Source organism: Streptomyces sp. NPDC050161 (assembly GCF_044460025.1).
In the GTDB taxonomy this organism is placed as follows: domain Bacteria; phylum Actinomycetota; class Actinomycetes; order Streptomycetales; family Streptomycetaceae; genus Streptomyces.
This window is the reverse complement of the sequence record NZ_JBITJM010000036.1, coordinates 1-44,926: the sequence shown is the minus strand read 5'-3', so window position 1 is coordinate 44,926 and position 44,926 is coordinate 1. Positions and strand designations below refer to the sequence as shown.

Genomic DNA, 44,926 nt, shown 5'->3' with positions numbered 1-44,926 from the left:
TCTTCCCGGTACGCCCAGTACCGGGAAGACCCTCCGCCTTGCGAGCGCACGCACCAGACGCCGCGGGGCCTGCCCTCCGGGCAGACGACGGGAGTGTGACGACAGGACCGAAGGCTCGCAGAAACCGGAAAGACGAAGGGAACGGCGTGACCGTGACAGCACGAGACGAGGCGGACGGCAATCCGGACCTGCCGTATCGATCCGCACCGGACCCAGCACCCCGGACCCGCCCCCGCCCCGCGGGCCGCCGCACGACCTCGACGACCGTTGTCGGCACCCGGGCCCTCAACCGCGCCACACTCGCCCGGCAGTTGCTGCTCGAACGCGCCGACGTGCCGGCCGTCGACGCCGTCGCGCATCTCGGCGGTCTCCAGGCACAGGAACCCCAGGAACCGTTCGTCGGGCTGTGGTCGCGGCTGCGCGCGTTCGACCCGGCGGCGCTGTCGGACCTGCTGACCGGGCGGCACGTGGTGCGCACCCACCTCATGCGCCGCACCGTCCACCTCGTCACCGCCGACGACGCACTGGCCTGGCGGGCCCGCCACGGCGCCATGCTGCGCCAACGGGTACTGGGCACCTACCGCCGTGAGCTCGAAGGGGTCGACCTCGACGAACTCGCCGCGGCGGGCCGGGCGGTGCTCGCCGACGACGAACCCCGCTCGATGACGGAGCTGGCCCGTGCGCTGGTCGGGCGCTGGCCCGCGCCGGGGACGAGGGCGCTGGGGGAGATGCTGGTCGCCGCCCTCGTCCCGGTGGCGCAGCTGCCACCGCGCGGCCTGTGGCGGACGAAGGCAGGGGTGCGCAACGTCCTGCTCTCCTCCTGGCTCGGCCGCGAGATCGACCCGCTGTCCCCGGACCATTCCGATCCGGTGGGCCAGGCGCTGGTACGGCGCTACCTGGCCGCTTTCGGGCCGGCCGCATCGGCCGACCTGCGCGCCTGGTGCGGGCTCGCCGGGCTGCCCGCCGCGGTTGCCGCACTGCGCGAGGAACTGGTCTCCTTCCGCGACGAACGCGGCCGGGAACTGCTGGACCTCCCCGACGCCCCGCGCCCCGACCCCGACACCCCCGCCCCGGTGCGGTTCCTCCCGGCGTTCGACAACGCGGTCCTCGGCTACCACGACCGCAGCCGGATCATCGACGACACCCACCGCGGCCTGTCGGTCACCGGCGCCCGCGTCGTCCTGGTAGACGGCCGGGTCGCCGCGACCTGGTGCGTCAGAGCCGGCACCGTGCAGGTCACCCCGCTGGGCCGACTGTCCCCTGCCGACCGCACCGCCGTCGCCGAGCAGGGACGCGCACTGGCGTCGTTCCTCTCCGACGACGACAGCCGGCGCGTACAGCTCGTCGAACCCTCCCGATGAGCGGCGCACCCGCGCGGCTTCCGTCGACCATGACGGGGGCGGGGCGCCGGGCCGTCCCGGTCCGCCCCGCGCTGCCCGCCTCTCCCGTGCTACCCGTCTCCCTTGGACCGCCACAGCAGCCACCCGAAGTACGGGGCACCGATCACCGCGGTGACGACTCCGACGGGGACCTGGGCGGGCGCGATGACCGTCCGGCCGACCGCGTCGGCGACCACCACCAGGAGGGAGCCCAGCAGCGCGGCCACCGGGAGCACCCGGGCATGACGCTGGCCCACAAGGGCGCGCGCCGCATGCGGTGCCACCAGCCCGACGAAGCCGATGACGCCGACCGCGGCGACCGCCGCGGCGGTCAGGACGACGGCGATGCCGAGCAGCACCAGCCGCATGGTGCCCAGGCGGATCCCGAGCAGCCGGGGCGTGTCGCCGTCCAGGCCGATGAGGTCCAGGTCGCGGCGCAGCACGGCGAGGACCGGCAGGGACACGGCGAGCGCGGCGAGCACCGGCAGGACCTCGGGGAACGTACGCCCGTAGGTCGAGCCGGACAGCCACACCAGCGCCTTCGTCCCGTTGTGCGGATCCGTCAGCACGATCAGCAGGCTGACCAGCGCCGTCGCGCCCGCGGAGACACCGATGCCGATCAGCACCAGCCGGTTCTGCTCCAGCCCGTGCCGTGCCGCGAGCCCGAAGACCAGGGCGGCGGCGACCGCGGCACCGGCGAGCGCGGACCCGCCGATCAGCCAGAAGCTCGCGAGCGGAACGACCGTCAGGGTGAGGACGGCGCCGACACCAGCGCCGCCGACCACGCCGAGGATGCCGGGCTCGGCGAGCGGATTGCGCGAGACCGCCTGCACCACCGCGCCCGCCGTCGCCAGCGCGGCACCGGCGAGCAGCGCCGCGGCGACCCGCGGCACCCGGGTGTCGAGCACGAAGGTGACGAGCTGACCCGACCGGCCGGTGAGCCAGTTCCCCACGTCGCCGAGCAGCAGGGGCGCATCGCCGAGCAGGACCGCCCCGACGACCGCCGCGATCAGCGCGGTGGTCACCACCGAGAGGGTGAGGACGAAGGCACGACGGCTGCGCAGCCTGGCGAAGGCCGCGTCCGGCCCTGTGGATCCCTTGTCCCTGGACCTGTGGGCGAGGACGACGAGCACCACGGCGCCGAAGAAGCTGGTCACGATGCCGGTCGGGACGGCCGTGCCCGCCTGCGCCCCGAACAGGGCGCGCAGCAGGACATCGGCGCCGAGCACGACGAGCACGCCGGCCAGCGCCGAGACGGGGATGAACGCGCGGTGGCGCAGCAGCGCGGGGACGCGGGCACCGGCCAGCCGGACGATCGCCGGCGCGCACAGCCCGACGAAGCCGATGGGCCCGGCGACGGTGACGGAAACCGCGGAGAGGACCACGGCGAGTACCACGGCGACGGCCCGGGTGAGGCGGGGGCTGACCCCGACCAACCGGGCCTCGTCGTCGCCGAGTCCGAGTATGTCGAGCCGCCTGCCGAGCACGACCAGCGCGATGAGTGCCACGAGCGCGACCGGCGCGAGCCGGTCGATGGTCTCCATGCCGATCTGCGCGAGGGAGCCGTTGCCCCACGCGTAGAGGCCGGTGGTCTGCTGGGGGCGCAGCAGGAGGAGCAGCTGGCTCAGTCCGCTGAGCCCGAGGGTGAGCGCCGAACCCGCCAGCACCAGCCGGGTGGGGCCCGCACCGGCACGGGCGAGGCCCAGCACGACGCCGGCCGCGAGCAGCCCGCCGATCAGGGCCGTGCCACCGGCCGGGAGGGCGGGCAGGGTGACGCCGAACGCGGCGACGGCGACGACCGCGAGATAAGCACCGGCGTTCACCGCGAGCGTGTCGGGCGAGGCCAGGACGTTACGGGACACCGACTGCAGGACGGCTCCGGCCGCGCCCAGCGCGCAGCCGACGACGAGCCCGGCGGCGAGCCGCGGCAGCCGCGAGGCCACGAGCACGGCGTCCGCCTGACCCGAACCGTCGCCCCCGGTCCACAAAGTGGTGACGGCACGCCAGAGCGTGTGCGGCCCGACGGCTGCCGTGCCCTGGCCGATGTGGACGACCGCGAGGGCGAGCAACGCGAGGAGCGCCCCGAACGTGAGCAGCGCGAGCGAGCCGCGGCGCGCCGGCCGGACGGCCCCGGCGGATGGCACTGCCTCCGCCGGGCCGGTCGCCGACGCGCGTGCGGGCTCCGTCGTGTGGGTGCGCACGTTCACTTGGTGAGTGCGTCCACAAGCGCGTCCACGTACTGCGTCATGGACGCCGTGCCGCCGAACATCCAGATGCCGTCGGGGAGTCGGTGGACGCGGTCCTTCTTGACGAAGGGCAGTGACTTCCACACCGCGTTGTCCTTGAGCCCGTCGGCGAACGGATCGCCGTTGTCGGTGGAGTTGGCGATGTAGACGAACCGGGAGTCGCCGATCTTCGTGAGGCCCTCCACGTCCGTCGCCGCCAGGCCGTAGCCCTTGTCGCCCTTCATGGTCCAGGGGCTGACCAGGCCGAGTTCGGTGTTGACGTCGGTGATCAGCGAGCCCTTGACGTAGGGGCGCACCGAGACCTGGCTGCCTTCCTGCCAGCCGTCGGCGAAGGCGACCTTCTCGCCGTCGAGGCCGGCGGCGGCGAGTTCCTTCCTGCCGTCGGCGAGCTTCTTGCGGAACGCGGCGATCTCGGTTTTCGCCTTGGCCTCGGTTCCGGTGGCCTTGGCGATGAGGTTCACGTTGTCGGTCATCTGCTCGATCTGCCGGCCGGCGTCCGCGGCCCGCACCACGATGAGCGGGGCCACCTTGGAGAGTTGCTTGACGGCGGCGTCCGGCAGGTCGTCCGTGGCGACGACGAGGTCGGGCTTGAGGGCGGCGACGGTGTCCACGCTGGGCTCGCCGCGGGTACCGATGTCCTTGACGTCGCCGTTCAGCGGCGCGGCGGTGTCGTACGCCTTGTAGCCCTTCACGTCGGCGACGCCGACCGGGTCGACGCCCAGGGTGACGAGCGATTCGACGACGTTCCATTCGGTGCCGACGACGCGCTTGGCCGGCCCGTCGAGCGCCACCTTCTTGCCGCGCGCGTCGGTGACCGTCAGCTTGGCGCCGGAGGCGGCGTCCTTCTTGGGCGCCTCGGAAGTGCCGCAGCCGACGAGGGAGATCGCGGCGGTTCCGACGATCACGGGCCATGCCCAGTGCTTGGTCGTCATGAGGTGGTTCAGGGCCTTTCGAGCCGGAGGTGGTGTCTGCCCACCGCGCGGGTGCGGGGGGTGCCCGTGGCGGGGTCGGGTGCGACCTCGATACGGATGCCGTAGGTGTCGGTCAGCAACTGGGGGTCGTACACCTGGGCCGGAGTCCCGGCGGCGGCGACGCGCCCCGAGGACAGCAGGACGACCTGGTCGGCCACCGCGGCGGCCTGGTCGAGGTCGTGCAGGACGACGCCGATGGTCACGCCGTGCGTGTCGGCGAGATCCCGGACGAGGTCGAGGACCTCCACCTGGTAGCGCAGGTCGAGGTAGGTCGTGGGTTCGTCGAGGAGCAGCACTTCGGTGTCCTGCGCCAGGCAGCAGGCGAACCAGACGCGTTGGAGCTGGCCGCCGGAGAGGCTTTCGACGCCGCGGTCGGCGAGTGCGGTGATGTTCGTGACGGCCAGGGCGTGTTCGACGAGCCGGGTGCCGTCCGGGTCGCTTCCCCTCAGCCTGCTGCGGTACGGGTGCCGTCCGAAGCCGACCACTTCGCGGACGCTGAGGCCGGCCGGGGTCGTGCGGCTCTGGGCGAGCAGCGTGACGCGCCGGGCGAAATCCGTACGGGAGAGGGCGAGCGCGTCGACCGGGTCCGTGCCGTCGGCGCCGACGGTCACCTGGCCGGCACGGGCCCTGTGCAGGCGTGCGACGGCCCGCAACAGGGTGGATTTTCCGCTGCCGTTCGGGCCGATGAGTGCGGTGACCCGCCCGCGCGGAAGACGGAGATCCGCTTCGTGCACGACGTCGACGCCGTCGTAGGCGACGGTGATGCCCGTGGCGGCGAGGCCGGACGGGACGTCGGCGTCCTGGGCGGGGGTGCCGGGGCCGTCGCCCGTGGTGCGGCGAGGCCGTGGGCTGTCTTCTCGGTCGGGTGCAGTCACGATCACCCGACAGAGGTTAGCCTAACCTAAGTAATGGTCGATCACCGGCCTCGGAGTCGAGACCGGTGGCCGGAAAGAGACCTTGGATGGCATCCGGTTTCTCAACCGGACGTCCTCGCCTGGCTCGGGACGGCGGCGCCGGGTGCGGCCGAGTCCAGGGCGTCGGTGTGCGTTTCGCGCAGGCGCCACACGGTCAGCGCGGTGATCGCCGCACCGGCGCACAGCAGCAGCGACACCGGCGTGCTGCTTCCGCCGTACGCGGCGAGGAGGCTGCTGGCGAGCATGGGCGAGAAGCCCGCGCCGACGAGGGTTGCCGCCTGATAGCCGAGCGAGGCACCGGTGTAACGGACGCGGGTGCCGAACATCTCGGTGAGCAGGGCACCGAGCGGCCCGTACATCGTGGACTGCGCGAGGCCGAGCCCGAGGGAGAGGGCGAGGATCAGCAGACCGGGCGAGCCGGAGTTCACCAGGGCGAGGACGGGGAAGGCGAGCACGACCGAGAGGACGGCGCCCGCGAGGACCACGGGGCGGCGGCCGATCCGGTCGGACAGCGCGGAGGCGACGGGCAGTACGAGGAGCGCCGCGCAGGAGGCGACCGTGACAGCGGTGAGCACCTGCGGCCTGCTGTAGCCGTGGCCCACCGCGTACGAGATCATGAAGCCGGTCAGCAGCGACTGGGACGTGAACGCGCCGATACCGACGCAGGCGGCGAGCAGCACGGGCTTCGGCCGGCGCAGCACCTCCACGATCGGTGTCCGGTCCAGCGGCTCCCGCTTGGCCTGGGTGAACAGCGGGCTCTCCGCGACCCGGAGGCGCACGAACAGGCCGACGGCCAGCAGCACCACGCTCAGCAGGAACGGCACCCGCCAGCCCCAGGTACGGAATTGGCCGTCCGGAAGCGCGGAGAGCAGCGTGACCACTCCCGCCGAGATCACCGAGCCGAGCGGGCCGCCGAGTTGGGTGAAGCTCGACCACAGCCCGCGGCGGGAACTCCGGGTGTGTTCGGCGTGCTCGACGATCATCAGGGTCGCGCCGCCCCACTCGCCGCCGATCGCGATGCCCTGCACGACGCGCAGGGCGACCAGCAGCACCGGCGCCCAGACGCCGATCGTGCCGTACGTCGGCAGCACGCCGATGAGGAAGCTGCCGCTGCCCATCAGGGTCATGGTCAGCAGCATCATCGACTTGCGGCCGAGCCGGTCGCCGAAGTGACCGAAGATGATGCCGCCCAGCGGGCGGGCCACATAGCCGGCGGCGAAGGTGCCGAAGGCCGCTATCGTGCCGACCGCGGGGTCGGCGCCGGGGAAGAACAGGTCGCCGAAGACGAGCGCGGCGATGGTGCCGTACACGAGGAAGTCGTAGAACTCGACGGCCGTGCCGAGCAGTCCGGACAGTGCGACACGGCGCAACTGCCGGACATCGGGCGATGGTTGAGGAAGGGCGGGTTCGCCGGCGGATAAGTTGCCTGCGGACGGGCGGGACGGCTGCACGACGAGCTCCCGGATGCGGTGGTGGTGCCGCCGGCGGGGGACCGCACCGGCGCCCCGGTGAAGTTAGGCATAGATCATTCCGCCGTCAACGATCTGCGGAACATTGGCCGGTCCCCACCAGGTGAGCCAGGCCGCCGCGCCCCTCGCTCACCGCAGCCCGGACGCCTTGAGGACGGCTCGCGCCTCCCGCCCGTCGAGCCGGTCCGTCAACTTCCCCACCACGTCCGCCCCGTGGCGCAGTGTGCCGCGCTCGGCGGAGCGGCGGGCACCGGCGTCGACCAGATGCCAGATCAGCGGATTGGCGTCCAGGACGCGCAGATCCAGCTCCAGCCACTGCCCGTGCGCATCGCGCAGGACGAGGCACACGGCGGTGCTGCCGCAGCGTCGCACCGCGACCAGCGCGTCGGTACGCACCCGACGTTCGCGCACCAGGCCCCGCACCGCCAGCCACCCGTCGCCCGCGGTCACCCGCGACGGCAGCAGGACCACTAGGACCAGGCCCCCGAGCCCGGCCCAGAGCCCGGCGCGCGGCAGTGTGAGGCCGCCCGCACCCCAATCGAGCAGCATGATCAGGCCGATGAACGCCAAGGAGCACCGAAGGGCGTGCCGGGCATCCGCACGCCAGTGGCGGTCGACGACGTGGCCCCGCCGTCCGGCGGGCACCGGTGCGGCGGGAGCGGTTCGCGTTCCCATACCGCCGACGCTAAGCAGGAGACGCGAGGCCGCCGGGCCCGCTGGCGCCCTCTTGATGCGGCGTTGCCCGTCCTTATCGCGTTGTTGATGCCGAGGGGGCGAGTGTGGGGCAAGTGGAGGATGCCGCACTGCCCGGCCCGTCGTGCCGCCGTGGGAACAGGCCCGGCCCGGAGTGTGTCCGCGGGCCGCGACATCCGGGGCGCTCCGGGGTGCTCAGGGCCGCTCGGTACCCGGTTCCCTGGCCGGCAGGCCCCGGATGAGGGTGTCGATGAACAGCTCGAAGCGAGGGGCGTCGTGACCGAGGCCGAGCGGGTTCTCCTGGACGGCGAGCCAGCTGACGACGGAGGTGATGAAGATGTACCAGCTCTGCTCGGCCAGTTCGGGCCGGACTCCGGCGTTCGTGAACGCGGTGACGACCTCCTCCCTGAGCCGCCCGAAGGAGGGGGAGTGGCGATGCGGCCGTGAGGTACGGGTGGCGTAGCCCGGTACGGCGAGGAACTGATCGTGCATGGCCCAGGCGACGCGCGCGAGCCAGGGCCGCCAGTGCCCGCCGCGCGGGCCGTCGGGGGGAAGGATGCGCTCGACCATGACCTCGTTGATGAGGTCGAACAGCCGGTCGCGGTTGGTGACCCAGCGGTAGAGGGCGCCGTGGGTGACCCCCAGACGGCCGGCGAGTTCCCGCATGGTCAACGTGTCGAGGTTCCCGGCCGAGAGGGCGGCGTCAACGATCCGCTCGCGGCTGATCTGCGCGGGGCGTCCCGGTCGTTGTCGGGTGGTCGAAGGCAAGCGGGACATCACCCTCCGCGAGGTGCTGTCGCACCGCGCCGGGCTGGTGGGCGCTGACACGGGGTTCACACTTGAGGAACTCGCCGACGACCGGATCGTCGCCGAACGCCTCGGCAGGCAGCGCCCGTACTGGCGGCCGGGCAGCACGTTCGGCTACCACGCGATGGTCGTCGCGGCACTGAGCGGCGAGGTGGTGCGCCGCGCCACCGGGCGGACCATCCAGGAACACTTCGCCGCACGCGTGCGGGATCCGTACCGGGTGGACGTCCACCTCGGCCTTCCGGACGACCAGGAACCCCGATTCCTGAGCGCACAGCCGATGTTGGCCACCCCCGAGCGGCCGGCCGGGCCGGCGGCGCGCGCGACCGGCGTGAACAGCCTGTCCGGCATCGCGTTCAACCGGCACCACCCGCAGAACCCGGAACTGTGGAAGCTGCCGAACTTCCGGACGGTCCGGGCCCAGGGGCCTGCCTCCCTGGGCGGCGTGGCCTCGGCGCGCGGCCTGGCCCGGATGTACGCGGCCACGATCGGCCCTCTGGACGGCATGCCGCCGCTGCTGACACCGGACACCGCCGCCGCGTTCGCCCAGATCCACTCCATCGGCCACGACCTGGTCACCGGCGAGCACAAGGCGTTCGCGGTCGGCTTCCACGCCACGTCCGAGGTGTACCCGGTGCTCGGCCAGGGCGCGTTCGGCCACAGCGGCGCAGGCGGCCAGCAGGCATTCGCCGACCCACGCAACGTCCTGTCCTACGGCTACAGCCGCCGCCGATTCCCCTTCCCCAACGGCCCGGCCCCGGAAAACGACCGCCTGATCCGTGCGCTGCATGGGGTGGTTGGGGGGCTTGGGTAGGGGTGGCGCGGTGGGTGGGCGGGGGCGGCCTGAGGCGGCTGCCATCAGTGTTCACCGGGCGATGGGGTTGCCGCGGAGTCTGTCTTGCGGGCCCGGCGGTCCGGCGGGGCTGGAGCAGTGGATGTCGGGGTGTGCGGCTCGCGTGACGAGGCCGATGGTCTGGTCGATGTCGTTGTCGGTGGTGGTGCGGCCGATGCTGAGCCGGAGGGTCGCGCGGGCCTGGGCGCGAGTGAGGCCGATCGCGGTGAGGACGTGTGAGGGTTCGCCGCTTCCGGTGTTGCAGGCGGAGCCGGTGGACGCGGCGATATCGGGGACGCGGTCGAGCAGGTCGGCGGCCTCGACGCCGGGAAGGGTAAGACTCAGGTTTCCCGGCAGCCGCCGGTGTGGGTGCCCGTTGACACTTGCGCCGGGAATGGCGGCCAGGAGGCCGTCTTGGAGCCGGTCGCGCAGGAACCGGAGGCGGCGTGGAGGAGGGACGGCGTCGCTGGTGATGAGGCGGGCGGCGGCGCCGAAGCCGACGATCGCCGGGACATTGGGGGTGCCGGCCCGCAGACCGCGTTCTTGTCCGCCGCCGGTCTGCTGGGCGGTGATGCCGATGCTGCCACGGAGATAGAGGGCGCCGATGCCTTTGGGACCGTGGAGTTTGTGGGCGGACAAAGAGGCGAGGTCGACGCCGAGTCCGGCGACGTCCAGCAGGCCGTACCCGGCGCTCTGGGCGGCATCGGTATGCAGAAGGATGCCGCGCGGGGCCGTGATCTCGGCAATGGCGGCCAGCCGTTGGAGGGTGCCGATCTCGTTGTTGGCGTGCATCACCGAGACCAGCACGGTGCTCGGTGCGAGGGCCGCGGCGATGTCGGCGGGGTGAACGCGGCCGTGCCGGTCGACACCGACGCAGGTCAGTGTGTAGCCGTGGTGCTCGACGAGCCGCCGGCACGCGGCGAGGACGGCCTTGTGCTCGATGGCGGTGGTGATGATGTGTCCGCCGTACGGGCGGGCGGCCAGGGCAGCGCCGACGATCGCGAGATGGTTGGCCTCGGTGGCGCCCGAGGTGAAGACGATCTCCAGCTCGTTCTTCGCGCCGACCAGATCGGCGATATGGCGGCGTGCGGTGCGCACGGCCCGTGCGGCGACGCGTCCGTAGGCATGCGAGCTGGAGGGGTTGCCGTACTGGCTGGTGAGGTACGGCAGCATCGCTTCCAGAACACGCTCGTCCAAGGGCGTGGTGGCCTGGTGATCGAGGTAGATCGGGTTGGTGATCATGCGGCCCGCTCCTCGGTCCGGGCGGCGGCCGGTGCCGTCGTGGCGTACTTGCGTTCGCCGTCGACCAAGTCCCAGTAGTTGGTACCGGCGTTGTGGAACACGGAGAATGCGGTGGCCAGGCAGCGCCAGTTCCGGTTCGGTTGGGCCAGGGTGAGGAAGAAGGCGTCATCGAACAGCCGACGGGCACGTTTGGCCAGGGCCTCACGGGTCGCCTGCGGCCCGAAAAGGTGCAGGAAGCCGTGCTCTCGCAGCCATGCCTCGGCGTGTTCGGCGCCGACTGTGCCGTCCAGATGGCCGCCGTCGGTGAGGGTCTGGGTGGCCAGTCGCTCAAGTCGGCGTTGCCGACGGGCGTCTTCGCCGCCGGGACAGCGGTCGCCGGTGATCTGCCACTCGTGCCAGCGGGGCGGCTGGTAGCGGTTCCAGTCGACGTCGTCGAGGTGGGCGGTGACCTGTGGTGGGATCTGGCCCCGGGTCAGGTCGGCCACGTCGTATCCCGGCCCGAGGGCTTCCAGGGTGAAGGAACCCGGGCGGCCCGGGCCGAGCCGGTCCATGCGGACCAGGACGGTGAGTCTGTTGGTGAAGCGGTTGGTCGGCTCCGCGAGGATCACGGCCCGCCCGTCGGCCAGCAACCTGCCGGCTCTCGGCGGGATCTCCTCGACGGGGAAGACGTTGCCGCCACGGTAGTACTGCTTCTTCTCCGCACCGCCGTCGGAGCGGATCATCAGCCGCTCGGCATCGGTGGCGGTCGCCAACGCGTGGGCGGCGGCTCGCACCGCGTCCGCGTCGTGACCGGGAGGAATGAGACAGGCGTTGAGCACGGGCAGCTTCAGCGAGTGCAGCAGGGCCATGGTTTGCCATTTCGGCCAGCGCCTGTCCTTGGCCGCCGCGGTCAGCTCGGCGTTGGGAAGCGCGTGTAACGGGCGGGATATCGCCATCTCACCGTCCCCCTTCCTTCGTCAGGCGGCGTTCGGGATGTGTATGTCGGCGGACAACTCGATGAATGTGCGCTCGCGGTGGGCCATGAAGGGGTGATCGCGCCAGTCGAAGAGGTGGCCGATGCCGAGCTGGTCCGCGCAGACGCGGCGCACGAACTGCCGGGCGAAGCCGGCGGATGGCCAGTAGTGGTGCTCGCCGGGCCTGGGGGAGAGATACAGGTAGGACCCGCCCGCGGCCTCCGGAAGGTCAGCCATGGAGGAGAGCCGCCGGCCGGGACCGCCGGTCTGCTCATAGGCGGCGGTGATGGCGTCCGGATCGGGGACGGGAATCAGGTGCAGGTGGCAGTGGCTGCAGCAGGAGGCGCCCAGTTCGCAGTCGCGCGGTCCGTGCTCGGCCAGGATCACCGGGCCGTAGCGGGCCTGGATCAGCGCGCGCATCTCCTCCGTCTCCGACGCGACCCGCTTCAGGCGGGCGGGGGTGATGTCGGCGGCGGCATCCAGGTGCTCGACGGGCATGAACAGGCAATAGCCCGGGGTCAGAGCTCCGACGGTGGGCAGCAGTATCCAGCCGCCGGCGGTCTCGGTGATGATCCGGGTCGTGCTCTCACGTGCGGTGAACTCGGTGCAGAACTGGCAGTCCATGGCTGTTACCTCTGGATCGGGCCGACGCGGAATTCGTCGGCGTATCGGCTCTTCAGGTCGGGCCCGCTGCCGCAGAACGGGTGGGACACGGCGCCGTCGCTGCGGGCCTCGTCCCGGGCACGGGCGAGCAGGCGGGCCGGCGGCATGCCGTGGTGCCGCCGCGGCGTGGTGGAGCCGAGCTGCAGCGGATCGGCGAGGTCGATCACCGCGTGCTCGGTGCCGCGAGCGGCTGCCGTGGCGCCCCGGGCGTCAACAGCAGGCCCCCACCGCGGAGTTGGCCGGGGCATTCCAGAGAACCCTTATTGATCAGGCGAGTGATCGACTCGGCTGAGAGCATGGCTCACCTCCGGATTCGGGCAGTCCGGGAATCGCCTTTCGGAGCGAAGGCGGCTGCCGAATTGTTCCCCGGGGTAGCCCGCGATATCCATATGTCCGGTTGGACATTTAAAGGTTTTCTCGGGGTGAAATGCGGAGAAGTTCAGTTCTGTTGGCCGCGCGAACAGCAAACTGATTGAGATCACATCGGGGAGGGGGAGTAATGGCGCCATCGTTACCGTCCGGACCGCTGAAGGTGCCAGGACCGGAGGGCTTCCGCGTTGATCTTCTTTCGTGTTCACCGGATTTGCTGGATCTCACCTGGGATCAGCTCAGAACACTGATCATCGTCCGCGAGTCCGGAACCGCACTGGCTGCGGCGAAGGTGCTCGGGCGCGAGCAGTCAAGCGTGCAAAAGCAACTGGACATTCTCAATCGCAACTTCCAGGAGCTGACGGGAGAGCTGCTGGTCGTGAAGCAAGGGAGGGGCAAGAATTTCCTGTTCACCCCTACCGGGCTGGATGTCGTCGAGCGTGCTCGGGCAACCTTCGCCGACTGGTTGCAGGGCATCGCCGACTCCCGTCGCCGGCTCGGTTCAACACTGACAGTGGGAACGACCGAATTCACCCTCGGTTTCTTGGGCCGGGTGTGGGAGCGTGTCGCCCCGCGACTGATGGAACAGGAAGTCGAACTGAAGGTCGTGCATGTGCGCACCCGCGACTTCTGGACACGCTTGGACTCCAACCAAGTCGACCTTTTGTGCGGTGGGTTGGCCGCCGATACCGCCGCCGAGCGGGTCGCCCCCGACTACGATTTCCTCGAATGGCATCGCGAGGGCCTCGCCCTGCTGACGAACCTTCCTGTGCGCGAACTCGCCGCCAAGACCGTCAGCGTCGACCGGCTGCGGAACCTGCCGTTGGTCATTCCCTCCCGAGGAGTGATCACCGACTTCGTCGAGCGCTGGTACGGACCCGACTTCCGCTCACAACTGCAGATTTCCGCCGAGATCGACGACATCTATTACGGACTCGCCCTGCTGCGCTCCCGCATGACCTATGGGTGCATGCTGTGCGCCCGTTCCATCGGGCAGGCCGCCGTCGACGGCCGCCTGCCCACCAGCGACGACTTCCGGCTCATCGACCTCGCCGACGGCTTCGCCCCCACGCTCCAGCTGATCTCCGGCGTCTTCGCCCGCAAAGGCGAACGCGAGACGTATGACGCCTCCCACCCACTGAACATTCTGTGGGACGCCTTCCGCGACGAAGCCGCCTCCGGCAGGCCCCTTCCCCTGTGACGTAAGGAGCTCTCGTGCTGCTGGCCTCGATCAACCTCAACAAGCGTCTCGGCGCCGCCGGCGCCCGCGCGAACCTCACCGCGTGGCTGGGCGAGCACGGCGTCAAAGCTGTGCTCGCCCAGGAACCCTTCAAGCCCGCAGACCGGACACCACCCATCCTGCAAGGCTTCACCTTCGCCGGCGGCGACGGAAACCTGGCTGCCTGGATCAGCGAGGACCTCACCTCGCCCACCGTGTCCTCACCCCACCCATGGGTCCAGCGGATCGAGCTGGAATGGCTGGTCGTCCTCCAGGTACATCTCGACGCCTATGCAGGCGCGGCCCGTGCCGCCCAACTGGCCGAACTGACCGCGATGGTCGCCGCCGAGGGGGACCGCCCGCTGCTGATCTGCGGGGACTTCAACCTCGCCCCTCGCCCCGAGGACGGCCTGCTCGGCGAGAACATCAGCACCTTCACCACCGGAGCCGAACGTGCGGCGCTGCGCAAGCTCATGCAGAGTACCGGCCTGATCGACACCACCGCCGAGGCTGCGCCCGTCTTCACCTTCGAGCGACTCTCCGCCGGCAAGCTCAGCCGCTTCCGTTGCGACCTCGCGCTGCTCAGCGACCACCTCACGGTCACCGTCACCGCTGACGCCTCGGCGCGAACCGGCCGACAGGCGTTCACCGATCACTCCGCGCTGCTCGTCGACCTACCTGTCACCCTCCAGAAGACCGAACCGGACGACGTGCTTTTCGCCCTGAGCGAGCTGACCGGCCATGACCCCAGCACCCCTTCCGCGAAAGAGGGGTACCGGCCGCACAAGACCGCGATGAGCCGCCAGGCCCCCTCACCCGCCTCCCGAGTGGTGACCCAGCACCTGGCCGGCCCGCTGGGATTGACCAGCGTCCTGGACCACGGCTGCGGTCGCGGCGCCGACATCGCCCACTACCGCTCGATGGGCCTGGACACCGAAGGCTTTGACCCGCACGACGACTTCGGCTGGCCCCGCCCCGACCGCACCGGCTTCGACCTGATCACCTCGGTCTACGTCCTCAACGTCCTGCCCGACCCCTGGCAGCGGATCCAGGCACTCAAGGACGCGGCGTCCTTCGCCCGCCCCGGCGGCCACGTCGTGATCGTCACCCGCTCACCGGAGGAGATCGCCAAGGCAGCTGCCGACGGCGGATGGACGCCGCACCACGACGGCTTCTGGTCCAGCCCGAGCAAGGGAACTTTCCAACGGGGCATCGACACCGCCGAGATCACCGTACTGGCCCGCCGTGCCGGGCTCGTCCCTTCCTCTGATGCTCCCGTGCTGCCACTGGCCGGGGGCTGCCATGCCGTCCTGACCAAGCCCGAAGCGTAAGGCGCCTACCCACCAACGGCGCCCATCGCGTGAGGCATTGCGCACGAAGGCGCGTACCGAGCGACCACCGGAGCGGATATCGATCAGCGGTTGCCCGTCCAGACGATCCGTTCGGCGAAGCCGCCCCGTTCGCCTGCCTTGGTCTCGCGGATCTTCTCCAGATGCTCCGCGTCGATCCCCAGATCCGCGGCGAGTGCGCGAACGACCTCCAGCACATCCGCGAGTTCCTCCGGCGCCGCGTCCTCGTCCGCGGCGAGGAACTCCGCCACCTCTTCGCCCAGCTTGTCCCGCAGCCTGTTGCGGTACTCCGCAGGCGCCGCGGTGTAGGTGACCGGCTCGGCCCCGTCCTCGCGGATGATCTGCGGAATCCGGTCCCGCACCAACTTGCTGGATGCCTTGTAGCTGTCCATGCGTTGCTCTCCCCGCGCCCATCGTCGCGAGGCGGCCGGCCGCTTTGCCGCCGCCTTCATGCCGCCGCAGCCTAGGGAAGCCGCCTCACCAATGGCCATGGAGAACGTCAATCCCACCCGTACGAATTGGTCACTCAACGCTGGGTGACGCGTCATGGCCGCCCCTATGGGAGGAATCGGCGCGAACTGGATGGCGTCACGGTGTCACGGCGCCACGATGCCGCACCCCGCCACGGCCTCTCGGCGTTCAGGCCCGCTCGTGGGGGACGGCGTCCCCGCCCCCGGCACCCGGTGGCCCCGGCCTCCGTCGGCGGCCCCGTGCCGGCCGTGGCAGTGCCGTGCGGTCCACCTTGCCGTTTGTGGTGAGGGGGAGGGTGGTGAGGGGCACGATGAATGACGGGAGCATGTAGGGGGGAAGTGCCTTTGCGAGATGGGTGGTGAGGGACTGGGGCTTCAGCTCGCCGTTGCCTGTCACGTATGCCGTCAGTCTGGGTGTGCTCCCCATGTCGTGCCGGACGACCACCACGGCGCGCGTCACCGTGGGGTGCGTCAGGAGTTGGGTCTCGATCTCGCCGAGTTCCACCCGCAGGCCGTCCACCTTGACCTGGTGGTCGGTCCGTCCGAGGAATTCCAGGTGGCCTGCCGGATGGCGGCGGACGAGGTCGCCCGTGCGGTACAGCCGGGCGCCGGGCGTGCCCGAGACGTGGTCGGGGACGAACTGTGCCGCCGTCAGGCCAGGGTTCCCCAGGTAGCCGCGGGCCAAGAACGCGCCGCCCAGGTGGAGTTCGCCGGTGCCGCCGGTGGAGACCGGGCTCCCGGAGCCGTCCAGGACGTGGGCCGAGACACCCGCCATGGGGTGGCCGATGGGGACGGTGCCGGGCGGTTCGACAGCTCTGCACGGCCAGTGGGTGACTCCGACCGAAGCCTCGGTGGGGCCGTAGAGGTTGTGCAGTTCCGCTGTCGAGACCTCCCGGAACCTGTTGGCCGTCGTCGACTGGAGCGCCTCGCCGATGCACAGCACGCGGCGCAGCGACTCGGCGCCGATCAGCAGATCCCCTTCCACGAGGAGGGCGAGCAGCGACGGGACGGTCTGCACCGTGGTGACGGACTCGGTGCGTATCAGCTCCGCCAGGTACGCCGGATCGCGCTGCCCTCCCGGCTCGGCCAGCACGATGCGGGCGCCCGCGGTCAGCGGCCAGAAGATCTCCCACAGTGATGAGTCGAAGGAGTACGGGGCCTTCTGCAGCACCGAGTCGTCTCGCCCGAGCCCGTACCTGGACTGCATCGCGCCGAGGTTGGCGACTATCCCCCGGTGCGGTACCGCCACGCCCTTGGGCGTTCCCGTCGAACCGGAAGTGAAGAGGACGTAGGCCAGGTCGGTGGGTTCCGGTGGCCTACGTGCCGGCGTCGGCGGATGGGTGGGGGAGTGCAGGAGTTCCAGTCCCTGTAGGGGGACGGATGCCGTGTGCGCTTGCTCGCCGAGTGCCTGTAGGGCCGTCGGCCGGTTCCGTTCGTCGGCGAGTACCAGTGGCGTGGCCGTCACCCGCGCCATGTGTGCGAGGCGTGCCACCGGGTGCTCCGGGTCGAGTGCCAGGTAGGCGCCGTCGGCCAGCAGGATGCCCAGGAGGGACACCACCAGCCGTACGGAACGTTCCATGCAGACTCCGACGAGCACGTCGGGGCCGGTGCCGGCGGTGCGCAGTGCGGCGGCCAGCGCGTCCGCCCGCGCGAGCAACTGCTGGTAGGTCAGCGCCTCTTGGGGGTCCTGGACGGCAATGGCATCGGGGGTGATCCGTGCCTGTCGTAGGACGAGATCGTGGAGGAGGCGAGGGCGGCCCGGAGGGCTTGGTGTGGTGCCAAGTCGTCGTCGTTCAGGGGGTGTTCGGTGGGGCATGCGGGTCCTCTCGTGCCGCTGCCGCCTCCGGAATGCCTGAGGGAATACCCGGTGAATGGGTACGGCAAACGGAATCGGGTGTTTCGGCGTGCGAATCCAACGGCCGCACATGCGTGTGGCGTATGTCACATGCGCTTTCGGTCGGCTCGTGAGGTGCCTTGCCGGCATGTGGAAATTCACTGCTCAGAGCCTCGCGGTGGACCGTCCGGTGAAAAGGGAACGGAGAGTTCCTCCGGTGGATTCCGGGCCGCGGTTTCGGCTGAGGCGTGTGAGCCCTCTTGTTCATCTCGTCGATCGTTGCCTACCTTCTCATTGGTCAGCAGTTCCGCGATCGCCTGCCTTCCTCCCCCACAGACCATTCGTCGGCTGCCCCTCCTTCTGTAATGACGCGATGTGCCCTATGAGCTGCCGTGTTCCTGCACGGCGATCTGGTGATCTGTCAACGTCCACAAGGAGGTGATTTTCATGACGAACGAGGACTTCCTCGCTTCCCGCGAAGCCGGTGAGGCTGCCACCAAGTGGTAGTCATTCGCCTCTCGTAAGAAATCGGACCCGGGCGGACCGAAGCCGGTTCGCCCGGGGCTCGTGCCGGGCGCAGACGAACGGGGGCGAGGGATGCTGGAAAGCTCACGGACAGTACTCGGCTCAAGTCCCCGGACGGTGTGGGATATCGCGCCCGCATCCGCGAGGCCGAATCGGAATCGCCGATGACCAGGTATGCCCGCAGACCTGCGGGATGTGGCGCTGCGCTCACCAAAGGCGCCCTGCTGACCGTCCGTCATAACGCATTCGGTTTCCGGTGCGTATGCGACGCCGTCCCGCAAGGAGAATGAGAATGTCCCAGACCATGGCAGCAGCCGCGCGGGACCACCTGCCGCGTACCCGGGAAGAGCAGCGGCACGCCCTGGTGGAAGCGATCCACCTCTTCGCCGCACTCGGATACAGCGAGGGGATCGCCGGCCACATCAGTGTGCGGGACATCGAGAACGAAGACGCCTACTGGGTCAATCCGTTCGGCCTCGACTTTCACCAGGTGACGGTGGACGACCTCCTGTTGGTGGGGAACGAAGGCGTCATTCTGGCCGGTGAGGGAGAGCTGAATCCGTCGGTCGACCCGATCCACGGGGAACTCCACCGGGCACGCCCCGACCTCGTCGCCTTCGCCCATACGCACTCGATGTACGGCAAGACCTGGTCGTCACTCGGCCGGAAGCTCGACCCCATTACGCAGGACGCCTGCGCGCTCTATCAACGGCACGGCCTCTATTCACAGTTTCTTGGGCTCGTCGACGCCAGGCGGGAGGGGAAGGCGATAGTCGAGGCCATGGGGGAAGGCACGGCCGTCATCATGCAGAACCACGGGTTCCTCGCGGGCGGGCGGAGCATCGGCGAGGCCGCCTGGCTTTTCATCGTGATGGAGCGGGCGGCCAAGTCGCAGCTCATGGCGGAGGCGGCCGGAAATCCGCTGAAGATCCCGCACGACGTGGCTCTGGACACCGGACGCGCCCTCGCGAAAATCGAGTTCGCGGAGAAGCAGTACCGGAATCTGTACGACTCGACGTGCGGGCGCCGATGAGCTGTCCCCCGACGCGGTCAAGGGGCGAGGAAATGAAACGTGGATTCACCTTCCTTCCGGTCGTGGGGCCGAAGGAGTGCGACGCGGACCGGTTTTACGACGCGTGCACAGAGCTGTCCGAGCCGGCCGATGAAATCGGGTCGCTGTCGGGGAACGCCGCGTGACGGAACCGGGCCGGAGCACCGTACCCGGCGCCACCGACACGTCCCCGCCCCGCGCCGCGACGCACGAGCTGTTCGAGCGGCAGGCCAGGCGGCGGCCCAGGGCCCCGGCCGTCAAGGGAGGCGGCCGGACCGTCGGCTACGGCGAACTCGACAGCCGCGCCCATGCCCTGGCCCAGCGCCTCACCGCCGCCGGGGCGGGCCCCGGCACCCCCGTCGCGGTCGCCTCGCCCCGGTCGGTCGGACACATCGTCGCCACGCTCGCCGTATGGAAGGCGGGCGGGGTCTGCGTGCCCGTGGACCCGCTGCTGCCGAGGGAACGCAGCGAGCGACTGCTGGTGATGTCCGGTGCGCAGCTCGTCGTCGGACCGGACGAGCAGATCACCGGGGCCGGCGCCGCGGGGGAGCAGGGCACCGCGTGGTCACCCCGGAGCCAGGGCGACGAGCGGACCGCGTACGTCTTCTTCACCTCCGGATCCAGCGGCGAACCCAAGGCCGTCGGCATCCCGCACCGCGGCATCGTCAACGAAGCGCTCTGGACCCGGGACACCTTCGGGCTCGGCCCCGGCGCCATCGGCAGCTGGCTGTCCTCACCCGGCTTCGCCCTCACCCGCTGGGAGCTGTGGTCACCACTGACCAGCGGCGCCTGCGTGGCCTTCGCCGACGAGGGCACCGAGTGGGACGCCGCGGCCGTGCAGCGCCTCCTGCTGGCGGCGGGAGTGACCTGGAGCGTGGCGGTCACACGGCTGGGGGAGCAGCTCATGGAACTGGACTGGCCCGCCGGGACGTCCCTCCAGGCCCTCATCACCGGTGGCGAGCAACTGCGCACCTGGCCACGGAACCTCCCCTTCCGCGTCTACAACTCCTATGGCATCACCGAGACTTCCGGCGTACGCCTGATCGCCCCACTGCCCGCGTCCCCACCCGGCCCTGACGGGAACTCCCTCCCTCCGATCGGCCTCCCCATACGCGGCACGCACGCCTACGTACTCGACGACGAGCAGACCCCGGTGGCCGAAGGCGCGGCGGGAGAGCTGTACATCGGCGGCATCGGTCTGGCACACGGCTATCTGGGCAGACCCGGCATGACGGCCGCACGCTTCCTGCCCGACCCGTTCCGGGGGCAGGGACAGCGGATGTACCGCACCGGGGACCTCGTCCGCCGGCCCGCCGACAAACTCCTGCGCTACGTCGGACGCGCCGACGACGAGGTGAAGATCAAGGGCGTCAGGCTCAGCCCCGCCGAGGTCGAATCGGCGCTGCTCGCCCACGAAGCGGTCGCATCCGCCCTGGTACGGGTCGACTCCCGTGCCGGTGTGGTCTGTTACCTCGTCCGCCGCCCGGGGCACACCGTGGCCGCGCACGACCTGCGCGCCTTCCTCGCGCAACGGCTGCCGAGCGTCGTCGCCTCCCCGGTGTTCGTCGAACTGTCCGCCCTTCCCCTGCTCAGCAGCGGTAAGGCGGACCGCAGGGCGCTGCCGGAACCGCACCCGGACAACACGCTGACGGACATCTTCGAGCAGCCGCACGACGGGCTTGAGACGACGGTGGCCACGGCGTTCCGCACCGTCCTGGACGTACCGGCGGTGAGCCGGCACGACGACTTCTTCGCGCTCGGCGGCGACTCGCTGCAACTCGGCCGCCTCAAGGGCCTGCTGGAACAGGCTCTCGGCCTGACGGTGCCCGCCTCCGCGCTCTTCGCGGAGCGCACTCCCCGGCAACTCGCCTCCCTGCTGTCCACGCTGCCCGCGGCCCCCGCGCCGGAGACGGCAGCGGACCCGGCACCGCGGGCGGCGGACACACGGTGGATCGACGGGCTCAGCGACGACGAGGTCGCCGACCTGCTGACGGTCATCGAGCGGACGGAGGGACCATGAACCGCGCACCGGCCGCCCAGGACCCGGAGTCGGCCCGGCGCCGGCTGCGCGCACTCGCCGCCCGGCACGGGAGCACACCCGGACAGGACCGGGAGCCGCCGCGCGCCGTACCGCTCTCCGGCAGCCAGCGCAGCATGTGGCTGCACGACCGCCTCACCCCGGAGTCCGCCACCTACGTCGAGACCGTCGCCTTCGACCTGTCGGGTCCACTCGACAGCGCGGCGCTCCGCAGCGCCCTGCACACGGTCGTACGGGACCAGGACGCGCTCCGCACCGTCTTCGTGACGGGGGATTCCGGCCCCGTCCAAGTGGTGCGGACCGGCGCCGATGCCGGGCCCGGCCTCACCGAGGTGACGTGCGGGGCCGGTGTGCACACGCGGGACGACGTCATCGCCCTGGCGGACGCCGATGGCCTGTTCGCGCCCTTCGACCTCGGCAACGGGCCCTTGGCACGGGCCCGCCTCCACCGGCTGTCACCCACGCGCGCGGTGTTCGTCCTCGCGGTCCACCACCTCATCTGGGACGGTGCGAGCACCGGCATCCTCCTCCACGCGCTCTTCACCGCGTACGAGACCGCGCTGGGCGGTGCGACCCCCGCGCCGCAGCCACCCGCCGTGACCTACCCGGAGTACGTACGCGCGGAGCGCGGCCGGTGGGCGGGCACCCGGTTCCGCGACTCCGTCGACCACTGGGCGAACCGGCTCGCCACGGCCGCCCCGCCCGGCGACCCGGCCCCCGGCATGGCGTCCCGGCCCGGCGCCGTTCTCGAACGACCGGTGCCCGCCACGGTCGTCGACACCCTGCGCAGCACCGCGCCGCGGCTCGGATGCACCCCCTTCATGCTCCTCGTCGCCGCACTGAGCGCCGCCCTGCGTCCCGCTTCGCTGCCCGCCGACACCGTGCTGGCGGCCCCGATGTCGGTACGCACCCCCGGCACGGAAAGACTGATCGGCAACCTCGTCCACACCCTGCCCATCCCGCTGGAACTGCCGGCCGGGGCGTCGCGCCGGACGTACGTCGAGCAGGTGCGTACGGCGTGCGCCGAAGCCTGGGAGCACCGGGCGGTCCCGCTGGAGCAGGTGGTCGCATCGGTGCCGCAGCACCGGGCGGCGCACGACCGCTACACCCGGACGATCCTGGACCACGTCCGGCTGCCCGACCCCCTGCACGGCCGGGCGGGACTGTCCTGGACGCCGCACTGGCTCCCCGGCCGCACCGCCAAGTGCGAGCTGCTCATCGCCTGGATCGAGACGGCCGACACCACGATCATGCGCGTCGAGTACCCGACCGCCACCCGGTCACCGGAATCGGCCGGACTCCTGGCGGACCGGGTGCTCGACACGCTCCAGGCACTCCTGGACGACCTCGACGCCCCGCTCGCCACCCTGCCGACGACGGAACCGGCGCCCGCCCCCGCAGGCCCGTCCGCGGACCCGGCACCCGGCCCGTCGGCCGAAGTCCCCCCAGCTGTGCGGGCGGCGGCACACCAGGCGTGGCAGGAGGTACTCGGCGTCGACGACCTGGACGACGAGGACGACTTCTTCGCGCTCGGCGGGCGTTCGATGGACGCCGCGCGGATCGCGGCCAAGACGGGCGCCGCGCTGGACCTCGTCCTGCGCACACGCACCGTCCTGGAGGCGGACTGCTTCGGCGACTTCGTGGCACGCGTGGGAAGGATCCATGAAAAGAACAGCGACTGAGCCGCCCGGCGCCCTCTCGTACGGTCAGGTACTCGCCGACCGCCGACTGGCCGCGCTGCTGCTGGGAGACATGTTCTCGCAGATCGCCAACGGCATGATCATCGTCGCGCTGCCGATGGAGGCGCTCAGGATCCACGGCACGTTTCCCGCCTCGCTCGCCGTGTCCCTGGTGGCGACGGCACCCTTCGTGCTGGCCACCGTGCTCTCGCTGGCGATGGGCCTCGGCCGCAGAAGGCCGCCGCCCCGCGTGCTGCTGCTGACCGACTGTGTGCTGCGGTCCCTCGTCTCGGGAACCCTGGGCGTGCTCGCGCTGACGGACGCGCTGAGCCTGCCCTTACTCATCGTCGGGCTGCTGATGGGCTCCTCCTTCCGGCTCGTCGGCAGCAGCAGCCGACGGCTGCTCGCCACCGGAATGGTGGGCGCCGAAGGCCGGTTGGCGGTCAACGGCCTGCTCGGCTCGGTCAGCAGCGGTGCCCAGTACATCGCGGGCCCCGTGATCGGCGGACTGCTGGTCGTGACGAAGGGCCCCGGCCTGGCGCTGCTCTTCGACGGTGCCGCCGCTCTGCTGCTCCTGGTCGTGGTGGCGACCGTGGTACCCAGGCCGCCGTCCGCCGGGCGGCCCGCGCCGCACAGCGAGAAGAACGGCGACGATCACGGGGCGGCGGGCCCGGTCTCGGGATGGCGGGTGCTGCGCGCCAACTCGCAGGCCGCCCGGCTCTTCGTCGTGGTCTGCTGCTTCAACTTCTTCTACATGCCGGTCGAGATCGCTCTGCCCCTGCTGGTCCGGGGGCCGCTGGACGCCGACGGCGCCGGACTCGGCCTGCTCTGGGGCATGTTCGGCGCCGGCGCCTTCGTCGGCGCGCTGGGCATCAACCAGCTGCGCAGGCTCCCGGTCCAGCCCACCCTGGTGACCGCGATCGCGCTGTGGGCACTGTGCCCCATCGGTCTCGCGACGGCCGGGGACTTCTGGCCGGCCGCCGTGGTCTTCACGCTCGGCGGCCTGGTATGGGCACCGTTCACCCCGCTCGTCTACACGTTCCTGCAATCCACCCTCAACGAAATGGAGCAGCAGCCCGTCGTCACGCTCTGGGCCGCGGGCACGAGTCTCGCGGCCCCGGCCGGCCTGTCGCTCGGCGGGCCGTTGGTGCAACTGCTCGGCGTACGGCCGAGCCTGGCGGTGTCGGGTCTGCTGACGGCGCTGCTGGTGCCGGTGGCGGGCTGGGGCCTGCTGCGTACCGGCCGAGCGGCACAGGACAAGGATCCCGTGACCGGCAGGGCCGGGATCCCTTCACCCGAGGAGGCACGCGATGAACCCGGCCGATGACCTCACCTACGCGGTGGTGGTCAACGACACCCGCCAGTACTCGATCTGGGACGTGTCCCGCGCCCTCCCCGCCGGCTGGCGGGAAGAGGGCTTCCGCGGCTCGGAGCGGGAGTGCCTCGCCCATGTGGACGCGGTGTGGACCGAGATGAAGCCCCTGGCCGAGCAGTAGCCCGCGCCCGAACGAGGCGCCGGATCCGGCATCACCGAGTGGGGAGGACCAGACCATGGAGTCGTACGGCAACACGGAGTGCTGGGACCGGGTGGAGGACTACGACGGTCTCGGCTGGGCGACGGCCCGGGACGCGGAGGAAGCCGCCGGTTTCCTCGCGGAACTGGCGGGCCGGGGGAGGGCCCTGGAACTCGGCGTGGGAAGCGGCCGGGTCGCCGTCCCCCTGGCGCGACGCGGAGTGCAGGTGGTGGGAATCGACTCCTCCGAGCCGATGGCTGACCAGCTCCGCCGCAAACCCGACGCCGCGGACATCGACGTGGTCATCGGAGACTTCGCCGAGGTTCCGGCGCCCGGAACGTTCGGCGTCGTCTACTGCGTCCTCAACACGTTCATGCTGCTGCTGACCCAGGACGAGCAGGTCCGCTGCTTCGAGAACGTCGCCGCCCGGCTCGACCCCGGCGGCTCGTTCGTCCTTCAGCTGTCGCTGCTCAGCCCCGCTCACTACGCCCAGTCGACCTTCGCTGAGACGATGCGCGCCGCGGCCGACTCGGCCGTCCTCGTCGCCGCGGAGCACGACCGCGCAGGCCAGCGCGTCAACCGCCAGCAGATGGTGGTGACCAAAACCGGCGTGCAGTTCTACCCCATGTCGTACCGCTACGTATGGCCGTCCGAACTCGACCTGATGGCGCGGATCGCCGGTCTTGAGCTCGCCGGCCGGTGGGCGGGATGGACGGGCGCGCCGTACCAGGGGAACCCCGGCCGCTACATCACGGTGTTCCGCAAGAGCGTCTGACACGAGCGCCCGGGAGGCAGCCGAGATGGAGCCCGTGCCGCTGATGTGGGGGCAGGAGCACTACTGGTACGGCCGGTACGAGCACCCCCGCATCAACACCAGGATCCCCGTGGTCTGGGCGCTTCCCGCGGGCTGCACGCACGCGCGGGTGGTCTCCGCCGTGCGGGCACTGATCCGACGCCACCAGGCACTGCGGACGACGTTCCCGGTCGGCGGTGACGGTCGGCCCGTCCAACTGGTCCATCCACCGGACGGGCACAGCGCCGTGGAGTCGCAGGCTCTCCGCCCCGGCGAGGACTTCCCTGCCCTGCTCGCCCGGACGGCCGCGCGGGACATCGACCCGGAGCGGGAGCGTCCGGTGAGATTTCTGCACGTCACCGGCGACGGGACGGCGGGGCGGCTGATCGCCGTCTTCCATCACATCGCGGTGGACGCCGCGAGCATCGAGCGGCTGTGGGAGGACTTCACGTCGCTGCTCGCCGGCGCCGGTACGGGAGACCCGCCGGACGGCCCGGGGGAGGGGGAACCCTGGACGCCCACCGATCAGGCACGCCTCGACCACTCCGCCGAGGAGCTGACGTACCGCGCGAGCGCCGCCTCCCACCTGGAGAGGTGTCTGCGGAAAGTGCCGCGGACGCTCTTTCCCGCCTTCCGCCCGCTCCCGCTCACCGCCGACGGGGGATCGGCCGAACCGGAGCCCGTGTACTGGCGGTTGGCGCTCGGCTCGGCCCGGCTGCACGCCGCGGTCGAGAGGCTGTCGGTCAGATATCGGGTGGTGCCGTCGGTCGTCTATTTCGGCGCGTTCGCGGTGCTGCTGAAAACACTCTCGGGGCAGCCGGCCCTCGTCATCCGTTCGGCCTTCTCCACCCGGCCCCCCGCCCATCCCACCGCCGTCGGCTGCTTCTTCCAGCGGTCGCTCGCCGCCGTCGACCTGTCGTGTGCGCGCACGACCCGGGAGGCGCTCCACGCGGCGCGGGACGCGTACACCGACGCCTGGGAGTTCGCCCGGCACTCCTACCGGGACGCACAGCTCGCCAAGGCCGCCGAGGAGACGCGGCGCGGCAGCCCCGTCCGCCTCTCGGTCTCGTACAGCTACTTCGCGTCGCCGGTCACCTCGCAGGTATGGCAGCAGACCGCCGGCCTGCCGGAGATGACCGTCCGCCCGAGGGATCCCGCGAAGCTCGACAACGACGCCGATCTGAACCTGGAGGTCCTGCTCGGCGAGGAGAACCGGGTGGAACTGTCCCTGCTGGTGCACAGATCGCTGTACGACCGCGCCGAGGCGTCCCGCATCCTCGTCGACCTCGCCACGCAGATCTTTTCCTGGGACGGCGCAAGCGCATCCGGCCCCCGCTCTCACGGCGCCATCGCGGAGCGGCCCTGAACGCCCTGCGGCAGGCGCCTGGAGTCGTGCCCGGGGCGGCGCAGCCGCTACGCGGGCGGGGCCGCCGCTGGGGGCGCCGGCAGGGACAGCGCCGCCTGCCGCAGGTGTGCGGCGAGCGCCTCCGTGGCCGCCGACGGCGCCCGGTCGCTGACGCCCCGGGCGAGGAGGTGGCGGCGGCGGGCCCACGGGTCCTGGAGTGCGCACACGTCGAGCGGCAGGCCGGGATCGATGGCGCGGCGCGGTACGACCGCGAGCCCGACTCCGGCGGCCACCAGGCCGACGAGGACGTTGAGGTCGGCGACGCTGGTGCGGTACCGCACGACCGGAGTGTGCGGGCCGAGGTGCTTCTCGATCCAGCGCCGCAGCGAGGAGTCGGTATCGAGCCCGACGAGGGGATGCTCGGCGACCTCGCGATAGGCCAGCGAGGTGCGGCCCGCGAGAATCCCGCCGGCCTGGCCGATCACCACGAGGGAGTCGTCACCGAGTGATTCCATGGCCAGGCCGCAGCCGCGTGCCTCGTCGTCGACGACGACACCCAGATCCGCCTCGCCGTCGGCCAGTGTCCGCACCGTCTGCGGAGTGCGGCTCTCGGAGACCGTGACATCGGCGTCGGGATGCGCCCGCAGGAACGACACCAGGGCCTGCGGTACGAGACGGTGCATCGCGGAGCCGCCGGCCAGCAGGGTCAGCGGAGCGGCCGGGGACCGGGTGTAGCTCGCGACGGCGCTCTCCAGGCGCGCCGTCTGCGCCAGGACCTCGCGGGCGTGCCGGGCCAGGGCCGTCCCCGCGGGAGTGGGCCGCACGCCCCTCCGGCCGCGGATCAGCAGGGCCACACCCGCGTGGTGTTCAAGCGAACGCACCCTGGCGCTGGCCGACGGCAGGCTCAGGTGCATCCGGCGAGCGCCCGCCGTGATCGACCCCTCCGCCACGATGTCGAGGAACAGCCGCAGGTCGTCAAAGTCGTAGCGCACCCTGCTGAGCCTATGGCACTGCCTAATGCCAGGTACGTCGAATACGCATTGTGGGCCCGCCGGTCACCGGGCGACCATCGGCGGGTGTCAGAGATATTGCTCGTCCTGTTGGCAGGCACAGGCGCCGGCGTGCTGAACGCCATCGGCGGCGGTGGCAAGTTCGTCGCGCTGCCCGCGCTGGTGGCGGCCGGCCTGCCACCCGTCACGGCGAACGCGTCGTCCACCATCGCCCTCGTACCCGGTGCCGTGGTCAGCGCATCGGTCTGCCGACGCGAACTCGCCCCGGTGGGAGGCGCGTCCACGAAGGCGCTGACCCTGACCAGCATGGCCGGGAGCGCGGTCGGCGCCGGTCTCATGCTGGCGCTGCCCGCGGCGTCGTTCGAGGCCGCGGTGCCCTGGCTGCTCGCCTTCGCCACGCTGCTCGTCGCCTTCGGGAGCCGTCTCTCCCGGGCGCTGAGCGGCGCGCTCGACCGGCCGGTCGGGATGAGTCCGCGGGCCGTGCTGATCGGCCAGTTCGTCCTCGCCGTCTACGGGGGATACTTCGGCGGTGCCGTAGGCATCATGATGCTGGCCCTGTGGAGCGTCGGCCTCGGCCTCGACGCGGCGGTCAGCAACCCGATGCGGGTCACCCAGCTCGCGGCCGTCTACGTCAGCGCGACCGTGCTCCTCCTCGTCACCTCCGACGCTCTGGCATCGCCGCTGATCCTCGTCACCATGCTGGCCGGCGCGGTGGTGGGCGGCTTCGGCGGCGCCCACCTCGCCCGCCGCCTCCCCGCCCGGATACTGCGCCGGCTCCTCGTGGCCTCGGCCGGCACCACGACCGTCCTGTACTTCCTCCGCGGCTGACCCCGAACGGGAGCCACGGGGGCCGGTGTTGAGCCCCGAAGGTGAGACCGGACGGTCAACTCCCTTGGCTGGTCGGCCCGTTGCGGAAGCGCTGGGGAAGCGAGAGGGCTCGGCGGCGCCCACTCGGCCACGTGTGCGCCCGGTACATCGACCGTGCGGATCAGGGTTAAATGATCTTCAGGACGGTAGTGATGACGGCGCCGCCGACGTTCGGCGGCCCCGGTGGCGGAGGGCGAGGTCTTCTGTAGTGCGTACGAGACTGCGGGACCGATTGCGGTACTGGTTCGACGCGACGATGGACCGGGGGACACCGGCCCTGATCGGCTGGCTGGGCCTGGCGTCCGTCGTGCTGATAGCCGTCGTGACCGGCCTGGTGGTGCTGCTCACCGACGAGGACACCGAGCAGAACGGCGGCTGGCCAGGCGTGGCCTGGATGAGCCTGCTGCGCACCCTCGACCCCGGCACGATGGGCGGGGACGCCGGCGGGCCGCTGTTCCTGGGCCTCATGCTGACGGTGACCGTCGGCGGGATCTTCATCGTCAGCGCGCTCATCGGTGTGCTGACCACCGGCCTGGAGGCCAGGATCCAGGAATTACGACGGGGCAAATCGCGGCTGATCGAGCGTGGGCACACGATTGTGCTGGGCTGGTCGGAGCAAGTGTTCACGGTGATCGCGGAGTTGGTGGAGGCCAACCAGAGCGAACGGCGCTCGTGCGTCGTCATCCTCGCCGACCGGGACAAGGTCGAGATGGAGAGCGAGATCCGCAGGCGCATCCCGGAAACCGGCCGCACCCGGGTGGTCTGCCGATCCGGCAGCCCCCTTCAGCGGGCGGATCTGGAGTTGGTGAGCCTGGACGCGGCCAAGTCCATCATGGTGCTGCCTCCCGTCGGGGACGACAACGACACCGACGTCATCAAGGTGCTGCTGCTCCTCAACAGCCGCCGCTGGAAGGGCGCGCGTCCGCACGTCGTGGCGGCCGTGCAGAATTCGGCCAACACCGCGGCGGCCCGGCTGGCCGCGGGCGAGACCGCTCTGGTGATCGACGCCGACGACATCGCCGTACGCCTGATCGTGCAGTCGCACCGGCAGTCCGGCCTGTCCACCGTCTTCAACGAGCTGCTCAGCTTCGTCGGCAACGAGTTCTACCCCTACCCTGCGACCGCGCTGGCCGGCATCACGTACGGGGAGGCGCTCAACAGATTCGCTCTCGGCATTCCGGCCGGATTGCGCAGGGCGAGTGGGGAGATTCTGGTCAATCCTCCGATGGATACGGTCATCGTCGCCGATGACGACGTGCTGGTGGTCGCCGAGGACGACCTCCTCATCACGCTGTCGGACACCCCGCCTCCCGTCATCGAGCCGGCGATCACCTCGTCCCCCGGCCGGCTGCCGGTACCGGACCGCACACTCGTGATCGGCTGGAACTCCCGGGCACCCAAAATCATCATGCTGCTCGACCGCCTGGTGGAGCCCGGCTCGCTGCTCGACATCGCGGCCTCCCGGCAGCCCGACGACGCCTTCCGGCAGCACCTGGAGAACCTCACGGTGGGCTACAAGCCCTGCAAACCGACCCTCAGGACCTCGCTGGAATCCCTCGGCCTGGAGGGCTACCGGCACATCATCGTGCTGACCGATGACGACATCGACGCCGAACGCGCCGACGACCACACCCTGGTGACGCTCCTTCACCTGCGGGACATCGCGATCAGGTCAGGCAGCCCGTACTCGATCGTCACCGAGATGAACAGCGACGCCAACCGCGAGATCGCCCAGGTCACCAAGGCGGACGACTTCATCGTCAGCACCAAGGTGATCAGCCTCCTGCTGACCCAGCTCGTCGAGGACCGCAACCTGTACGCCGTGTTCACCGACCTCTTCGACCCGGAGGGATCGGAGATCTACCTCAAGCCCGCCGCCAGTTACCTCACACCCGGTACGACGGTGAACTTCGCGACGGTCGTCGAGGCGGCCAGGCAGCGGGGCGAGACGGCCATCGGCTACCGGATCGCCCGCCACAGTGACGAAGCTCCGACGTACGGCGTCTTCCTGAACCCTGCCAAAACCGCGCCGTTGTCGCTGGAGGAACGCGACGCCATCGTGGTGCTCGCCGAGGACAGCCGTGTGGCCGTGCGCCTGCCGGCAGCCGGAGGCGGGCACGCCGCGGGCAGCGGCACGGCAGAGACGTCCGCACTCCCGTAGCGGACCGGGACCGCCACGCGGACGAGACGTTGCCGCACTCCGCGCTCACCCCACGCATAATTCATCCCTTGCGCAATCATGGAACCAAGACGGGGGCCCGGAGCGACACCTACGTGGGAGAGCGGCACATGGCTGATTCGCGGCGGCACTGGCGCTGGCTCGCCGTACCGACCTTCGCCCTGGTCATCTGGGGCGTGGCCCACGAGGGTCACGCCCCACGGCACCCCACCGCACCTCATACGGAGCCCTCCGCCACACCCGGCGCCGGCGGCACCTCCCGCCCCTCCTCTGCCTACGACCCCGCCGACTACGCCCCGCAGGTCCGCAAGTACGCCGCGCGGGCCGGCGTCGAGCCGCGGTTGCTGATGGCGATCCTGTACTGCGAGGCGTACAAGCCCCACGACCCGGAGCTGGAGCGCGCCTGGCAGCACTACAAATCCGACGCGGCATTCGGCATCGCGAACATGCACCGCGCCGCCTTCGACGAGACCCGCAAGGGACGGGACTTCGCCGACCGGAGGTGGGAGGAGCTGCCCGATGACCGGGACCTGGCCGTTGAGGCGGCTGCCTGGTATCTGCATGACCTGGCACGGCAGTTGCCCCCGAAGTGGCCCGCCGCGCACTCGCGTCAGGACCTGCTGGCGCTCGGCTACAACGCGGGGGCGGGCAACATGCTGGCCTTCGCGCGCGGCGTGACACCCGGCGGGCAGGCCCGCTCGTATCTGGACCGCCTGCACGAGAACTGGGCCGCCGCCGGGAGAGCCACCGCGCCCTGAGCCGCGGCACTTACTTTAGGATTTGCGCAAGCCAGGAACCCTGGCGATTTCCGCCGCGTTGAAGCCGAAGGACGCCGGAAGCCAGCACAGTTGTGGAGGAAGCAGATGAGTGTGGCCCTGACCAAGGGCGGCAATGTGTCGCTCGGCAAACAGGCCCCCGGCCTGACCGAGGTGAGCGTCGGGCTCGGCTGGCAGGTGGGAGGTGCCGGCTTCGACCTGGACGCCAGCGCTCTGCTGTGCGACCAATCCGGGAAGGTCCTTTCCGACCAGCACTTCGTCTTCTTCAACAACCTCCGCAGCCCGGACGGTTCGGTGCGGCACTCGGGGAGCGGCGCGGCCGGCGCGGGCGGCGGGGACGACGAGCAGATCCACGTCGAGCTCGGCGCCGTTCCCCCCGAGGTGGCGAAGATCGTCTTCCCGGTCTCCCTCTACGAGGCCGAGCAGCGCGGCCAGAACTTCGGCCAGGTCCGCAGCGCCCACATCCGCGTGACCGACCGGACCAGCGGCACCGAAATCGTCCGCTACGAACTGCGGGGCGACGCCGCAACCGAGACCGCGATGATCTTCGGTGAGCTGTACCGCCACGGCTCGGACTGGAAGTTCCGCGCCATCGGCCAGGGCTACGCCTCCGGACTCGCGGGCATCGCGCAGGACTTCGGCGTCGACGTCCTGCGCGCGGAACCGGCCGCCCCCGCCCCGCCCGCGATGCCCGCCCCGCCCCCCGAGCCGCCCGCCGCCCCGGCAGCGGGGGCCGCCGCCGGCTGGGAGGCACCCGTGCCCGGCTCCGCCGCCATCTCACAGCAACCAGCAGGGAGTTCCCCCATGACGTGCTTCTTCGACCCCCACCACGGCCCCGGCATGACGCCCGTGACGTGGTCACCGCAGTGGGGCGTACCGCGGCAGATCCAGGCGTGCGGGAGCTGCGCCCAGCGCGTGCAGAGCACACCGCCGCCGTACTACACCGAGCCCCAGGCGGGGTACCCGCAGCCGGCCCAGCCCGGCTATCCGCCGGCGCAGCAGGGCTACCCGCAGCCGATGCAGCAGGAGTACCCGCAGCAGCAGGGCCAGCAGCAGGGACGCCGCTTCGGCACGGGCGCGCTCATCGGCGCCGGCGCGGCCGGTCTGGTCGGCGGCGCGCTGCTCAACGAGGCGTTCGACGACGACGAGCCCGACGTGGTCGTCAACAACTACTACGAGGACTGAGCCACCGAAGCCCCATGATCCGGCGCCCGGCCTGCGACCTTCCCCCGCAGGCCGGGCGCCCTGCCGTCCCCGCCGTGACGGCACATGAACTCCTTCCGCCCGCCGTGGCAACTGCGGTAGAGCGCATCCCGCAGCAACTCGCCACGATGCACGGCCACTTGAGGTTGTCCCGCTCGGATGGACGGCCGATCTCGCTTCCCTCTGACGCGGTATGGACGTTCTCGGCGCGGCACCTCTAGCCTGAAGTTGGTCTAGACCGCAGCCCGGCCTCACGGCCCGGCCATGCGGTCCTGTCCAGCGTGCCGCGGCATCCCTCCGGCCCTTCGGCGATGCCGCCAACAGATCAGCTCGGTAAGGCAATTCCCCCACAGCGGCTGCTTCCCGCCCGGCGTTCGGCGCCCGGCGTGAGGTCCGGGCTCCGGTGCCCGGCGGGCGTGCAGCCGCACGAAGGAGTTCCTCGATGAGATCACGTATCGCCGCACTGCTGAGCGCCGCGGCCCTGGCCGTGGGAGTGGCCGTCATGGTGCCGGCCGCGCCCGCGGGGGCCGCGTCCGGCTGTTCCCCGTCCGCGCATGCCCAGGCCGGCCACGCCTGTGAGGGCGCCGGGGCCAGGACCAAGGCCGAGGGCTTCGTCGTCAGCGAAGCCCAGTTCAACCAGATGTTCCCGAACCGGAACGCGTTCTACACCTACCAGGGTCTTACCGACGCGCTCAGCGCCTACCCGGAGTTCGCGAACACCGGCAGCGACACCGTCAAGCGTCAGGAGGCCGCGGCCTTCCTCGCGAACGTCAGCCATGAGACCGGCGGTCTCGTCTACGTCGTGGAGCAGAACACCGGCAACTACCCGCACTACTGCGACGCCACCCAGCCCTACGGCTGCCCCGCGGGCCAGGCCGCGTACTACGGCCGCGGCCCGATCCAGCTGAGCTGGAACTTCAACTACAAGGCGGCGGGCGACGCGCTCGGCATCGACCTGCTGAACAACCCCTCGCTGGTGGAGCAGGATGCCGCCGTGGCCTGGAAGACGGCGCTGTGGTACTGGAACACCCAGACCGGCCCCGGCACCATGACGCCGCACGACGCGATGGTCAACGGCAAGGGCTTCGGCGAGACGATCCGCAGCATCAACGGAACCATCGAGTGCAACGGCGGCAACCCCGGACAGGTGCAGAGCCGGATCAACAGCTACCAGAGCTTCGTGCAGATCCTGGGGACCGTCCCCGGCGACAACCTGAGCTGCTGAGACGGCGAACGGCGCCGCTGGAGCGGTGAGCTGACCGCCCGCCCGAGGCCCCGTGTCCTCGGGCGGGCGAGGGGGAGCCGGGCCTCGCCGGTGGGGTGGCCGGCCGTGAATCCGCCCGCCCGCAGCCGTCGGGCCCGCGGCTCCTACCGCTCCAGACCGGCGGCTTTGGCCGCACGCCGGGCGAAGACTTCCTCGCGGCGGTCCGTCATCTGACGCAGGGCGTCCTTGCGGTCCCGTTTGGAGAGCCGGTCGAGATAGGTGTGGCCGAGGAGATGGTCGGTCTCGTGTTGCAGGCACCGGGCGAAGTACCCCGTCCCCTCGATGACGAGCGGGGCGCCTTCCTTGTCGAACCCGCGGACGACGGCGTGGTCGGTGCGGGGGACCGACTTGCCGGCGCCGGGGACGGACAGGCAGCCCTCGAAGTCGTCGACGAGCCGGCGGTCGCCAGGAGCGGGCAGGTCCAGGACCGGGTTGGCGATGTGGCCGGTGTGCCGGATTCCGTACTCGTCCGGGCAGTCGTACACGAACAGCCGCAGGCCGACGTCCACTTGGTTCGCGGCCAGACCCGCCCCGTCGGCCACATGCATCGTCAGGAACATGTCGTCGATCAGGCTCGACAGCGCGGGGGAGCCGAAGGCGGTCACCTCCTGGCACGGACGGCTCAGGATCTCCTCGCCCACCTCCGTGATCCGGCGCACCGCACCGCGTTCCGCCTCCGGCGGCAGAGCCGGATAGGAGTCGACGGGGCGCCCCTGCACGCGGACCCGCCGGTCGACGGAACGGGGCCGCTCGTGACGAACGGACATAGCTGCCTCTCCTTCTGCGCACGCCACAGCTGCCGCGGGCGTCGCCGCGGCCTGACGCCTTCCAGTACGGACTCCTTGCCAAGCGCTTTGCAAAGTAGCAGACTTTGCAAAGTGACTGATGAGGACGTCAACATTCCGCACGACCGGACGCGCGGCGCCGACGAGGAACTGCGCGAGCACGAGGTCCGCACCGCCCTGCTGGACCTGCTCGCCGAAGTCGGCGCCGTCACGGCGACCGAAGCCGCCTCCCGGCTGGGCTACAGCTCCGGTCTCTGCTCCTTCCACCTGCGCCAGCTCGCGCGCCACGGACATATCGAAGAAGCCCCCCACAGCGGGGGCCGCGCACGCCCCTGGCGGCTGCGGCAGCGCACGCCCGCTGCCGACGGGCCCCCGGCCGAGCAGTTCGGCGACCTGGCCCGGGGGCTTGAGGACGAGAGCTGGCAACGCTGGCTGACCCAGCGGGACGGGGCGCCTCCCGAATGGCGTCACGACGAAGCCTTCAGCGCCGTCGCCTACCTGACGCCCGAAGAGATGAGCCGGGTCGCGGACGTGGTCCGACGAGCGCTCGCGCCCTACGAAGACCGCGAACTACGCCCCCTGGCCCGGCCCGACGGCGCCCGGCCGGTGGCACTGATCACCCGGCTCTTCCCCCTGCTTCCCCATCCGGCGGACGACGCGGACCAGGACTGAGGAGTCGTCGGCCGTTTCTTACGGGATGTCCTTACGGGGTGGGGCAACCGCTGCCCGCCCGGCCGGCCTTCGTCCACCGGCCGGTCCGGGCCGGTCCCACCGCCGGCGCGCCGGGCCGCTCGCCGTGGTGGGACAGGGCCGCGTGCGGGTCGGTTGCGCCGGTGGGGGCGTGGTCGGTGTGGAGGGTTGCCGCGGTCAGCCTCGGGATCGCGTGGATCAGGGCGTGCTCGGCGGTGACGGCCACCTCATGAGCACGGACGACGGTCAGGTGCGGGGCGACCACGATGTCGGCCTCGGCGCGCAGGGCGTGACCGATCCACCGCATCCTCACCTGCCCGACACCCAGCACCCCGTCGACCCCACGCAGCGTGTGCTCCGCGTCCTCGACCAGGCCGGGATCGACGGAGTCCATCAGCCGCCGGTACACCTCGCGGGCCGCGTCCTTGAGCACCAGCAGGATGGCGACGGTGATGAGCAGGCCGATGACCGGGTCGGCGACGTGCCAGCCGAGCGCCGCACCACCGGCTCCCAGGAGAACGGCCAGCGACGTGAACCCGTCGGTGCGGGCGTGCAGACCGTCGGCGACCAGCGCGGCGGAGCCGATCCGCCGGCCCGTGCGGATGCGGTAGCGGGCCACCCACTCGTTGCCGACGAACCCGGCCAGCGCGGCGGCGGCCACCGCCCACAGGTGGGTGATGTCGCGGGGGCTGAGCAACCGGTCGACGGCCACCCAGGCGGCCAGGGCGGCGGAGGCGGCGATCGTCGTCACGATGAGCAGACCGGCCAGGTCCTCGGCACGGCCGTAGCCGTAGGTGTAGCGGCGGTTGGCCGCCCGGCGTCCGAGGACGAAGGCGATGCCGAGCGGGACGGCGGTCAGTGCGTCGGCGGCGTTGTGGATGGTGTCGCCGAGGAGCGCCACCGACCCGGACAGGGCGACGATCATGGCCTGGACGGCGGTGGTCAGACCGAGGACGGCCAGGGAGATACACAGCGTGCGCATCCCCGCCCTGGAGGTCTCCATCGCCGCGTCGACCTTGTCACCGGCCTCGTGACGGTGTGGCCTGACGAGGTGGGCGATCCGGTGCCGCAACCCGGCCGGCGAGGGGCTGCCCCTGCGACCGGGCCCGTGCGGGTCGTGATGGCGGTGGTCTTGATGAGCACGGCTGCGCTGATTCCCCTCCATACAGCTCACCGTGGCACACGAAACCGATCGCGGCTACAACTGATTTACCCCCTGTGACCAGGTGCGATGCTGTCGCAGAAGCACTCGCTGAGCAATTGGTCCGCACGTCGGCTCAGCGGCTCTTCGAGTCCATCACGTGGACCGCCACGGCCGTCGGCCCGACCCTGGGAAGCGTGGCCGTCAGCCTGCTGGGGCTCCGGCCACCGTCACCGGCCACGAGCAGAGAGCCCTCCCCTCGTGGGCAACCGTGAAATCCGGTGCCCACGAGGGGAGGGCTCTACCGGCCGGCCTGGCTACGCAGGCCGGCCGCGCAGGAGATTCTCGCCTGCCCGTTGGGCCCGGCGAGAAGAACTCACTGACGCTCAGCAGCTCTTCTTGTACGCGAACTTGATCGGCTTCGTGACGAACGCCTTGTGGCCCTTCGCGCCCCCCGCCACCGAAATGCACTCGTGGGAGAGCCCGGAATTGGTCGTCACGTAAAAGCCGTGCCTGCCCTTGCACGTGTTGTGGTAGTACACCGTGTAGGTGGCTATTCCGGCCGGGTTCCACGAGTAATTGAAGCAAGTGACGCTGCCGCGCTTGACACTGCGCAGGGAAACGTCGCTGCCGCTGGCGGCGCTTGCGGGGGTGGCTGCCACCGTCCCGGCGACAAGTGCCGCTCCAGCCAGTGCTCCGAGGATCTTGAACTTACGCATTGTGGTGCGTCCTCCCGTTGATTTCGTCTGGAATATGCCGGACGAAAGATCACTTTGCCAGCGCGGAGAAGGGAACGCAATGGCGATATGTCAGGTTTTGAAGGAATGTGATGTAAGTGAGCCGGGTGGGGGAGTTCCCGTACATTACGAATGGGTAACTGTGGATCTCAGCTCTTCCGTTGCCGTCGCTTTCCCTCCCCGAGTTCCAATGCCGTCCCCGGCGGGGCCAGTTCGTCGTTGGGGTTGACGATGGTGCAGCGGTTCATGGAAAGGCAGCCGCAGCCGATGCATTCGATGAACTGGGAGCGCATCTGCTGGAGGGTCTGAATACGTTCCTCGATGGCTTCCCGCCAGAGGCCGGTGAGGTGTTCCCATTCGAGGCGATTGGGAGCGCGGTCCTCGGGGAGGGAATGCATCGCGTCGCGGATGTCGGCCAGGGGAATGCCGACGCCGGAGGCCATGCGGATCAGGGCGATACGGCGCAACAGGTGACGGGGGTAGCGGCGTTGGTTGCCCGCGGTGCGCTGGGGGGTGAGCAGGCCGAGGTCCTCGTAGTGGTGGAGGGCGGCGACCGTGGCCCCGCTGCGGTGGGCGGCTTCCCCGACGGTGAGCAGCTGATGGGCGTTCGACATGCCCCGGACGATACGGGGTTGACCTCATGTCCTCCTGAGGTTTTATCTTCGCCGCATGTCCAGTGATCAGGGTGAGCAGGATGAGCAGGCGAACGGTCCTTCGGGGCACGGAAGTTGGGGAGACTTACTAGGAGGGCAGCACCGGCGGGTGGCCGTGGTGCTGGCCGGTGGTGTCGGGCTGTACGCGACGAACGTGTTCCTGACGACGAGTCTGCTGCCCGCCGCGGTGCAGGACATCGGCGGCGGACGGTTCTACGCCTGGGTGACCACGGTCTTCCTCCTGGCGTCGGTGATCTCGTCGACGCTGGTGAGCACGGTGCTGCCGCGGCTGGGCGCCCGGAACGCGTACTTCCTGGCGCTGGGGTCCTTCGCGGTCGGCACCGTGGTGTGCGCGGTGGCGCCGAGCATGGAGACGATGCTGGTCGGCCGGTTCGTGCAGGGGCTGGGCGGCGGCCTGCTGGCCGGGCTGGGATACGCGCTGATCAGGTCGCTGCTGCCGGACCGGCTGTGGTCGCTCGGCACCGCGCTGGTGTCCGGTATGTGGGGCGTGGGGACGTTCCTCGGCCCGGCGGTCGGCGGGGCGTTCGCACAGTTCGACCTGTGGCGCGGCGCGCTGGTGACGCTGCTGGTGGCGACGGTGCTGGTGATGGCCGTGGTGCCGCTGGCCGTCCCGGCGACCAAGGCGGGCGACGTGCCCCCGGTCGCGTCGCCGCTGACCGTCATCCTGCTGGTGGGATCGGTGCTGCTGGTCAGCATCGGCAACGTGGTGGGCTCGACGGCGGCGCTCGTGGCGCTGCTGGTGGCCGCGGTGGCCGGGCTGGTGCTCGGCCTGGCGTACGACCGGCGCAGCGGCGGACGCATCCTGCCCCGCTCGGCGTTCTCCTTCTCCTCGCCGCTGCCCTGGTGCTACGCCGCCATCGCGCTGCTGTCGATGGCCTCGCAGATCGAGGCGTTCATCCCGCTGTTCGGGCAGCGGCTGGCCGGCCTGGCCCCGCTGCTGGCCGGATTCGTCGGCGCTGCCATCGCGCTGGGCTGGACGCTGGGCGAGATTCCCAGCGCGAGCGTCGCGCGGCTGCGCAACAAGAGCCGGGTGGCGTCGGCCGGACCGCTGCTCATCACAGTGGGCTTCGTGGCCACCGGACTGCTGGCCACCCAGGGCATGGGCGCCGGAGTCGTCGTCGCCTGGGTGGTGGGCCTGTTGCTGGGCGGCGCCGGCATCGGGATCGCCTGGCCGCACGTGGCCACCCGCGTCATGGGCGGCGTCCGCTCGGAGGACGAGGGCGACACCGCCGCCGCGGCGATCAACACCGTCCAGCTCGTCTCCAACGCCATCGGCTCCGCCATCGCCGGGGTGCTCGTCCACCTCGGCGGGCCCGAATCCGCGGGTGAGGCGCGGCTCTCGCTCTGCGGCATCGGGCTCGCGGGCGTGCTGGGCGCCTGGTGCGTATGGCGCGGTACGGCCGCCTGGCGCCGGCGCGACGGCGCGGACGGCGCGCAGGATCAGGCCGCCGCGGACGGCGCGGCTCCGGAGGGAGCCGGCGGTCAGCAGGTGGCGGACGCCGCTCCCGGGGCGGCCACCGAACGGTGAGCAGCAGGGGCGGGCGGCTCGACCGGGCCTGCCCGCCCCCGCGCCCCTGCCACGGAAGCTCCATGCCCCGGCAGGGGCCGAAGTGGCCTCCGGGGACGGAATCCCGCCGGGCGCCCGGCCCGATGCCATGTCGCTCACGTTGAGGTGACGCCGGCGACCGGGCCCGTACCGGCGTCACCGGGAGCATCAGGAGCACCCCGGCGCCGGTACCGGTTACCAGACAACTGAGACCGAGGACACCACGTGACCCTGCGGCACATCGGCAAGCAGCGCACCGTGCACGAAGTCATCGCGCGGCTCCACGACGAGCTGGAGAGCGGCAGTTGGCCGGTCGGCTCGCGCATCCCGTCCGAGGGCGAGCTGGCGTCCAGGCTCGGGGTGAGCCGGCCCACCGTCCGCGAGGCGGTGAGCGCGCTGGTGCACACCGGCATGCTGGCCCCGCAGCGCGGCAAGGGGACATACGTGTGCTCGACGTGCAGTCCCGCCCCGATGCTCCGGGAGATCGAACTCGCCGGAATCCGGGACATGTTCGAGGTACAGCTCTGCTTCGACGTGCAGGTCGCGCGCTTCGCCGCACAGCGCCGCACGGAACGGGACCTGGCGCGGCTGTGGCAGCTGCTCCGCGAGCGGCGCCGGGCAGCCGCGGGCGAGGGCGGCGACTTCGCACGGCGGGACGCGTCCATGCACCTGGCCGTCGTCGGCGCCGCCCACAACGCCGCGCTGACGGAGAGCTACCGGTTCTTCGTCGGGCGCATCCAGCACAGCCTGGACCTCATCGGCGGGCAGGACCTGCGGCCGGCGTGCGGGGCGGAGCCGCACGAGACGCTGGTCCAGGCGATCGAGGACGGGCACCCGGAGGACGCGTCGGCGGCTGCCCGGCAGATCGTCCGGGCCAGTTGGGACGCCCTGGACGGCCTGTTGGTGCGCCGGAACGCCAGGAGAACCGTACGGCAGCGGTAACCGGATCGTAGGAGAGGTGAGCGTGATGGAGCGGGAGAGCTGGGCGTCGGTCACAGGGGAACGACCTCTTGTGGGGCGGGGGACGGAGCTGGCGGTGCTGCGGTCCGGTCTGGATGCCACCGCGGCGGGCCGGGGGCGATGCCTGGTGCTGTCCGGGCCCTTCGGGATGGGCAAGCGCCGTCTCCTGGAGGCAGCCGCCGAGGAGGCGGCGGAGCGGGGCATCGGCGTGGTCGGCACACGGGTGGCCGAGCCGGCCGGGCGGGCCGCGCTGGCACCGCTGTTCGCCGCGCTCGGCGACGGGCCGCTGCCGGTCCTGGACCCCGGCGAGGCGGAGGAACTGGCCGTTCTGCCCGAGCAGCCGACCGGCTGGGGGCGGCTGATAGGCCGGCTCGCCACGCTGATCGCACGCCGGGCAGGCCGTGACGGGCTGCTCATCACGATGGAAGGTGCCCAGTGGGCCGACCCCTCGACGCTCGCCGCGCTGACGGATCTGGTGCACCGCCTCGCCGACGCGCCGGTCATGTGGCTGCTGGCCCATACGGACGTGCCGCGGGAACGGTCGGCGCGAGAGACGTTCACGCAGTTCGCGAAGGAGGCCGCGGAGGTGGTGCCGCTGGCCCCGCTGGACGGCCCGGCGGCGCGGGAACTGGCCGGCCGGCTGCTCGGCGGGGCACCGGACCCGGCGGCGGAGCGGCTGCTCGGCGTCGCGGCGGGCAACCCCTTCCTGCTGGCCAAGCTGGTCCGGCTGCTGCACGCCGCAGGCCGGATCAGGACCGATCACGGCACCGCCCGGGTGCGGGGCCGTGAACTGCCCGAAGGCTGCGCGGAGTCCATCTCCCCCGTCTGGCACGGGCTGTCGCAGAAGACATACGACGTGCTGCGCATCGGCTCCTTATTAGGCGACGCGTTCTCCCTGCGGCATGCCGCAGCCCTGGCCGACACCACCGCCATGGGGCTGGCGTCCGCGGCCCAGGAGGCGGTGGACGCAGGACTGCTCGCCGACACCGGGCCGCTGCTCGCCTTCCGCGCCCCGCTCGTACGGCAGGCGCTCTACACCACGCTGCTCGGCCCGGTACGCCAGGCGCTGCACGCCGAAGTGGCCAGGACCTACCGGGAGGAGGGGCGGCGCGGCAGCGAGGTGACCGCGCACGCCGTGCTCGGCAGCGAAACGGAGCACACCGAACCGGCCGCCGGTCTCGTCCGGCAGGAGGCGGCGGCCACGGACCCGGCGTCCTGCGACCGGGACGCGGCGCGGCGGCTGCTCCAGCGGCTGCGCGCGTACGAACCCGTCGCCGCCGCCCCCGTCGCGACCGCGGTGCGGTTCCTGACCAAGGCCGGGGACGCGCCGCGGGCGGCCGGACTGCTCAGGGAAGCACTGGCCCAGGCACGCTGGGAGACCCCGGCCGGGGCGCGGGCGGCCCGGGAGCTGGCCGTGCTCGCCGTCCACACCGGTCACATCGGCGAGGTCGCGGTGCACTTGGAGCGGGCGCTGCTGGAGGTGGCGCCGCAACAGGGCCTGCGGGCCCAGGTGTACGCCCTGAAGGCGCTCTGCTCGGCGTTGCGCCCCGGCGGCCGGGAGGAGGCGGACCGCACCGCGCGCTGCGCCCTCCAACTGGGCGCGGTGCTCGGCGACCGGACCGTGGTGGCGCTGGCCGACGCCGCGCTCAGCCTGGCGGCCAGGGAAGGCGGCGACCTGGCGTGCTCGACGCACCTGGCGCGCGAGGCGGTGGCCGCCCACGCCCAGGAGAGCACGGGGGACGGCACCGGAGAGCTGCTCCGGCTGTGGCTGGCCTCCGCGCTGACCTCGTACGGCCGGCCGCTGGAGGCCGCCGACGCGCTGCGCGAGGTGCGTGACGGCCGGGATCATCCGGTGCAGGCGCCGGCCCTGCATCTGGTCAGGGCACAGCAGGAGTGGGCCTCCGGGCGGCTGGCGGAAGCGGCGCGGGAGGCACAGCGCGGGCTGCGGGCGGCCGGCGCCGGCACCTCGTCGCTGGAGTGGGCGCTGGCCGGGATGCTGTCGCTCATCGCGACGGTGCGGGACGATCCGGGGGAGGCGGCCGGTGTGCTGGCCCGCGTCCCGGCGGAGGAGGCCGGGACGCCAGGACCGCTGGGCTCGCTCGTGGCGTTCGCCGGCGCGGTCCACCTGGACGCGCAGGGGCACTCCGGCGCGGCCGTGGCACACCTGCGGCACCTCTACGAGGCGCCGGGGGAGCACGTGGCGTTCCTGATCGCCGACCCCGTCGTCCTGCCGCACCTGGTGCGGATGGCGCGCAGGGCGGAGGCGGGCCGGCAGGCGGCGGCGGTGACGGCGCTCGCGCGACGGCTGGCGCGGCGCAACCCCGGCGTACCGGCCGTGACGGGGGCGGCGCTGCACGCCCAGGGACTCCAGGCCGGTGATCTGGCGGCACTGGGCCGGGCGGTGCGCGTGCTGCGGGGCGCCGGCCACCCGCTGGCGCTGGCGTCCGCGCTGGAGGACGCCGGGGTGGCGGCGTTACGGGCCGGGCAGCAGCGGGACGCCGTCGACCGGCTGACGGAGGCCCAGCAGATCTACGGGACGAGCGGTGCGGCGCTGGGCCGCAAGCGGGTGCAGCGGTGGCTGGGCAGCCGGCCGGTTCCTGGCACGGTTCCCGGCACGGCGCCCGGCACGGACAAGGGCGCGGCGGCGCGGGCGGCACGCGGCACGGGGGAGCCGGTCTGCCCGCCGGAGCGCCCGGCGGCCGGGCGGCCGGAGGCCGAGGCGGGCGAACCTGCCGAGGGCTGGAGCAATCTGACGCCGTCGGAGCTGCGCGTCGTACGCCTGGTCGCCGACGGACTGACGAACCGTCAAGTCGCGAGCCGGCTCTCGCTTTCCACCCACACCATCGACTCCCACCTGCGGCGCTCCTTCGCCAAGCTGGGGATCTCCCGGCGGGTGGAGCTGGCCCGCCACGTGCTGGCGAACACGCCGTCCGGCTGGGTGCCCAGCCGGGTGGCCAAATGACCGCGGAACCGCTCCGGTGACCGCACGAACGCAGAGCAGAGGAAGAACCGACGCCATGGCAGTGACGAACGAGTCCGTAGAGGTGCAGGTGCAGATCTCCCAGGGGCCGGTGCGCGGCCGGCGGGAGGGGGCGGACGGGCGCGTGGCGGCGTTCCGCGGGGTGCCCTACGCGGCGCCGCCGGTGGGCCTCCTGCGCTTCGCGCCGCCCGCCCCGCCGCCCCCGTGGCGCGAGCCGCTGGCCGCCGACGGGCCCCGGGGCACCGTTCCCGTGCAACTCCCGTCCCCCGTCGGCGCGTTGATGGGTGACCCGGAGACGGAGCAGACCGAGGCGTGCCTGACGGTGAACGTCTGGACGCCGGGGCCCGGCGGCGGCAAGCGGCCGGTCCTGGTGTGGCTGCCCGGCGGCAGTTTCCTGACCGGCGGCGCCGACCTGCCGCGCTACGACGGCGCGGAGCTGGCGGCGCAGGAGAACCTGGTGGTGGTGCTGGTCAACTACCGCCTGGGCGCACTCGGGTTCCTCGCGCCGGAGGGCGCCGAGCCCGCCACGATCGAGGGGACGGGCACGGAGCTGACCTTCCGCACCGCGTCCCCGGACGGATTCACCACCAACGCGGGCCTGCTGGACCAGATCGCGGCGCTGCGCTGGGTCCGGGCGGAGATCGCCGCGTTCGGCGGGGATCCGGAACGGATCGCGGTCGCCGGGCAGTCGGCCGGCGGACAGGCGCTGGCCGCGCTGCTCGCCCTGCCGCAGGTACGCCCGCTGTTCCGGCGCGCACTGCTGCACAGCGCGCCGCTCGGCATGGCCCCGCTGACCCGGGAAGCAGCCGCCGCGACCGCGGACGTCTTCCGCACGGCGGCCGGCGCGGCAGGACCCAAGGAGCTGCGGCTGATGCCGGCCGAGCAGATACGGGCCGCGCAGCAGCACGTACTGACCCGGCCCCGGCCGGCCGGCGACGTGCGACCGCCCTTCCAACTCGTCGCGGACGACGCCGTCGTCGCCGCTGACCTCGCACGGGCACTGCGCGAATCCCCGCCGCTGAACGGCACCGAGATCCTGCTCGGCACCACCCGGCACGAGTGCGCCCTGTGGTTCGGCGGGCAGCCGGAGGGACCGGACCGGGCGGCGGTGCTCGCGGAGTTCCGCGCCGAGTTCGGCGCCCGCGCCGATGAGGCGCTGGCGCGGTACACCGCAGCCGCCCCGTCACCGTCCCGGGCCCTGCCGTCCGCATTCGAGGACCTCAAGACGGACGCGTTCTTCGCCGCCCCCACCCAGGAGTTCGCCGAAACCCTGCACGCACACGGCGCCCGCACCTGGCTCTACCGCTTCGACTGGCAGCTCCCCGGCCGTCACCGGGTCCTGCGGGCCTGCCACTGCCTGGACATCCCGTTCCTGCTGGGCCGTGAAGAGGCCCGCCGCGCCCCGGTCTTCGACGGCGCCGACCAGGACGGGATGACCCGCCTGCGGCGGCAGGTGCGGGCCCTGTGGGGCGCCTTCGTCCGCACCGGCGCCCCGGCCCCGGAGTCGGCCTGGCCCGCCCACCGCCCCGCCCGCCCCGCGGTCCGCACCCTCGGCGGCGAGCCGTCCGACACCGTCCACGACACCCTGCTGGAGCCGGGACGCGAGGAACTGTGGCGGGCGCGGACACGCGAGTGAGAACGCCCTCCTGACGCGACCGGGCCCCGGGCCGCAAAATCCCGCCCGGGGCCCGGGCGTGCGTGCGGCTCACGCGGCCAGAATCAGGGGGTGCAGGTCGCTCTGGGGGTTGTAGATTGTTGG

Annotated in this window: 37 protein-coding genes and 1 pseudogene; 21 read left to right on the top strand and 17 right to left on the bottom strand. The window is 71.6% G+C overall.

Annotation, left to right across the window (positions count from 1 at the left end; all coding sequences use genetic code 11):
* Positions 1–311: 311 nt before the first annotated feature.
* The gene (locus tag ACIBK8_RS34250) at positions 312–1,361 is read left to right on the top strand and encodes a winged helix DNA-binding domain-containing protein (RefSeq protein ID WP_399046431.1); all 1,050 of its coding nucleotides are present in this window, start codon (positions 312–314) and stop codon (positions 1,359–1,361) included.
* Between the two features lie 89 nt (positions 1,362–1,450).
* On the opposite strand, the gene ACIBK8_RS34245 is transcribed toward ACIBK8_RS34250, so the two are convergent.
* The 6 genes from ACIBK8_RS34245 to ACIBK8_RS34220 form a co-directional block, all read right to left on the bottom strand.
* Positions 1,451–3,586, bottom strand: coding sequence for an iron ABC transporter permease (locus ACIBK8_RS34245; protein ID WP_399046429.1), 2,136 nt, complete (start codon positions 3,584–3,586; stop codon positions 1,451–1,453).
* Positions 3,583–4,557, bottom strand: a complete 975-nt coding sequence (locus ACIBK8_RS34240; RefSeq protein WP_399046427.1) for an ABC transporter substrate-binding protein — start codon at positions 4,555–4,557, stop codon at positions 3,583–3,585. The genes ACIBK8_RS34245 and ACIBK8_RS34240 overlap by 4 nt, the downstream gene beginning before the upstream one ends.
* Positions 4,558–4,565: 8 nt before the next feature.
* On the bottom strand, positions 4,566–5,477 hold the full coding sequence (locus tag ACIBK8_RS34235) for an ABC transporter ATP-binding protein (protein ID WP_399046425.1): 912 nt from the start codon (positions 5,475–5,477) through the stop codon (positions 4,566–4,568).
* Positions 5,478–5,572: 95 nt separating this feature from the next.
* A complete protein-coding gene (locus ACIBK8_RS34230; protein ID WP_399046423.1) occupies positions 5,573–6,880 on the bottom strand; it encodes an MFS transporter in 1,308 nt (435 codons plus the stop codon).
* A 228-nt stretch (positions 6,881–7,108) separates the two neighbouring features.
* A complete protein-coding gene (locus tag ACIBK8_RS34225) occupies positions 7,109–7,654 on the bottom strand; it encodes a hypothetical protein (RefSeq protein WP_399046421.1) in 546 nt (181 codons plus the stop codon).
* Between the two features lie 213 nt (positions 7,655–7,867).
* Positions 7,868–8,449: a TetR/AcrR family transcriptional regulator gene (locus ACIBK8_RS34220; protein WP_399046420.1), complete on the bottom strand. Its 582-nt coding sequence runs from the start codon at positions 8,447–8,449 to the stop codon at positions 7,868–7,870.
* On the opposite strand from ACIBK8_RS34220, the pseudogene ACIBK8_RS34215 reads away from it, so the two are divergent.
* A pseudogene (locus tag ACIBK8_RS34215) lies at positions 8,433–9,293 on the top strand (serine hydrolase domain-containing protein); the annotation flags it as partial. The gene ACIBK8_RS34220 and the pseudogene ACIBK8_RS34215 sit on opposite strands and share 17 nt — an antisense overlap.
* A gap of 51 nt (positions 9,294–9,344) precedes the next feature.
* Here the strand turns inward: ACIBK8_RS34215 and ACIBK8_RS34210 are convergent.
* Genes ACIBK8_RS34210 through ACIBK8_RS34195 form a run of 4 tightly spaced genes read right to left on the bottom strand, consistent with a single transcriptional unit; the run spans position 9,345 to position 12,417 of the window.
* Complete coding sequence (locus ACIBK8_RS34210; protein WP_399046418.1) at positions 9,345–10,553, bottom strand: cysteine desulfurase family protein; 1,209 nt, start codon at positions 10,551–10,553, stop codon at positions 9,345–9,347.
* A complete protein-coding gene (locus ACIBK8_RS34205; protein WP_399046417.1) occupies positions 10,550–11,488 on the bottom strand; it encodes a hypothetical protein in 939 nt (312 codons plus the stop codon). Before ACIBK8_RS34205 ends, ACIBK8_RS34210 begins: the two co-directional genes overlap by 4 nt.
* 21 nt (positions 11,489–11,509) lie before the next feature.
* Positions 11,510–12,130, bottom strand: a complete 621-nt coding sequence (locus ACIBK8_RS34200) for a hypothetical protein (protein ID WP_399046416.1) — start codon at positions 12,128–12,130, stop codon at positions 11,510–11,512.
* Positions 12,131–12,135: 5 nt separating this feature from the next.
* Complete coding sequence (locus ACIBK8_RS34195) at positions 12,136–12,417, bottom strand: hypothetical protein (RefSeq protein WP_399046415.1); 282 nt, start codon at positions 12,415–12,417, stop codon at positions 12,136–12,138.
* Between the two features lie 251 nt (positions 12,418–12,668).
* Here ACIBK8_RS34195 and ACIBK8_RS34190 point away from each other — a divergent pair, with 251 nt between their 5' ends.
* The gene (locus ACIBK8_RS34190) at positions 12,669–13,739 is read left to right on the top strand and encodes a LysR family transcriptional regulator (protein WP_399046413.1); all 1,071 of its coding nucleotides are present in this window, start codon (positions 12,669–12,671) and stop codon (positions 13,737–13,739) included.
* A gap of 14 nt (positions 13,740–13,753) precedes the next feature.
* Complete coding sequence (locus tag ACIBK8_RS34185; protein ID WP_399046412.1) at positions 13,754–15,088, top strand: methyltransferase domain-containing protein; 1,335 nt, start codon at positions 13,754–13,756, stop codon at positions 15,086–15,088.
* Between the two features lie 83 nt (positions 15,089–15,171).
* Here ACIBK8_RS34185 and ACIBK8_RS34180 read toward each other — a convergent pair whose 3' ends face one another.
* Both ACIBK8_RS34180 and ACIBK8_RS34175 read right to left on the bottom strand, forming a co-directional pair.
* Positions 15,172–15,498 (bottom strand): nucleoside triphosphate pyrophosphohydrolase, encoded by a 327-nt coding sequence (locus tag ACIBK8_RS34180; RefSeq protein WP_399046411.1) that lies wholly within the window; start codon positions 15,496–15,498, stop codon positions 15,172–15,174.
* A 247-nt stretch (positions 15,499–15,745) separates the two neighbouring features.
* Positions 15,746–17,392: an amino acid adenylation domain-containing protein gene (locus ACIBK8_RS34175; RefSeq protein WP_399046409.1), complete on the bottom strand. Its 1,647-nt coding sequence runs from the start codon at positions 17,390–17,392 to the stop codon at positions 15,746–15,748.
* An 835-nt stretch (positions 17,393–18,227) separates the two neighbouring features.
* On the opposite strand from ACIBK8_RS34175, the gene ACIBK8_RS34170 reads away from it, so the two are divergent.
* From ACIBK8_RS34170 to ACIBK8_RS34140, 7 genes are all read left to right on the top strand, one after another.
* Positions 18,228–18,968, top strand: coding sequence for a class II aldolase/adducin family protein (locus ACIBK8_RS34170; protein WP_399046408.1), 741 nt, complete (start codon positions 18,228–18,230; stop codon positions 18,966–18,968).
* 160 nt (positions 18,969–19,128) lie between these two features.
* Complete coding sequence (locus ACIBK8_RS34165; RefSeq protein ID WP_399046406.1) at positions 19,129–21,006, top strand: non-ribosomal peptide synthetase; 1,878 nt, start codon at positions 19,129–19,131, stop codon at positions 21,004–21,006.
* Positions 21,003–22,706 carry a condensation domain-containing protein gene (locus ACIBK8_RS34160; RefSeq protein WP_399046404.1) on the top strand — a complete coding sequence of 568 codons (1,704 nt, stop codon included), beginning with the start codon at positions 21,003–21,005 and terminating at the stop codon, positions 22,704–22,706. The genes ACIBK8_RS34165 and ACIBK8_RS34160 overlap by 4 nt, the downstream gene beginning before the upstream one ends.
* Entirely contained in the window at positions 22,687–24,030 is a 1,344-nt protein-coding gene (locus ACIBK8_RS34155; protein WP_399046402.1) for an MFS transporter, read from the top strand. Before ACIBK8_RS34160 ends, ACIBK8_RS34155 begins: the two co-directional genes overlap by 20 nt.
* Complete coding sequence (locus tag ACIBK8_RS34150; protein WP_393684738.1) at positions 24,014–24,199, top strand: MbtH family protein; 186 nt, start codon at positions 24,014–24,016, stop codon at positions 24,197–24,199. Before ACIBK8_RS34155 ends, ACIBK8_RS34150 begins: the two co-directional genes overlap by 17 nt.
* A 55-nt stretch (positions 24,200–24,254) precedes the next feature.
* Positions 24,255–24,992, top strand: coding sequence for a class I SAM-dependent methyltransferase (locus ACIBK8_RS34145; protein WP_399046401.1), 738 nt, complete (start codon positions 24,255–24,257; stop codon positions 24,990–24,992).
* 25 nt (positions 24,993–25,017) lie between these two features.
* Entirely contained in the window at positions 25,018–26,376 is a 1,359-nt protein-coding gene (locus tag ACIBK8_RS34140; RefSeq protein WP_399046400.1) for a condensation domain-containing protein, read from the top strand.
* A 47-nt stretch (positions 26,377–26,423) separates the two neighbouring features.
* Here ACIBK8_RS34140 and ACIBK8_RS34135 read toward each other — a convergent pair whose 3' ends face one another.
* A complete protein-coding gene (locus ACIBK8_RS34135; RefSeq protein WP_399046399.1) occupies positions 26,424–27,347 on the bottom strand; it encodes a LysR family transcriptional regulator in 924 nt (307 codons plus the stop codon).
* 84 nt (positions 27,348–27,431) lie between these two features.
* Here ACIBK8_RS34135 and ACIBK8_RS34130 point away from each other — a divergent pair, with 84 nt between their 5' ends.
* The 5 genes from ACIBK8_RS34130 (at position 27,432) to ACIBK8_RS34110 (ending at position 33,615) form a co-directional block, all read left to right on the top strand.
* Positions 27,432–28,193, top strand: coding sequence for a sulfite exporter TauE/SafE family protein (locus tag ACIBK8_RS34130; protein ID WP_399046398.1), 762 nt, complete (start codon positions 27,432–27,434; stop codon positions 28,191–28,193).
* A 247-nt stretch (positions 28,194–28,440) separates the two neighbouring features.
* Positions 28,441–30,393, top strand: a complete 1,953-nt coding sequence (locus ACIBK8_RS34125) for a potassium transporter TrkA (protein ID WP_399046397.1) — start codon at positions 28,441–28,443, stop codon at positions 30,391–30,393.
* Between the two features lie 128 nt (positions 30,394–30,521).
* Positions 30,522–31,169 (top strand): transglycosylase SLT domain-containing protein, encoded by a 648-nt coding sequence (locus tag ACIBK8_RS34120; protein WP_399046395.1) that lies wholly within the window; start codon positions 30,522–30,524, stop codon positions 31,167–31,169.
* A gap of 105 nt (positions 31,170–31,274) precedes the next feature.
* Positions 31,275–32,372, top strand: coding sequence for a TerD family protein (locus tag ACIBK8_RS34115; RefSeq protein ID WP_399046393.1), 1,098 nt, complete (start codon positions 31,275–31,277; stop codon positions 32,370–32,372).
* A 460-nt stretch (positions 32,373–32,832) separates the two neighbouring features.
* Positions 32,833–33,615, top strand: coding sequence for a chitinase (locus tag ACIBK8_RS34110; RefSeq protein ID WP_399046391.1), 783 nt, complete (start codon positions 32,833–32,835; stop codon positions 33,613–33,615).
* Between the two features lie 143 nt (positions 33,616–33,758).
* Here ACIBK8_RS34110 and def read toward each other — a convergent pair whose 3' ends face one another.
* Positions 33,759–34,421, bottom strand: coding sequence for a peptide deformylase (gene def / locus ACIBK8_RS34105; protein ID WP_399046389.1), 663 nt, complete (start codon positions 34,419–34,421; stop codon positions 33,759–33,761).
* A 111-nt stretch (positions 34,422–34,532) separates the two neighbouring features.
* Between def and ACIBK8_RS34100 the strand changes: the two genes are divergently transcribed.
* Complete coding sequence (locus ACIBK8_RS34100) at positions 34,533–35,111, top strand: helix-turn-helix domain-containing protein (protein WP_399046387.1); 579 nt, start codon at positions 34,533–34,535, stop codon at positions 35,109–35,111.
* A 31-nt stretch (positions 35,112–35,142) separates the two neighbouring features.
* Here the strand turns inward: ACIBK8_RS34100 and ACIBK8_RS34095 are convergent, their stop codons facing one another.
* From ACIBK8_RS34095 to soxR, 3 genes are all read right to left on the bottom strand, one after another.
* Entirely contained in the window at positions 35,143–36,294 is a 1,152-nt protein-coding gene (locus ACIBK8_RS34095; protein ID WP_399046385.1) for a cation diffusion facilitator family transporter, read from the bottom strand.
* A gap of 362 nt (positions 36,295–36,656) precedes the next feature.
* Positions 36,657–36,989 (bottom strand): hypothetical protein, encoded by a 333-nt coding sequence (locus ACIBK8_RS34090; protein ID WP_393684709.1) that lies wholly within the window; start codon positions 36,987–36,989, stop codon positions 36,657–36,659.
* A gap of 167 nt (positions 36,990–37,156) precedes the next feature.
* Positions 37,157–37,621: a redox-sensitive transcriptional activator SoxR gene (gene soxR / locus ACIBK8_RS34085; protein WP_399046383.1), complete on the bottom strand. Its 465-nt coding sequence runs from the start codon at positions 37,619–37,621 to the stop codon at positions 37,157–37,159.
* A gap of 55 nt (positions 37,622–37,676) precedes the next feature.
* On the opposite strand from soxR, the gene ACIBK8_RS34080 reads away from it, so the two are divergent.
* The 4 genes from ACIBK8_RS34080 (at position 37,677) to ACIBK8_RS34065 (ending at position 44,803) form a co-directional block, all read left to right on the top strand.
* Positions 37,677–39,209 (top strand): MFS transporter, encoded by a 1,533-nt coding sequence (locus ACIBK8_RS34080; protein WP_399046381.1) that lies wholly within the window; start codon positions 37,677–37,679, stop codon positions 39,207–39,209.
* 243 nt (positions 39,210–39,452) lie between these two features.
* Positions 39,453–40,169, top strand: a complete 717-nt coding sequence (locus ACIBK8_RS34075; RefSeq protein WP_399046379.1) for a FadR/GntR family transcriptional regulator — start codon at positions 39,453–39,455, stop codon at positions 40,167–40,169.
* 25 nt (positions 40,170–40,194) lie between these two features.
* A complete protein-coding gene (locus ACIBK8_RS34070) occupies positions 40,195–43,149 on the top strand; it encodes an AAA family ATPase (RefSeq protein WP_399046430.1) in 2,955 nt (984 codons plus the stop codon).
* A 55-nt stretch (positions 43,150–43,204) separates the two neighbouring features.
* Positions 43,205–44,803: a carboxylesterase family protein gene (locus tag ACIBK8_RS34065; RefSeq protein WP_399046377.1), complete on the top strand. Its 1,599-nt coding sequence runs from the start codon at positions 43,205–43,207 to the stop codon at positions 44,801–44,803.
* Positions 44,804–44,926: the final 123 nt, after the last annotated feature.

What these genes read in the sequence shown, in the direction of transcription:
- ACIBK8_RS34150 (WP_393684738.1), top strand. Translation starts at nt 24,014, where the DNA reads ATGAACCCGGCCGATGACCTCACCTACGCGGTGGTGGTCAACGACACC.
- ACIBK8_RS34200 (WP_399046416.1), bottom strand. Translation starts at nt 12,130, where the DNA reads ATGGACTGCCAGTTCTGCACCGAGTTCACCGCACGTGAGAGCACGACC.
- ACIBK8_RS34175 (WP_399046409.1), bottom strand. Translation starts at nt 17,392, where the DNA reads ATGCCCCACCGAACACCCCCTGAACGACGACGACTTGGCACCACACCA.
- ACIBK8_RS34095 (WP_399046385.1), bottom strand. Translation starts at nt 36,294, where the DNA reads ATGGAGGGGAATCAGCGCAGCCGTGCTCATCAAGACCACCGCCATCAC.
- ACIBK8_RS34115 (WP_399046393.1), top strand. Translation starts at nt 31,275, where the DNA reads ATGAGTGTGGCCCTGACCAAGGGCGGCAATGTGTCGCTCGGCAAACAG.
- ACIBK8_RS34190 (WP_399046413.1), top strand. Translation starts at nt 12,669, where the DNA reads ATGGCGCCATCGTTACCGTCCGGACCGCTGAAGGTGCCAGGACCGGAG.
- ACIBK8_RS34145 (WP_399046401.1), top strand. Translation starts at nt 24,255, where the DNA reads ATGGAGTCGTACGGCAACACGGAGTGCTGGGACCGGGTGGAGGACTAC.
- ACIBK8_RS34140 (WP_399046400.1), top strand. Translation starts at nt 25,018, where the DNA reads ATGGAGCCCGTGCCGCTGATGTGGGGGCAGGAGCACTACTGGTACGGC.
- ACIBK8_RS34240 (WP_399046427.1), bottom strand. Translation starts at nt 4,557, where the DNA reads ATGACGACCAAGCACTGGGCATGGCCCGTGATCGTCGGAACCGCCGCG.
- ACIBK8_RS34065 (WP_399046377.1), top strand. Translation starts at nt 43,205, where the DNA reads ATGGCAGTGACGAACGAGTCCGTAGAGGTGCAGGTGCAGATCTCCCAG.
- ACIBK8_RS34070 (WP_399046430.1), top strand. Translation starts at nt 40,195, where the DNA reads ATGGAGCGGGAGAGCTGGGCGTCGGTCACAGGGGAACGACCTCTTGTG.
- ACIBK8_RS34080 (WP_399046381.1), top strand. Translation starts at nt 37,677, where the DNA reads ATGTCCAGTGATCAGGGTGAGCAGGATGAGCAGGCGAACGGTCCTTCG.
- soxR (WP_399046383.1), bottom strand. Translation starts at nt 37,621, where the DNA reads ATGTCGAACGCCCATCAGCTGCTCACCGTCGGGGAAGCCGCCCACCGC.
- ACIBK8_RS34160 (WP_399046404.1), top strand. Translation starts at nt 21,003, where the DNA reads ATGAACCGCGCACCGGCCGCCCAGGACCCGGAGTCGGCCCGGCGCCGG.
- ACIBK8_RS34090 (WP_393684709.1), bottom strand. Translation starts at nt 36,989, where the DNA reads ATGCGTAAGTTCAAGATCCTCGGAGCACTGGCTGGAGCGGCACTTGTC.
- ACIBK8_RS34220 (WP_399046420.1), bottom strand. Translation starts at nt 8,449, where the DNA reads ATGTCCCGCTTGCCTTCGACCACCCGACAACGACCGGGACGCCCCGCG.
- ACIBK8_RS34225 (WP_399046421.1), bottom strand. Translation starts at nt 7,654, where the DNA reads ATGGGAACGCGAACCGCTCCCGCCGCACCGGTGCCCGCCGGACGGCGG.
- ACIBK8_RS34195 (WP_399046415.1), bottom strand. Translation starts at nt 12,417, where the DNA reads ATGCCCCGGCCAACTCCGCGGTGGGGGCCTGCTGTTGACGCCCGGGGC.
- ACIBK8_RS34120 (WP_399046395.1), top strand. Translation starts at nt 30,522, where the DNA reads ATGGCTGATTCGCGGCGGCACTGGCGCTGGCTCGCCGTACCGACCTTC.
- ACIBK8_RS34155 (WP_399046402.1), top strand. Translation starts at nt 22,687, where the DNA reads ATGAAAAGAACAGCGACTGAGCCGCCCGGCGCCCTCTCGTACGGTCAG.
- ACIBK8_RS34210 (WP_399046418.1), bottom strand. Translation starts at nt 10,553, where the DNA reads ATGATCACCAACCCGATCTACCTCGATCACCAGGCCACCACGCCCTTG.
- def (WP_399046389.1), bottom strand. Translation starts at nt 34,421, where the DNA reads ATGTCCGTTCGTCACGAGCGGCCCCGTTCCGTCGACCGGCGGGTCCGC.
- ACIBK8_RS34110 (WP_399046391.1), top strand. Translation starts at nt 32,833, where the DNA reads ATGAGATCACGTATCGCCGCACTGCTGAGCGCCGCGGCCCTGGCCGTG.
- ACIBK8_RS34180 (WP_399046411.1), bottom strand. Translation starts at nt 15,498, where the DNA reads ATGGACAGCTACAAGGCATCCAGCAAGTTGGTGCGGGACCGGATTCCG.
- ACIBK8_RS34205 (WP_399046417.1), bottom strand. Translation starts at nt 11,488, where the DNA reads ATGGCGATATCCCGCCCGTTACACGCGCTTCCCAACGCCGAGCTGACC.
- ACIBK8_RS34170 (WP_399046408.1), top strand. Translation starts at nt 18,228, where the DNA reads ATGTCCCAGACCATGGCAGCAGCCGCGCGGGACCACCTGCCGCGTACC.